At 73.0% G+C, this 56,560-nt stretch carries 47 protein-coding genes (2 of these 47 only partly in view); 23 read left to right on the top strand and 24 right to left on the bottom strand.

From position 1 onward, the window contains the following. Both AB0I06_RS22715 and AB0I06_RS22710 read left to right on the top strand, forming a co-directional pair. Positions 1–435: the 3' end of an NAD(P)-dependent oxidoreductase gene (locus tag AB0I06_RS22715; protein ID WP_363120650.1), read on the top strand. It extends 531 nt beyond the left edge of the window; 435 of the gene's 966 nt are visible here — the last part of the coding sequence; the start codon falls outside the window, past its left edge; it ends in the stop codon at positions 433–435. Then, complete coding sequence (locus tag AB0I06_RS22710) at positions 432–1,550, top strand: DegT/DnrJ/EryC1/StrS family aminotransferase (protein WP_363120649.1); 1,119 nt, start codon at positions 432–434, stop codon at positions 1,548–1,550. Before AB0I06_RS22715 ends, AB0I06_RS22710 begins: the two co-directional genes overlap by 4 nt. A gap of 82 nt (positions 1,551–1,632) precedes the next feature. On the opposite strand, the gene AB0I06_RS22705 is transcribed toward AB0I06_RS22710, so the two are convergent. The 3 genes from AB0I06_RS22705 to AB0I06_RS22695 all read right to left on the bottom strand — a co-directional run bounded on the left by AB0I06_RS22705 (position 1,633) and on the right by AB0I06_RS22695 (position 4,624). Next, on the bottom strand, positions 1,633–2,775 hold the full coding sequence (locus AB0I06_RS22705; protein ID WP_363120648.1) for a glycosyltransferase: 1,143 nt from the start codon (positions 2,773–2,775) through the stop codon (positions 1,633–1,635). Between the two features lie 65 nt (positions 2,776–2,840). Beyond that, a complete protein-coding gene (locus tag AB0I06_RS22700) occupies positions 2,841–3,644 on the bottom strand; it encodes an ABC transporter permease (protein WP_363120647.1) in 804 nt (267 codons plus the stop codon). Beyond that, positions 3,641–4,624: an ATP-binding cassette domain-containing protein gene (locus tag AB0I06_RS22695; RefSeq protein WP_363120646.1), complete on the bottom strand. Its 984-nt coding sequence runs from the start codon at positions 4,622–4,624 to the stop codon at positions 3,641–3,643. Before AB0I06_RS22695 ends, AB0I06_RS22700 begins: the two co-directional genes overlap by 4 nt. 629 nt (positions 4,625–5,253) lie before the next feature. Here AB0I06_RS22695 and AB0I06_RS22690 point away from each other — a divergent pair. Then, entirely contained in the window at positions 5,254–5,751 is a 498-nt protein-coding gene (locus AB0I06_RS22690) for a hypothetical protein (protein WP_363120645.1), read from the top strand. A 19-nt stretch (positions 5,752–5,770) separates the two neighbouring features. Here the strand turns inward: AB0I06_RS22690 and AB0I06_RS22685 are convergent, their stop codons facing one another. The 5 genes from AB0I06_RS22685 to AB0I06_RS22665 all read right to left on the bottom strand — a co-directional run bounded on the left by AB0I06_RS22685 (position 5,771) and on the right by AB0I06_RS22665 (position 9,723). Further along, positions 5,771–6,184, bottom strand: coding sequence for a nuclear transport factor 2 family protein (locus AB0I06_RS22685; protein WP_363120644.1), 414 nt, complete (start codon positions 6,182–6,184; stop codon positions 5,771–5,773). Next, positions 6,181–7,059, bottom strand: a complete 879-nt coding sequence (locus tag AB0I06_RS22680) for an AfsR/SARP family transcriptional regulator (protein ID WP_363120643.1) — start codon at positions 7,057–7,059, stop codon at positions 6,181–6,183. The genes AB0I06_RS22685 and AB0I06_RS22680 overlap by 4 nt, the downstream gene beginning before the upstream one ends. Before the next feature lie 426 nt (positions 7,060–7,485). Then, on the bottom strand, positions 7,486–8,265 hold the full coding sequence (locus AB0I06_RS22675; RefSeq protein WP_363120642.1) for an SDR family NAD(P)-dependent oxidoreductase: 780 nt from the start codon (positions 8,263–8,265) through the stop codon (positions 7,486–7,488). A 70-nt stretch (positions 8,266–8,335) separates the two neighbouring features. Beyond that, positions 8,336–9,253: an MBL fold metallo-hydrolase gene (locus AB0I06_RS22670; RefSeq protein ID WP_363120641.1), complete on the bottom strand. Its 918-nt coding sequence runs from the start codon at positions 9,251–9,253 to the stop codon at positions 8,336–8,338. A 2-nt stretch (positions 9,254–9,255) separates the two neighbouring features. Continuing rightward, the gene (locus AB0I06_RS22665; RefSeq protein ID WP_363120640.1) at positions 9,256–9,723 is read right to left on the bottom strand and encodes an SRPBCC domain-containing protein; all 468 of its coding nucleotides are present in this window, start codon (positions 9,721–9,723) and stop codon (positions 9,256–9,258) included. 254 nt (positions 9,724–9,977) lie between these two features. Between AB0I06_RS22665 and AB0I06_RS22660 the strand changes: the two genes are divergently transcribed. Both AB0I06_RS22660 and AB0I06_RS22655 read left to right on the top strand, forming a co-directional pair. After that, entirely contained in the window at positions 9,978–11,246 is a 1,269-nt protein-coding gene (locus tag AB0I06_RS22660; protein WP_363120639.1) for a beta-ketoacyl-[acyl-carrier-protein] synthase family protein, read from the top strand. Beyond that, positions 11,243–12,457 (top strand): beta-ketoacyl synthase N-terminal-like domain-containing protein, encoded by a 1,215-nt coding sequence (locus tag AB0I06_RS22655; protein WP_363120638.1) that lies wholly within the window; start codon positions 11,243–11,245, stop codon positions 12,455–12,457. The genes AB0I06_RS22660 and AB0I06_RS22655 overlap by 4 nt, the downstream gene beginning before the upstream one ends. 132 nt (positions 12,458–12,589) lie before the next feature. Here AB0I06_RS22655 and AB0I06_RS22650 read toward each other — a convergent pair whose 3' ends face one another. The 6 genes from AB0I06_RS22650 to AB0I06_RS22625 form a co-directional block, all read right to left on the bottom strand. Further along, positions 12,590–13,801: an acyl-CoA dehydrogenase family protein gene (locus tag AB0I06_RS22650; protein ID WP_363120637.1), complete on the bottom strand. Its 1,212-nt coding sequence runs from the start codon at positions 13,799–13,801 to the stop codon at positions 12,590–12,592. Next, positions 13,798–14,055: an acyl carrier protein gene (locus AB0I06_RS22645; protein WP_363120636.1), complete on the bottom strand. Its 258-nt coding sequence runs from the start codon at positions 14,053–14,055 to the stop codon at positions 13,798–13,800. The genes AB0I06_RS22650 and AB0I06_RS22645 overlap by 4 nt, the downstream gene beginning before the upstream one ends. Positions 14,056–14,154: 99 nt before the next feature. Beyond that, positions 14,155–15,099: an aromatase/cyclase gene (locus AB0I06_RS22640; protein WP_363120635.1), complete on the bottom strand. Its 945-nt coding sequence runs from the start codon at positions 15,097–15,099 to the stop codon at positions 14,155–14,157. A 53-nt stretch (positions 15,100–15,152) separates the two neighbouring features. Beyond that, complete coding sequence (locus AB0I06_RS22635; RefSeq protein ID WP_363120634.1) at positions 15,153–21,284, bottom strand: type I polyketide synthase; 6,132 nt, start codon at positions 21,282–21,284, stop codon at positions 15,153–15,155. 20 nt (positions 21,285–21,304) lie between these two features. Further along, positions 21,305–24,253 (bottom strand): beta-ketoacyl synthase N-terminal-like domain-containing protein, encoded by a 2,949-nt coding sequence (locus tag AB0I06_RS22630; protein ID WP_363120633.1) that lies wholly within the window; start codon positions 24,251–24,253, stop codon positions 21,305–21,307. Further along, positions 24,250–25,302 (bottom strand): acyltransferase domain-containing protein, encoded by a 1,053-nt coding sequence (locus tag AB0I06_RS22625; protein WP_363120632.1) that lies wholly within the window; start codon positions 25,300–25,302, stop codon positions 24,250–24,252. Before AB0I06_RS22625 ends, AB0I06_RS22630 begins: the two co-directional genes overlap by 4 nt. 179 nt (positions 25,303–25,481) lie before the next feature. Between AB0I06_RS22625 and AB0I06_RS22620 the strand changes: the two genes are divergently transcribed. The 5 genes from AB0I06_RS22620 to AB0I06_RS22600 all read left to right on the top strand — a co-directional run bounded on the left by AB0I06_RS22620 (position 25,482) and on the right by AB0I06_RS22600 (position 31,623). After that, the gene (locus AB0I06_RS22620) at positions 25,482–26,528 is read left to right on the top strand and encodes a ketoacyl-ACP synthase III family protein (RefSeq protein WP_363120631.1); all 1,047 of its coding nucleotides are present in this window, start codon (positions 25,482–25,484) and stop codon (positions 26,526–26,528) included. A 411-nt stretch (positions 26,529–26,939) separates the two neighbouring features. After that, on the top strand, positions 26,940–28,397 hold the full coding sequence (locus AB0I06_RS22615; RefSeq protein WP_363120630.1) for an alpha/beta fold hydrolase: 1,458 nt from the start codon (positions 26,940–26,942) through the stop codon (positions 28,395–28,397). 34 nt (positions 28,398–28,431) lie between these two features. Next, a complete protein-coding gene (locus AB0I06_RS22610; RefSeq protein WP_363120629.1) occupies positions 28,432–29,646 on the top strand; it encodes an NAD(P)/FAD-dependent oxidoreductase in 1,215 nt (404 codons plus the stop codon). Positions 29,647–29,674: 28 nt separating this feature from the next. After that, on the top strand, positions 29,675–30,898 hold the full coding sequence (locus AB0I06_RS22605; protein WP_363120628.1) for a cytochrome P450: 1,224 nt from the start codon (positions 29,675–29,677) through the stop codon (positions 30,896–30,898). Further along, on the top strand, positions 30,898–31,623 hold the full coding sequence (locus tag AB0I06_RS22600) for a class I SAM-dependent methyltransferase (RefSeq protein ID WP_363120671.1): 726 nt from the start codon (positions 30,898–30,900) through the stop codon (positions 31,621–31,623). The genes AB0I06_RS22605 and AB0I06_RS22600 overlap by 1 nt, the downstream gene beginning before the upstream one ends. 41 nt (positions 31,624–31,664) lie before the next feature. Here AB0I06_RS22600 and AB0I06_RS22595 read toward each other — a convergent pair whose 3' ends face one another. The 3 genes from AB0I06_RS22595 to rfbC form a co-directional block, all read right to left on the bottom strand. Continuing rightward, on the bottom strand, positions 31,665–32,651 hold the full coding sequence (locus tag AB0I06_RS22595) for an NAD(P)-dependent oxidoreductase (protein WP_363120627.1): 987 nt from the start codon (positions 32,649–32,651) through the stop codon (positions 31,665–31,667). Between the two features lie 51 nt (positions 32,652–32,702). After that, positions 32,703–33,851: a nucleotide disphospho-sugar-binding domain-containing protein gene (locus AB0I06_RS22590; protein WP_363120626.1), complete on the bottom strand. Its 1,149-nt coding sequence runs from the start codon at positions 33,849–33,851 to the stop codon at positions 32,703–32,705. Between the two features lie 69 nt (positions 33,852–33,920). Then, positions 33,921–34,538 carry a dTDP-4-dehydrorhamnose 3,5-epimerase gene (gene rfbC, locus AB0I06_RS22585; RefSeq protein ID WP_363120625.1) on the bottom strand — a complete coding sequence of 206 codons (618 nt, stop codon included), beginning with the start codon at positions 34,536–34,538 and terminating at the stop codon, positions 33,921–33,923. A 162-nt stretch (positions 34,539–34,700) separates the two neighbouring features. On the opposite strand from rfbC, the gene AB0I06_RS22580 reads away from it, so the two are divergent. Beyond that, entirely contained in the window at positions 34,701–35,807 is a 1,107-nt protein-coding gene (locus tag AB0I06_RS22580) for a winged helix DNA-binding domain-containing protein (RefSeq protein WP_363120624.1), read from the top strand. 50 nt (positions 35,808–35,857) lie between these two features. On the opposite strand, the gene rfbA is transcribed toward AB0I06_RS22580, so the two are convergent. Further along, the gene (gene rfbA / locus AB0I06_RS22575; RefSeq protein WP_363120623.1) at positions 35,858–36,736 is read right to left on the bottom strand and encodes a glucose-1-phosphate thymidylyltransferase RfbA; all 879 of its coding nucleotides are present in this window, start codon (positions 36,734–36,736) and stop codon (positions 35,858–35,860) included. Between the two features lie 179 nt (positions 36,737–36,915). Between rfbA and AB0I06_RS22570 the strand changes: the two genes are divergently transcribed. The 3 genes from AB0I06_RS22570 to AB0I06_RS22560 all read left to right on the top strand — a co-directional run bounded on the left by AB0I06_RS22570 (position 36,916) and on the right by AB0I06_RS22560 (position 39,841). Then, entirely contained in the window at positions 36,916–38,133 is a 1,218-nt protein-coding gene (locus AB0I06_RS22570; protein ID WP_363120622.1) for a class I SAM-dependent methyltransferase, read from the top strand. A 15-nt stretch (positions 38,134–38,148) separates the two neighbouring features. Then, positions 38,149–39,135: a dTDP-glucose 4,6-dehydratase gene (rfbB, locus tag AB0I06_RS22565; protein ID WP_363120621.1), complete on the top strand. Its 987-nt coding sequence runs from the start codon at positions 38,149–38,151 to the stop codon at positions 39,133–39,135. Between the two features lie 76 nt (positions 39,136–39,211). After that, the gene (locus AB0I06_RS22560; RefSeq protein ID WP_363120620.1) at positions 39,212–39,841 is read left to right on the top strand and encodes a helix-turn-helix domain-containing protein; all 630 of its coding nucleotides are present in this window, start codon (positions 39,212–39,214) and stop codon (positions 39,839–39,841) included. Here the strand turns inward: AB0I06_RS22560 and AB0I06_RS22555 are convergent. Continuing rightward, positions 39,801–40,253 (bottom strand): Lrp/AsnC family transcriptional regulator, encoded by a 453-nt coding sequence (locus tag AB0I06_RS22555; RefSeq protein ID WP_363120619.1) that lies wholly within the window; start codon positions 40,251–40,253, stop codon positions 39,801–39,803. The two genes, AB0I06_RS22560 and AB0I06_RS22555, sit on opposite strands and share 41 nt — an antisense overlap. Before the next feature lie 111 nt (positions 40,254–40,364). On the opposite strand from AB0I06_RS22555, the gene AB0I06_RS22550 reads away from it, so the two are divergent. Then, the gene (locus AB0I06_RS22550) at positions 40,365–40,991 is read left to right on the top strand and encodes a LysE family translocator (RefSeq protein ID WP_363120618.1); all 627 of its coding nucleotides are present in this window, start codon (positions 40,365–40,367) and stop codon (positions 40,989–40,991) included. 21 nt (positions 40,992–41,012) lie between these two features. On the opposite strand, the gene AB0I06_RS22545 is transcribed toward AB0I06_RS22550, so the two are convergent. From AB0I06_RS22545 to AB0I06_RS22530, 4 genes are read right to left on the bottom strand one after another with little or no spacing between them, the layout of a single operon-like run. Then, positions 41,013–41,615: a sarcosine oxidase subunit gamma family protein gene (locus AB0I06_RS22545; RefSeq protein WP_363120617.1), complete on the bottom strand. Its 603-nt coding sequence runs from the start codon at positions 41,613–41,615 to the stop codon at positions 41,013–41,015. After that, on the bottom strand, positions 41,608–44,445 hold the full coding sequence (locus tag AB0I06_RS22540) for a 2Fe-2S iron-sulfur cluster-binding protein (protein WP_363120616.1): 2,838 nt from the start codon (positions 44,443–44,445) through the stop codon (positions 41,608–41,610). The genes AB0I06_RS22545 and AB0I06_RS22540 overlap by 8 nt, the downstream gene beginning before the upstream one ends. After that, positions 44,442–44,723 (bottom strand): sarcosine oxidase subunit delta, encoded by a 282-nt coding sequence (locus AB0I06_RS22535; protein WP_363120615.1) that lies wholly within the window; start codon positions 44,721–44,723, stop codon positions 44,442–44,444. The genes AB0I06_RS22540 and AB0I06_RS22535 overlap by 4 nt, the downstream gene beginning before the upstream one ends. Before the next feature lie 10 nt (positions 44,724–44,733). Next, positions 44,734–45,954: a sarcosine oxidase subunit beta family protein gene (locus AB0I06_RS22530; RefSeq protein WP_363120614.1), complete on the bottom strand. Its 1,221-nt coding sequence runs from the start codon at positions 45,952–45,954 to the stop codon at positions 44,734–44,736. A 153-nt stretch (positions 45,955–46,107) separates the two neighbouring features. On the opposite strand from AB0I06_RS22530, the gene AB0I06_RS22525 reads away from it, so the two are divergent. The 4 genes from AB0I06_RS22525 (at position 46,108) to AB0I06_RS22510 (ending at position 52,849) form a co-directional block, all read left to right on the top strand. After that, positions 46,108–46,803 (top strand): GntR family transcriptional regulator, encoded by a 696-nt coding sequence (locus tag AB0I06_RS22525; RefSeq protein ID WP_363120613.1) that lies wholly within the window; start codon positions 46,108–46,110, stop codon positions 46,801–46,803. Between the two features lie 113 nt (positions 46,804–46,916). Continuing rightward, positions 46,917–49,319: a SpoIIE family protein phosphatase gene (locus AB0I06_RS22520; protein WP_363120612.1), complete on the top strand. Its 2,403-nt coding sequence runs from the start codon at positions 46,917–46,919 to the stop codon at positions 49,317–49,319. Between the two features lie 160 nt (positions 49,320–49,479). Beyond that, positions 49,480–50,793 (top strand): ATP-grasp domain-containing protein, encoded by a 1,314-nt coding sequence (locus AB0I06_RS22515; protein WP_363120611.1) that lies wholly within the window; start codon positions 49,480–49,482, stop codon positions 50,791–50,793. 16 nt (positions 50,794–50,809) lie between these two features. Further along, entirely contained in the window at positions 50,810–52,849 is a 2,040-nt protein-coding gene (locus AB0I06_RS22510) for a CocE/NonD family hydrolase (protein ID WP_363120610.1), read from the top strand. A 5-nt stretch (positions 52,850–52,854) separates the two neighbouring features. Here the strand turns inward: AB0I06_RS22510 and AB0I06_RS22505 are convergent, their stop codons facing one another. Next, positions 52,855–53,778, bottom strand: coding sequence for an aminoglycoside phosphotransferase family protein (locus tag AB0I06_RS22505; protein ID WP_363120609.1), 924 nt, complete (start codon positions 53,776–53,778; stop codon positions 52,855–52,857). A gap of 162 nt (positions 53,779–53,940) precedes the next feature. Here AB0I06_RS22505 and AB0I06_RS22500 point away from each other — a divergent pair, with 162 nt between their 5' ends. The 4 genes from AB0I06_RS22500 to AB0I06_RS22485 form a co-directional block, all read left to right on the top strand. Further along, entirely contained in the window at positions 53,941–54,351 is a 411-nt protein-coding gene (locus tag AB0I06_RS22500; RefSeq protein ID WP_363120608.1) for a DUF779 domain-containing protein, read from the top strand. 97 nt (positions 54,352–54,448) lie between these two features. Next, positions 54,449–55,030: a dienelactone hydrolase family protein gene (locus AB0I06_RS22495; RefSeq protein ID WP_363120607.1), complete on the top strand. Its 582-nt coding sequence runs from the start codon at positions 54,449–54,451 to the stop codon at positions 55,028–55,030. A gap of 166 nt (positions 55,031–55,196) precedes the next feature. Further along, positions 55,197–55,667, top strand: a complete 471-nt coding sequence (locus tag AB0I06_RS22490; RefSeq protein WP_363120606.1) for an SRPBCC domain-containing protein — start codon at positions 55,197–55,199, stop codon at positions 55,665–55,667. A gap of 343 nt (positions 55,668–56,010) precedes the next feature. Beyond that, on the top strand, positions 56,011–56,560 hold the 5' end (the start) of the coding sequence (locus AB0I06_RS22485; RefSeq protein WP_363120670.1) for a glycosyl hydrolase 115 family protein. The gene runs 2,312 nt beyond the window's last position; only the first 550 of its 2,862 coding nucleotides appear in the window; the start codon lies at positions 56,011–56,013; its stop codon lies off the right edge, out of view.

Below are 56,560 nucleotides of genomic sequence, written 5' to 3'. Positions count from 1 at the left end.
GACGTGAGTCTGCTCGGGCAGGTGGCGGGACAGCTCCTTCAGGCCCGGGGCGGTCCGGCGGTGATCCGGCTCGACCCGCTGCTGGCGCACCGCGACTACGTCGACGTCCGGGATGTCGCCGAGGCGGTGGTGGCCGCCGCGCTGTCCCGGCGGTCCGGGGAACTGGTCGACGTCGGCAGCGGCGAGAGCACCTCCGTGCGGGCGCTGGTCGACCTGCTGATCGAGCGGAGCGGGCTGCCCGCCGTCGTGGAGGAGCACAGCGGGACCGGGAGACAGCACTCCACCGAGACCTGGTCGCGTGTGGACACCGGTCCCGCGTGGCGCTCGCTCGGCTGGCGGCCGCACCGGCCGCTGACCGAGGCGGTGGAGGCCTATTGGCGTGAGTTCACCGAGCGACGAGACGTCGCGACGCGAAAAGGAGAGCCGTCGGCATGACGACTTATGTGTGGGACTACCTGCCGGAGTACGAGGCGGAGCGCGAGGATCTGCTGGACGCCGTCGAGACGGTGTTCCGTTCCGGCAGGCTGGTCCTCGGGCCGAGCGTGGCGGGCTTCGAGGAGGAGTTCGCCGCGTACCACGGCAGTGCCCACTGCACCGGCGTGGACAACGGCACCAACGCGGTGAAGCTCGCCCTCCAGGCGCTGGGCGTGGGTCCGGGTGACGAGGTGATCACCGTGTCGAACACGGCGGCACCGACGGTGGTGGCCATCGACGGCGCGGGCGCCACACCCGTCTTCGTCGACATCCGCGAGTCCGACTTCCTGATGGACACCGATCAGGTCGCCGCGGCCGTCACCCCGCGTACCAAGGCGCTGCTGCCCGTTCACCTGTACGGGCAGTGCGTCGACATGGCGCCGCTGCGGGCGATCGCCGAGCGTCACGGTCTGGCGATCCTGGAGGACTGCGCGCAGGCGCACGGTGCCCGGCACCACGGCCGGCTCGCCGGTTCGCTGGGGGACGCGGCCGCGTTCTCGTTCTATCCGACCAAGGTGCTCGGCGCGTACGGCGACGGCGGGGCGGTGCTGACCTCCGACCCGGACGTCGACGCGGCGCTGCGGCGACTGCGCTACTACGGCATGGAGAAGACGTACTACGTGGTGCAGACGCCCGGGCACAACAGCCGCCTGGACGAGGTGCAGGCCGAGATCCTGCGCCGCAAGCTGCGCCGGCTGGACGCCTATGTCGCCGGCCGCCGGGCGGTGGCCGAGCGCTACCGCGAGGGGCTGGGCGACCTCGCCGGACGGGGTCTGCTGCTGCCGTCGGTGACGGAGGGCAATGATCACGTGTACTACGTCTACGTGGTGCGCCACCCGCGCCGGGACGCGATCATCGAGCACGTCAAGCGTCACGACATCGCCCTGAACATCAGCTATCCGTGGCCGGTGCACACCAACTCCGGTTTCCGGCACCTCGGTTACGAGCGCGGTTCCCTGCCCGTGACGGAGCGGCTGGCCGACGAGATCTTCTCGCTGCCGATGTACCCGTCGCTGCCCGCCGGCCTCCAGGACAAGGTGATCTCGGCGGTGCGCGAGGCCGTGCTCAGCGTCTGAGCCCCGGCCGGACGGCCCTGAACGCGATGGTGCCCGCCCCCTGTCGAGGGGGCGGGCACCATCGCGTGGGGAAGGCCCGGCGTCAGACGAGGGCCTCGATCGCCTTGACCACCTCCGAGGGGGCGGGCAGCCCGGCGATCTCGTCCGCGAGGTCGCGGGCGCGCCGGCGGTAGGAGGAGTCGGACAGCATCTTGGAGATGTCCGCGGCCACCTCCTCGGGCGGCTCCTGATGGGAGGGCAGGGTGAGCGTCGCGCCGAACGCGTCGACCGGGCGCAGGGGGATCGCCGAGGCCAGGATCTCGGGGAGGACGAGCTGCGGCACCCCGGCGCTCAGCAGGGTCATCACGGTGACGCCGCCACCGTGGTGGACCGCGAGGTCGAGGGTGGGCGCGATCACGTCGAGGGGGACGAACCCGGCCTTGATGTGCGGATAGGCCTCGCGGATCTGCCCGGCGAGCGGCTCGCCCGTGGCGACGACGACCTCGATGTCGCCGGCGTTCAGGAGCGGGTTGTCCAGCAGGGGCCGGAAGAAGTGCATGCCGAGCGCGGGGATGAAGGCGCTGCGCGAGCCGGAGGTGATGAGCACGCGGGGGCGGTCGCCCTTGGCGTACATCCAGGGTTCGAGCGGTATCTGCGGGTTGCCCGCGGTCCAGCGCATGGCCTGGGCGGGTTCGGCGTGCTCGGGTCGCACGCTGGGCGGGGTGATGTCGACGAAGAGGGTCGCGTCGGGGATCGTGTCGAGGCCGAACTGCTTCAGCTCGGGGCGCAGTTCGTCGGTGGCGCCCTGCCAGTCGACGTCGGTGCGGTCATAGATGGCCCAGGTGTGGCGCACCAGGGGCACGCCCAGTTTGTGGGCGACGAGCGGGCCGGCCAGGTTGTACTCGCCGCCGATCACCACGTCCGGCCGCCATGCCTCGGCCAGTTCGAGGGTGCCCGCGAGGCTCGCGGCGGACAGCCGGGCGAAGCCGCGTCCCGCGAAGTCCATCTCGTGGGCCTCGCCCGTGGGCATGGGCAGCCAGTTGCCCTGCCGGTCCTTGAGCATGGCGTCGGCCATGCCCATGGCGGTCACGCCGCGGGCGGGCAGACCGAGACCGGTGATGAGGTCGAGGTTCTCCTCGGGGGCGGCCACGATGACCTCGTGGCCGGCCGTGCGGGCCGCGGAGGCGAGCGGCACGCTGGCGTGCACGGGCGCGGCACCTCCCCCGGCGACGAACAGGAATCGCATGCTTCTCCTTCGGATCGTCCGGGGGCCGCCGGCCGCGGCGGATGCCGTGGCCGGCGGCCCGCCGTTCACTGGCTCACGGCCTTCTTGTAGCGCTGGACGGCCAGCGGCACGAAGATCGCGAGAATCAGCGCCACCCACAGGAACGAGGCGAGGACCGGGTTCTGCAGGGGCCACACTTCGGGTTCGGGCCGGCCCGCCGGGATGTTCCCGAACAGTTGCCGGCACGCCTCGACCACGGCCGAGACGGGGTTCCAGTCCGCGACCACGCGCAGGACCGCGGGCAGTCCCTCGCTGGGCACGAACGAGTTGGAGATGAAGGTGAGCGGCAGCAGCACCATGAGCATGGCGTTGCCGAGCACCTCGGGCGACTTCGCCGTCAGACCGATGGCCGCGGTGATCCAGGAGGCGGCGTAGGCGAAGAGGAACAGCAGCAGGAAGGCGATCGCCGCGTCGACGAAGCCACCCCGGATCCGCCATCCCATCAACAGGCCGGTCAGGGACATCAGCACGATGACCAGCAGGTTGTTGACCGCGTCGCCGTTGGTGCGGCCGACCAGCACCGCCGACTGCGAGATGGGCAGTGAGCGGAAGCGGTCGATCAGTCCCAGCTTCATGTCATGGGCGATGCCGACGCCGGTGTTCGTGGCGGTGAGCAGCATCGTCTGGGTGAGGATGCCGATGACCATGAACTCGCGGTAGTTGGAGCCGTAGACGTCGATCGCGCTGCCGAAGACGAAGCCGAACAGCAGGGCGAAGGCGATCGGTGCGGCGCTGGCGAAGACCACGATGTCGGGGTTGCGCAGGTTCTTGATGACGTTGCGCTTGGTGAGGACGACGCCGTCCTCGAGGGCCTGGCTCAGGGCGCTCACTTCACTTCCTCCTTCGCACGGCCGTCGGCCTGATCTCCGGTTGCCGGCCGTTCGGTGAGGGCGAGGAACACCTCGTCCATGCTGGGCCTGCGCAGCGTGGTCCCCACCAGGCGCACCTGGGAGCGGTCCAGCAGGCGCACGCTGTTCACCAGGGCCTCCGGTCCGTCGGAGACGGGCACGATGACCCGGTTGTTCTCCTCGTCGACCGAGGTCTCGCCGCCCTGGGCGATGTCCTGGAGCAGGGTGCGGGCCTGGGCCGCGTCCGAGGCGCTGCCCACGGTGATCTCCAGGCGCTCCCCGCCCACCCGGTCCTTCAGTTCGTCGGGGGTGCCCTCGGCGATGACCTTGCCCTGGTCCATCACCGTGATGCGGTCGGCCAGTTGGTCGGCCTCCTCCAGGTACTGGGTGGTGAGCAGCAGCGTGCTGCCGCCCCGCACCAGCTCGGCGATGACGTCCCACATGGCCATCCGGCTGCGTACGTCCAGGCCGGTCGTGGGTTCGTCGAGGAACAGCACCTGGGGGGTGGAGACCACCGCGCAGGCCAGGTCGACCCGGCGGCGCATACCGCCCGAGTAGCCCTTCACCGGCCGGTCGGCGTCCTTGGTCAGGCCGAACCGCTCCAGCAGTTCGTCCGCCCGCTTCTTGCTCGCCGTGGCGCCCAGGTGGTACAGCCTGGCCACCATCTGCAGGTTCTCCCGGGCGGTCAGGTCCTCGTCCACGGCCGCGTACTGGCCGGACAGGCCGATCAGACGGCGCAGTTCGGGCGCCTGGGTCAGCACGTCGAGGCCGGCCACCGTGGCCCGGCCCGCGTCCGGCCGCAGCAGGGTCGACAGCACCCGTACCGTCGTGGTCTTGCCCGAGCCGTTGGGGCCCAGCAGGCCGTGGACCGTGCCCTCCCGCACTGTCAGGTCGAATCCGTCCAGTGCCGTGTTGGGGCCGAAACTTCTCCTCAGCCCCTCGGCGACGATCGCGTTCGTCATTGCTCCTCCCTCACCCGCGTGGCGCGAGCTCGCATTGGTGCCCCGACGGCTCCGCCAAGGCGCTCACACCGTAGGACCGATCGCGGACAGCTTTTGTCCGCCGTAGCCGGGTGCCACGGGAAACCGTCGTCTTCCGCGGGATCGGGCGGTTCACATTCTCGGCTCAGCGCGCTGGACAGCGAGTCGAATAACGCCGGATCCGGGGGCGGGTGGGAGCGGGTGCCGCCTTAACCCGTCGGCCGCTCATGCCCGGTCGGGCTTTTTCAGCCGGGCAAACAGAAGGTAATGCAACGATCAAGCAGAAAAAATGGTTCCGATCTCATCCGCGCCGGGATGAAACCCGGGGAATGACCGGTGATCCGAGCAGAAAGCGCGTGCCGGACCTCCTCGCAGGGCTGCCGGAAGCGGCTCGGGGGCGGCGGGGAGAGCGCCTGCCGCGGCCGGGCGGGGGCGGGGTGCCGCCGGTCGAGGCGCAATCCAGCCGGTCCTGAGCGCCGGGCCCCACGGTGTCGGCACCGCGTCACGGGCGCACACGGGCCGGCCACCGCCGCCCCGCCCTCCGTGACCGGTTCCGTCCACCTCTTGCCGCAGCATCGGTCCGTCACGGACCGGGAAACGGATGACTGACGATGAGCCGGAGTCTCGGTGCCCTCACCCTCGTGGGCGCGCTCGCCCTCGTGCCCCTTCTCCCGTCGGCCGCGGGAGCCGCCGAGGCCCCCGCGGCGGCGCCCGTCGCCGCCGTCGCGCAGCTCAAAGCGGCTCCCGTGGGCGTGTGGAACGGCTCGGTGAGTTTCCCGGCCGGGGAGGTGGAGGCGCGGGTGTCGTTCCGGGCGAACGGCACGCTGTGCCTGATCGCCCCGCCCCCCGGGCCCGACGGAGGCGTCGAGGGGCAGGGCACCTGGCGCACCACCGGCCGCAACACCTTCACCTTCACAGTGAAGGAACGGTTCTTCGATGGCGCGGGGAACACCACGGGCTATCTGCGGGCCACCCACCGGGCCACCTTGCGCGGCGACCGCTTCACCACGGTGGGCGAGGGATCCTTCCACGATGCGGCCGGGAACGAGCAGGACTCGTTCCCCGTCACGTCCCAGATGCGCCGCGAGACTCGCGCGGACGCCTGCTGAGCCGCCCCGCCCGCACCGGTCAGGCCGCCGCGGGCCGGTCCCGCAGCAGCGTCCGGGACCTGGTGCGCAGCCGGCCGTCCACCCGGACCAGCACGTCGGTCACGGCGTAGGTGGACTCGAAGCTGACCTGGCCTTCCTTGTCGGTCAGCGTCACGAGGGAGCCGTACGCCACGGTCAGCGCCCCGTCGTCGCCCTGCTCCATCCGGTAGTTGTCGTTCCAGTGCCGGACCACGACCTCCCGGTACCGGGGCAGGGCGGCCCGGGCGTGCTCGAGCAGCGCGCTCCTGCCCTCCAGCTTCTGCCCCCGGTGGACATGGTGCGTCACGCCGTCCTCGGTGAAGGTGTCGGCGTATCCCTCGAGGTCCAGCGAGTCCAGCAGGGCCATCTGCCCCGCGTAGAAGCGCAGCACCTCCACGTAGAGATCGGTGCTCACCGCTGCCATCCGTTGCCCCCTGTCCTGGTCAGGTGTCCCGTCCCCGCCGCTTCGCCGGCGGGGACGCCGCTCGTCTCCTCGTCACAGCCCGCTCCCGGCACCACCGCGACCGGAACGGCCTCGGCGCGCGCCGACCGCCGGACCGGTGGTGGCGCCTCAAGGTCGAGTTCGGAGCGCAGCACGGCCCGCTGGAGCCTCTGCAGCCGCACCGACGGCTCCACGCCCAGCTCCCGGTTCAGGGTCTGGCGCAGGTTGCGGAACACCTCCAGCGCCTGTGACTGCCGCCCGGCCCGGTAGAGCGAGACCATGTGGTGGGCGCAGAGGTTCTCGTGCATGGGGTGCTTGGCGGTCAGCACGGTGAGTTCGCTGAGCACGGCGTTGTGCCGGCCCAGGCGTATGTCCGCTCCGATCCTGTTGTCCAGGGCGATGAGCCTGCTCTCCTCGAGCCTGGCCACCTCGATGCTCAGGGGCATGCCCACCCGCACGTCGGCGAGCGCGTGCCCCTGCCACTGGTCCAGGGCCCTGCCCAGGTGTCGCGAGGCGGCCTCGTAGTCACCGCGCTCGATGGCCTGGTTTCCCGCGTCCACCAGCTGTTCGTAGACCCAGACGTCCACGTCCTCGGCCGCGACATCGAGCAGATAGCCGTCGAAGCGGGTGACCAGGACGTCCTTGGCGCGGGTCGGGGCGTCGGCAGGCAGGGCCGAGTCGATCAGCCTGCGCAGCTGGAGAATGTAGGTCTGCAGTGTGGTCCGTACGCTCATCGGCGGGCGGTCGCCCCAGAGCTCCTCAATGAGCGCGGGGACCGAGACGATGCGTCCGGCGCTCAGCGCCAGCATGGCCAGAACCTGACGGGGCTTCGCGGCGGTTGGTGTCACCGATCGGCCGTTTAAGGTAGCGTTCAGCTCTCCCAGAAGACGTATGCTCACTAATTCCCCCAGTAAAGTGCAGCTCCACGGATGGTCAGACCGCGGGACGGTGCCGAGCACTTGCACGTTTGGCCACGTCGTGGCACAAGGCGCTGTATGAGATCGATCAGGCAACCCCCCGTCATTACCTGCGGCAGCGACGACCGTCAGCCTATGTACGCCTTGTCAGCCGGTCAACCAATCGACCTTGGCGAACAATGCGTCACCGACGATCGGATTCCTTCCTAAAACCGTGCTGGAATATTCATCAGCCAACTCGAATCTGACTCGATCGAGGTTGCCGTCCAGTGGGAAACTTGACATGTGCGTACCAAAACGGAAGGGCCCGCCCCCGGTTCCTCCAGGTGCGGGCCCCGCGGCGTTCGCCGACGCGCCTCAGTAGTTCCCGAGCCCGCCGCACACGTTGAGCGCCTGTGCGGTGATCGACGAGGCGGAGTCGGTCACCAAGTAGCCCACCAGCCCCGCCACTTCCTCCGGGGTCGCGTACCGGCCCAGCGGGATCTTGGCGTTGAACCGGTCGAGGACCTCCTGCTCGGTGATGCCCCAGTGGGCCGCGTAGCCCTGGCGTACCCGGACGGCCATGGGGGTCTCCACATAGCCGGGGCACACCGCGTTCACCGTGATGCCGCGCTGGGCCAGTTCGAAACCCACGGACTTGGTGAAGCCCACGACACCGTGCTTGGACGCCGTGTACGGAGCCGCGTACATGACGCCCTGCTTCCCGGCGGTCGAGGCGATGTTGACGATGCGTCCCCACCCGGCCTCCAGCATGCCGCCGGCCCGCAGCACCTCCTTGGTCACCCGGAACACACTGGTCAGATTGGTCTCCAGCACGTCGAGCCAGAGGTCCTCGTCGAGGTCGGCGATCTCCCCGCCTCCGCCGCGGCCGGCGTTGTTGACGAGGATGTCGATCCGTCCGAACCGGGCGGTGGCGGCCGCCACCGCGGCACTGATCTGCTCGCCCGAGGTGACGTCACAGGACGTACCCTCCGCCGTGCAGCCGGCGTCGCGCAGTTCCTCCACGACCTCGGCGACCTTCTTGCCCTCGCGCGCGCAGCCGAAGACGGCGATGCCCTGGCGGGCCAGCGTGCGGGCCGTGGCGAGCCCGATCCCGCTGCTGACGCCCGTGATGAAGGCGGTTCGCGCACCGGTCATGTTGTTCTCTCCTTCTCGTCAGCACGTCAGCTCGTCGGACGGGCCCGACGGCTCGTCATGCGGCGCCGGTTCAGGCGGCGCAGTGCGGCAGACCGCCGTGGAATTCGGCCATCTCCCGCAGGGAGGCGGCGACGTCGACGCGCTCCCCGGGCGCGAGCCCGTCGAGCTCCGCGTAGGCGCGGTGCAGATTGCCCACCAGACGCTCGGCGTCGACGAGCGCGGCGAACGGCCCGAGGTCCGCCCGTCCGGCCGTCTCCAGGACCGTCCAGCCCTGCCGCTTGCCGTCCTCGGCCAGCCGGCGCAGCCACCGCAGATAAGCCTCAGTGGCGTCGAGGACCTCCGGCCCGCCCGCCGGGCCATGGCCCGGCACGACGAACCGGGGCCGAAGACGGCGCAGTTCCGCCAGAGCCCGCAGGGAGCCCTCGACGGAACCCATCAGGACGTAGGGGGTGACACCCGACCAGGCGACGTCCCCGGTGAAGAGCACACCGCGTCCGGGCACCCACGCGACCACGTCGCTCGCGGTGTGAGCCGGCCCCACCCGGGACAGCTCGACGGTCAGCCCGCCCAGCCGCAGCGTGAGCCGGTCGGTGAACGTCGTGTCGGGCAGGGTCAGTTCGGGCTCGCCCCAGTCCACGTCCGGCCAGATCCCGCACAGGGCGAGTCCCGCCTCCGCCATGTCGGAGCGGGTCTGCTCATGGGCGATGACGGTGGCACGCGGCGCGAACTGGTCGTTGCCGAAGACGTGGTCGCCGTGGAAGTGGGTGTTGACCACGGCGTCCGGGCCGCCTGGGACGACGCGTTCCACGGCCTCGCGCAGCCTCAGCGCCCGGGCCCGGGTGGCCGCCGTGTCGATCAGCACCGCCTGTCCGCCCGCCGCGATCAGCCCCGCGTTGTTCACGCACCAGCCGCCGGGCAACTGCTCGTAGACATGGACGCCTTCGGCCAGCTCGCGCAGTGCCGGGGGCGCCGCCGTCCCGGCGGCCACGGTCAGACCACCTCCGCGAAGCGCTGGAGCGTCTCACCGGGGCTCGGACCGTCCAGTGCCCGGAAGATGCGCTCCGCGTCGGGGCCGTGCTTGTCCAGCCGGACGTGGGCGAGCTCGACCCGGGTGCGGCCGGGTCCGGCCGGAGTGAAGACGACCTCGATCTCGCTGGCCCGCTCGTCGTCCGGCACCGACTGCCACCGGCCGTCCACCCGCCAGGTCAGGCGCAGCCCGTGCGGGGGGTTCCATTCGAGGACGGTGCCCCAGTCGATCTCGTTGCCGTTCACGTCCCACTCGTAGTAACGGCCGCCTTCCTTGGGCTCCATGGCCAGACCGGCCCGGGGCTCGGACAGCAGCACGTGCGAGGGCGGCCACCAGTCCGCCATTCGCTCGGTGAACACCTCGAAGCAGCGCCGGGGGTCGGCCTCGACCTCGACCCACTTGCGCACATCGGGAACGGAACCGTGCGGCATGAACTCTTCCTTCCGCCGGGTGCAGGAGTGTGCCGCCACCGTCATCGGGCTGCCTCGACCTCGTGTGGAGCACGGCTCGAACCCCCCGGGCCCGCGCACCGGCGCCTGGCGCGTTCCAACGCCACTGGACCGCGAGTCGAGGACCGCGGCGCAGGCTGGCGCTCGCGCACGGTCCGTCCGTCCCCAGTGGTGCCGCGAGCGGCACGAGCGACACCGGCCCGCGCCATCCGACTCATTCACCGCGAAGGAGCCCCATGGCCCGAAGGGCAGTCATCACCGGAATCGGCGTCGTCGCGCCGGGAGGGATCGGAACCGAACCCTTCTGGCGGCTCCTCGTCGAGGGCAGGACGGCGACCCGTACGATCACGCAGTTCGACGCCAGCGGACACCGCTGCCGCGTCGCGGCCGAGTGCGACTTCGACCCGCTCGCGCTCGGTCTGACCCCGCAGGAGGTGCGCCGCACCGACCGGGTCTCCCAGCTCGCCATGGTCGCGGCCGGCGAGGCCCTCGCCGACAGCGGTCTGGAGATCGACGGTGCGCTGGCCGAACGCACCGGAGTGGCCCTCGGCAGTGCCGTGGGCGGCACCACCACCATGGAGCGGGAGTACTCCGTGCTCTCCGAGGGCGGCCGGAACTGGGTGGTGGACCCGTCGTTCGCGGTGCCCCACCTGTACGACTACTTCCTGCCCAGTTCCATCGCCTCCGAGGTCGCCCGCACCACGGGCGCCCTGGGGCCCGCGTCGGTGGTGTCCACCGGCTGCACCTCCGGCATCGACTCGGTGGGCTACGCGGCGGAGCTGATCCGGGACGGCGAGGCCGACGTGATGGTCACCGGCGCCACCGACGCGCCGATCTCGCCCATCACGGTGACCTGCTTCGACGTCATCCGGGCCACGTCCGCGCGCAACGACGACCCGGCGACCGCGTGCCGCCCCTTCGACCGCACCCGCACGGGCCTGATCCTCGGCGAGGGTTCGGCCGTGCTGGTCCTGGAGGAACTGGAGCACGCCCGGCGGCGCGGGGCGACGATCTACGCGGAGGTGTCCGGGTACGCCGCGCGCTGCAACGCGTACCACATGACCGGGCTGACGGCGGAGGGCAAGGAGATGTCCGAGGCCATCGACCTCGCCCTGGCGGAAGCACGCGTGGACCCCGGCGCGGTGGACTACGTCAACGCCCACGGCTCCGGCACCAAGCAGAACGACCGGCACGAGACGGCCGCCGTGAAGCGCAGCCTCGGCCGGCACGCCTACGAGACGCCGATGAGCGGCATCAAGTCCATGATCGGCCACTCGCTCGGCGCGATCGGATCGCTGGAGATCGCGGCGTGCGCCCTGTCCATGCGGCACGGCGTGGTCGTCCCCACGGCCAACCTGCACGAGCCGGATCCCGAGTGCGACCTGGACTACGTGCCGAACACCGCCCGGGAGAAGCGGCTGGACGCGGTGCTCACGGTGGGCAGTGGTTTCGGAGGTTTCCAGAGCGCGATGGTGCTCACGAGTCTGGAGCGGACCGCAGCATGACCAAGGACGTCGTTGTCACGGGTGCGGACGCCGTCGCACCGAACGGAGTCGGCCTGGAGACCTACTGGGCCGCCGCCCTCAAGGGCGTGTCGGCGATCCAGCCCATCAGCCGGTTCGACGCCACCGGTTATCCGGTGCGGCTGGCCGCCGAGATACCCCCGTCCGACGCGGAGAGCGCCTTCCCCAGGAAGTTGGTGCCGCAGACCGACCGGCTCACCCAGCTGGCCATGATGTGCGCGGACAGCGCGCTGTCCGCCGCCGGGGTGGACCCCGCCGAACTGCCCGAGTTCGGCGCCGGGGTGGCCGTCTCCAGCGCCAGCGGCGGTCTGGAGTTCGGCCAGCGGCAGTTGCAGCAGCTGTGGGGCACCGGGTGGGAGTCGGTCAGTCCCTACATGTCGTTCGCCTGGTACTACGCCGTCAACACCGGGCAGATCTCCATCCGCAACGCGCTGCGGGGGCCCAGTGGGGTGGTCGTCTCGGAGCAGGCCGGCGGCCTGGATTCGATCGCGTTCGCCCGCAGGAGGGTGCGCCGCGGGACGCCGGTCATGCTCGCCGGCGGCTTCGACAGCGTGCTGTGCCCGTACGGCGTCTCGACGGTGTCGGTGGCCACCGGGGTGAGCCGCGCGAGCGACCCCGAGCGGGCCTTCCTGCCGTTCCACTCCTCGTCCTCCGGGTTCGTGCCCGGGGAGGGCGGGGCCGTCATGGTGCTGGAGTCCCGTGCGTCCGCCGCCGAACGCGGCGCGGCCGTGCTGGGTTCGGTGGCGGGCCACGCGGCGGCCTTCGACCCGGACCCCTCGGGCTCCGGCGGCGACGGGCTGGCGCGGGCCGCCCGCGGTGCGCTGGCCGATGCCGGGCTGGCGCCCGAGGCCGTCGACGTCGTGTTCGCCGACGCCGCCGGCAGCCCCGACCTCGACCGGGCCGAGGCCGACGCGCTGACCGCGCTGTTCGGTGCCGGAGGGGTGCCGGTGAGCACGCCCAAGGCGCTGGTGGGACGGCTGATGTCCGGGGGCTCGGCCCTCGACGCGGTCACGGCGCTGCTCAGCCTGCGCGACGGGCTCGTCCCTCCCGTGCCCGGCGTGGCGCCGGACGAGGTGGACCCACGGGTCGACCTGGTGGTCGGGGAGCCCCGTGGCGGGGAGTTCCGCACGGCGCTGGTGCTGGCGAGGGGACATGGGGGCTTCGCCTCGGCGATGGTGCTCACCGCGTCCTGAACACACACGGGCCCGGGGCCCGGCTCGTGTCTCGAGCCGGGCCCCGGGCCTTCACCGGTCGGGCATGCGCGCCGCACGGGCTCCGCGCGACGCGGGGCGCTTCGGGCGACGCGGGGCGCTTCGGGCGGAGCCTCAGCGCCGCTTGCCGGTCGGTACGACGTACCGGGTGAACAGCAGTTCCCGGATCACGTCGTCGCCGCCCTCGACCAGACCGACGTAGCGCAGGTCGCGGACCAGCTTTCCGATGGGGTGCTCGTGGGTGTAGCCGAGTCCGCCGAACATCTCGGAGCCGATGGTCGCCACCTGCCAGCCGGCCTGACCGCAGTACATCTTCGCGGCCAGCGCGGAGCGCAGGGTGCCCACCCGGTACAGGGCCCCGGCGGCGTCGCCCCCCGCCAGGTAGCCGTCGAACTCCTCGGCGGCCGAGCGGCACTGGTTGCGCATCACGTCGATCAGCATCTCGATCTGGCCGAGCTTTCCGGCGAAGACCGCGTTGCGTGCCAGCGGGGCGCCGTGCACCCGTTTGGATCCCGCGTACTCCATCGCCAGGTCGCGCACCCGGCGGGCCATGCCGATGGCGGTCGCCGCGATGAGGATGCGGCTGGCGTTCAGCCCGATCTCCAGCAGCCGCAGTCCGTTGCCGGGCAGACGGTTCTCGGCCGGTACGGCGCAGTCGCGCAGGGCGACCCGGTAGGTGGCCGAGCCGCGCATGCCGACCATGTTCCAGCGCTGGGTCAGCTCCACGCCCTCGGTGTGCCGGGGCACCAGGACCACGCCGAAGTCGGCGTCGTCGGCGGCGTCCCGGGCGACGACCAGCAGCAGGTCCGCGGCGTCGGTGTTGGTGGAGAAGTACTTGTCGCCGGTGACGATCACGCTGTCCCCGGCGCGGCGGCAGGTGGTCGTGATGCGCCCGAGTTCGCTGCCGGCTTCCTCCTCGCTCGCGAGGATGCCGAGGACGCCGCCGTCCCGGGCCAGGCGTTCCAGGTGCGGCCTGGTCAGGGCGTCGGCGCCGGAGAGCTGGAGCATGGTGGTGCCGAGCACGGACAGGAAGGAGCCGAAGGCGAAGCCGGCGTCCCCGTAGGACAGTTCCGAGACGACGTCCACGCTGTCCCGCAGGGAGAGGCCCGGACCGCCGTACTCGGCGGGGATCCACCAGTTGGCCAGCCCCGCCTCGGCCAGGCGGACCGAGGCGGGTGTGGGGACGGGCGGGAGGGTGTCGAAGTGCTCCGTGGCCGGAAGCACCTCGGCGTGCACGAACGCCCGGACCCGTTCCAGGAGGTCGGCGGCCCGCGCCCCCGTACCGGGGGACGCGGGGTGGACCGACGCGGGTGCGGCCACGGTCACGCCGCCTGGGTCAGGCGGCGGTTGAAGACGTCGAGGAAGTCCTGGGGCGTCTCGAGAGCGGAGGCGTCGTCGTCCCCGAGCTTGACCTGGTAGTGCTGTTCGAGCGCGCTCGTCGTGGCGATGACGGCGAGCGAGTCGAAGCCCAGGTCGGCGAGGGGGGCGTGGAGGATGTCGCCGGACAGGTCGATGGTCTCGTCCTCGCCGACGGCGCGCAGCAGGAATCCCTTGAGTTCGTCGATGGTCAGCTCGGCCATGGGGGCTCTCCTCGGGTGTGATTCTCGGGTGGTGGGGTGCGGCACGGATCCCGTGGGCGGACCGTGCGCGTTCGGGTGACGACCGGCGGCCCGGTCGGGTCAGCGGGCCTCGGCGAAGGCGCGCGCCCGGGCCAGGGTCGCCCGGCTGTTGGAGCTCAGGGAGTGCTGCACGGCGTCCCGGGCGGCCTGGAGGGTGGCCGGGGGCGCGGGGAGGGCCGCGATGCCCTCGGGATCCAGCAGCACCTGGTGGCGGGCGGTGACCCGGACCATGCCGTCGGCGGCCTCCTCCACCAGCCACTCGCCGTTGTGGGCGCGCAGCACGGGCGGCAGCTTGGTCTGCTTGTAGACGATCTGCCGCTGCGGGACGCAGACCCGCCCGGAGACGGTGGTGTGCACGGAGCCGTCCGGCGCGCGGGTGTCCATCTCCATGTACTGCAGACCGGTGACGTTCTCCCGCAGGTCCAGCCGGACGACGTGGGCGAGCCGGTCCGGCCATTTCGCCGCGTCGTAGAGGAAGTCGTACACGTCGCCCGGCGAACCGGCGATCAGCTCGGTGTCGGAGAAGTCCAGCAGGAGGTCGTCCTCGCTCCCGGCCCGCTCGGCGGCCAGGCGCAGATGGTCCAGTTCGGAGACGCTGTTGGTCTCGACGGCCGCGGCGATGCGGGCCAGTGCGGCCGGGTCGTCGCCGACGGCCCGGTAGTGGTGGTCCAGGACCACCGTGCAGGCCTTGTCGCCGCGCTCGCGGACCTCCCACCTGCCGCCCATCGCGGCCACCGGGTCGGCGGGTTCGGTCTGTTCGAAGCGCACGCTGCGCGCGGCGGGGTCCAGACGGCGCCGGGACTCCCAGGTGCGCACCTCGCCGTGGGCCACGGCCCAGATGCGGATGTGCTCGTCGCTGTCGTCGCCCCGCGTCCGTTCGGCGCGCACGGTGGGCGGGAAGTACAGCGGCCACAGGCGCACGTCGGAGACGACGCGGTACACGGCGTCCGCCGGTGCCTCGATGTCGATCCGGTGCGTCACCTGCGTCGGCTCGGTGTCGCTCATGACGGGCTCTCTCCTCACCATCGGTGTGGTCGGGCGCGGTGGGGGCGGCGGGTTCACGCGGTCGTGGCCGGTGCGGTGGCGGGGTGTTCGCCGGTCCGCGCGGCACGCATGTACGCCGCGAGCGCCTCGGGCGTGGGGTTGTCGAGGACCGCCTCGGCCGGCATCCGCAGGCCGGTGGCCGCGTTGAGCCGGTTGCGCAGGTCCACGCTGAGCAGTGAGTCGAAGCCCAGCTCCTTGAAGGAGTCGGTGGGTCGCACCGTCACGGCCTCGGTGTAGCCGAGGACTTCGGCGGCCTGCGCGCACACCATGTCCACGAGGTTCTGTGCGGAGGGGCCGGCCGCGGCGGCCGGCCGGGCCGCGCCGGATGCGGCGACCGGGGCCGACGGGCCGGTCCGGGGGACGTCTCGCAGTCCTCGGAAGAGGGCGGCGGCGCGGGTGCCGGGACGGATCCGCTCGGGCACGGGGCTGAAGGCGGCCACCGCCGGCCGGGGCGAGGCCATGGCCTCGTCGAGGAGCCGCAGTGCGCTCGCGGTCGTCATGGGCGCAATGCCGATGGCGGCGAGAGCGGCCACGTCCGCTTCGGTCAGATGGGCGGTCATGCCCGTCCGGTCCTCCCACAGGCCCCACGCCACGGAGGTCGCGGCCAGCCCCTGGGCCCGGCGGTGGTGGGCGAGGGCGTCGAGGAAGGCGTTGGCGGCCGCGTAGTTGGCCTGGCCCGGTCCGCCGATCACCCCGACCGCGGAGGAGAACAGCACGAACGCCGACAGGTCGAGGTGCCGCGTGAGTTCGTGCAGGTGCCAGGCGGCGTGCGCCTTGGGTGCCAGCACCGCCCGCATGCGGGCCGGGGTCATCCCGCCGATCAGTTTGTCGTCGAGCACACCGGCGGTGTGGAAGACGCTGCCCGGGGCGTGTTCGGCGATCACCTTGGCCAGCGCGTTCCGGTCGGTGACGTCGCAGGCCAGGACGTGTGCCGTGGCGCCGAGTCCGGCACAGTCCGCCACCAGCTCGGCGGCACCGGGTGCGGCGGGTCCGCGGCGGCTGAGCAGGACGACCTCGCGGACGCCGTACGCCGTGACGAGATGACGGGTCAGGACGGCGCCCAGTCCGTCGGCGCCCCCGGTGACCAGGACGGGGCGGCCGGTGTCGAGGGTCCGGGGCATGGTGAGGGCGAGCTTGCCGTGCTGCCTGGCCCGGCTGAGCATCCGCAGCGGCCGCTGTCCCAGGCGGACGTCCCAGGTGCGCAGCGGCAGGTGGACCAGGGCTCCGGAGCGGAACAGCGCGATGAGCTCGTCCAGCACCTCACCGATCCGTTCGGGGGCGACGCCCAGGATGTTGTACGCCTGGTAGCCGATGCCGGGGTACTGCTCCTGGATCCGGCCCGCGTCCCTGATGTCCGTCTTGCCCATCTCGGCGAAGCGGCCGCCGGGGGCCAGCAGGCGCAGGGAGGCGTCGACCGCCTCGTTGGCGAGGGAGTTGAGGACGACGTCCACGCCCCGGCCGGCGGTCACCTCCTGGAACTCGTGCTCGAAGTCGAGTGAGCGGGAGGACGCGATGTGGTCGTCGGGCACGCCCCACTCGCGCAGGATGCCGTGTTTCGCGGGCCCCGCGGTGGCGAAGACGTCGGCGCCGAAGTGGCGGGCGAGCTGGAGCGCGGCGAGGCCGACCCCGCCCGTGGCGGTGTGCACGAGCACCGACTCGCCCGGCCGGACGGCGGCGACGTCCACCAGGCACTGGTAGGCGGTGATGAACACGATGGGGACGCTCGCGGCCTGCGCGTCGCTCCAGCCGTCGGGAACGCGCCGGACCATCCGTTCGTCGGCGACGGCGACCGGTCCGAGGGAGCGTTCGAAGACACCGAAGATCCGGTCCCCCACCGCGATGCGGGTGACCTCGGCCCCGACCTCCGTGACCACTCCGGCGCCTTCGCTGCCCATGGTCTTCTCGGAGGCGACCAGTCCCAGTCCCACGGCGATGTCACGGAAGTTGAGGCCCGCCGCCCGCACCTCGATACGGATCTCCCGGGCGCCGAGGGGCAGGGTGGCCTCCGGGTGCGGGACCAGCGCCAGATTGTCCAGCGTGCCCTTGGCGGTGACGTCGAGGCGCCAGGCGGAGTGGCCCTGCGGCACGGGCAGGCCCCGGTCGTCCGCCGGCCGCAGCCTCGGCACGTGGACCCGGCCCTGACGGATCGCCGTCTCGGGCTCCTCCAGCGCGAGGGCCGTGGGCAGGGCGGCCACGGAGGCCGGGTCGTCGTCGATGTCGACCAGCTGGAAGGCGCCGGGGTGTTCGGCCTGCGCCGCCCTCACCAGCCCGCCGACGGCGGCCGCGGCCAGGCCCGGCAGGGTCTCGCTGCCGGTGACGTCCACGGCCCGGCGGGTCACCACGGCCAGGCGGGACCGGCTGAACCGGTCGTCGCCGAGCCACTGCTGGAGCAGGTCGGTGACCTCTCCCGTCAGCCGTTCCACGGTGGCGGGCAGCGCCTCGCCGGCCGCCCGCGGCACCTCCGGGTGGACGACCAGGACGGGCGGCACCGTCGTGGGCAGCGTCTCCAGGTCCGGGAAGTCCCGCCCGGCGCCCAGATGGGGGGCCGCCAGGCTCGCCCAGTCGGGCAGCGGGGGCAGATCGTCCACGGCCGCGCGCTCCCAGGCCAGTTCCAGGCTCGTCGCCCCGTCGTCGGAACCGTTGGCCGCCGTCAGGGGCCGCAGGACGAGCGAGCCGACCGTGGCGACGGGCCGGCCCTTCTCGTCCGTGCAGGACACCGAGAGCTCTGTCCCGCCGCCCGTCGCGCGCACCCGGAGCGTGCGGGCCGTGGTGGGCGGCAGGGTGACGTCACGCCAGGTGAAGGGGACGTTCAGGTCGTCGCCGGTGCCGAGGAGCGCGGCGTGCAGGGCGGCGTCGAGCAGCACCGGGTGCGCGGTGGCGCAGGAGCCGCCGGGCGGGTCCTGGTCGAGGGCCACCTCGGCGTACGTCTCGAAGCCGCGTGTCCAGGCACGTCGCAGGCCGCGGAAGGCGGGCCCGTACTGGTAGCCGCGCCGGGCCAGCCTCTCGTAGGCGTCGGCCGGGTCGAGCGGTTCGGCGTCCCGGGGCGGCCACACCGTGTCGTGCGGTGCCGGGGGGATCGTGCCGTCGGCGGGGGCGAGGACGGCGGTGGCGTGTTCTGTCCATGCGGTTTCGTCCGGGGCGCGGCCGTGCAGCGAGGCGGCGCGGCGGCCCGAGGCGTCGGCGGGCTCCACCATCACGCGGATCTCCACGGAGCCCTGCCGCGGGACGGGCAGCGCCAGCCCGACGGTCAGCTCCTCGATCCGGGGGCAGCCGACGGCGGTCCCCGCCCGCGCGGCGAGGGACAGCAGCGCGGTGGCCGGGACCAGCGCGGTGTCCCGTACGACGTGATCGGTCAGCCAGGGCTGCCGGGCCCGGTCGAAGGCGGCCGACAGGACGGTCCGGCCGTCCGGCAGGGACACGGGTCCACCGGCGAGGGCTCCGGCCTCCGGGGCGGCCGGCGGTGCGCCGGTGACCCAGTACCTGCTGCGGCTGAAGGCGAAGCCCGGCAACTCGGTCCGGCGGCCCGCGGGCTGGACGGAGGAGAGGTCCGCCGGCACACCCGAGGCCTGGGCCGCGGCGGCCGAGGCGAGGAACTGGCTGAGCCCGGTCCCCCGCCGGATCGAGCCGATGACCGTGCCCCGCACGCCGGCGGCGTCGAGGATGTCCGTCAGGGCCATGGTGAGGACGGGGTGGGGGCTGATCTCCAGGAACGTGCGGTGCCTGCGCGCGACGAGCCGTTCCACCGCGGTCCTGAAACGCACGGTGCCGCGCAGGTTGTCGTACCAGTAGGAGGCGTCGAGGACCGTGGGGTCGACGGCCTCGCCGGCCAGGGTGGAGTACACGGGTACGGCGGAGGGGCGCGGCAGGACGCCCGTCAGCTGCCGGGCGAGGGGCTCCTTGAGCACCTCGACGGCCTCGGTGTGGGAGGCGTAGTCGACGTCGATGCGGCGGGCGTCGACGCCGGTGCGCGCGCATGCCGCGAGCAGCTCGGTCAGCGCGTCCTGGGGTCCGGCGACGACGGTGGCGCGCGGGCCGTTGAGGGCCGCGATGCCGATGCCGGCGGCGCCGCCCACGCTCTTCAGCAGGTCCCGGGTCTCGTCGGCGCCCAGCGGTACGGAGACCATGCCTCCGGTGCCGGCGAGGGTGTGCAGGGCCTTGCTGCGCAGTGCGACGATCCGGCAGGCGTCGGCCAGGCTCAGCGCGCCGGCCACGTGCGCGGCGGCGATCTCGCCCTGGGAGTGCCCGACGACGGCCGCCGGGCGGACCCCGACGCTCTCCCACAGCCGCGCCAGCGACACCATGACGGCGAACAGGGCGGGCTGGACGACGTCCACCCGTTCCAGCGCCTGACCGCGCAGCGCGTCCTGGAGCTGCCATCCGCAGTAGGGCAGGAGCGCCTCGGCGCACGCGGCCATGCTGTCGCGGAAGACCGGGGACTCCTCGCACAGCGCGAGTCCCATCTCCCGCCACTGCGAGCCCTGCCCGGGGAAGACGAAGACCGGGCCGGTGGAGTCGCGCCGGGCCTCGCCGCCGAGCACGGTCGGGGACCGGTAGGTGCCCGGGACGGCCGGGACGGCGTCGCCGCGGGCCAGCCGGTCGAGCCCGGCGCGCAGGTCCTGCGCCGTGTCGGCGACCACCGCGGCGCGGTGGGTGAAGCGGGTGCGGCCGCGCAGGACGTGGGCGACGTCCTGCGGCGCCGTGCCGGGAGCCCGGGTCAGGAAGTCGGCCAGGGCGGACGCCTGCCGGCGCAGCGACTCCGGGTTCGGGGCGGACAGCTGCCACACGAAGGGCCCTTCGGCGGTGCCGGTCCCGGTCTCGGGCTCGGTGTCGGCCTCTTCCAGGACGAGGTGGGCGTTGGTGCCGCTGATCCCGAAGGAGGACACGGCGGCCCGCCGCGGCCGTTCGCCGCGCGGCCAGGGGCGTTCCTCGGTGAGCAGGGCGAGGCCGCTGTTCTCCCAGTCCACGTGCGGGCTGGGGCGGTCGGCGTGGAGGGTGGCGGGCAGCACGCCGGCCCGCAGGGCCTGGACCATCTTGATCACGCCGCCGACCCCGGCGGCGGCCTGGGTGTGCCCCAGGTTCGACTTCAGGGAGCCCAGCCACAGCGGGGACCCGCCGGTACGTCCCCGGCCGTAGGCCGCCGCCAGGGCGCGGGCCTCGATGGGGTCGCCGAGCGGGGTTCCGGTGCCGTGCGCCTCGACCGCGTCGATGTCGTCGGGCCGCAGCCCGGCCGCGCGCAGGGCGCGGTCGATGACGTCCTGCTGGGCCGCCATGTTCGGTGCGGTGAGCCCGTTGCTGGCGCCGTCCTGGTTGACGGCGCTGCCGCGGATCACGGCGAGGACGCGGTGGCCCCGGGCGACGGCGTCGGGCAGGCGTTCCAGCAGGAGCAGGCCGGCGCCCTCGGACCACGCCGTGCCGTCGGCGTCGGCGGAGAAGGACTTGCACCGCCCGTCCGGTGAGAGGCCGCCCTGCCGGCTGAAGTCGATGAACATGCCCGGGGTGGGCATCACCGCGACCCCGCCGGCCAGGGCCATGTCGCACTCCCCCTGGCGCAGCGACTGCGCGGCCAGGTGCAGGGCGACCAGGGACGAGGAGCAGGCCGTGTCCACGGTGATGGCGGGACCGCGCAGCCCGAACCAGTAGGCGATGCGGCCCGATGCCACGCTCGGGGTGCTGCCGGTGATGCGGTAGCCGCCGGCGCCCTGGTTGTCCTCGTGCAGGCGCGGCCCGTACTCCTGGGCCATGGCGCCGACGAAGACACCGACGTCGGCGCCTGCGAGCGACTCGCGTGGGAGTCCGGCCCGTTCGAAGGTCTCCCAGGCCACTTCGAGGAGCACGCGCTGCTGCGGGTCCATACCGGTCGCCTCGCGCGGTGCGATGCCGAAGAACTTGGCGTCGAACAGGTCCGCGTCGTGCAGGAAGCCGCCGTGCCGGGTGCTGGACGCGGTGGTGGTGTCGGCGGTGGGGTCGTCGGCCGCCGCGACGTCCCAGCCGCGGTTGTCGGGGAACTCGGTGATCGCGTCGCCGCGCGAGGCCACCAGGCGCCACAGGTCGTCCGGGGTGGTGACGCCCCCGGGGTAGCGGCAGCCCATGGACACGATCGCGATCGCGTCCTGCTCGCCGTGCGGGGAAGCCGGTTCGCGGTTCATGTGTGCAGCAGGCCTTTCGGTCAGAGCGGCGTGTCCGCGCGGAACGCCTCGATCAGCGAGGCGGGGGTGGGCCGGTCGAAGAGCAGCGTGGTCGGCAGGGAGCGGCCGGTGATCCTGGCGAGGGTGGTGCGCAGGGCCACGGCCATACGGGAGTCCAGTCCCAGCTCACTGAAGGAGCGGCCCACGTCGAGGTCGGCGTCCGGATCGAGTCCGAGGGCCTGGAGCGTGCAGGTCACCACGAGGTCGAAGGGGTCCCCGCTCCACGGCGGGGCGGCCGGACCGGCCGGTGGCGGTGCCGGCGCGTCGACGGTGCCGAGCCAGTGGCGCCGCCGCTGGAACGGGTAGAGGGGCAGGTCGACGCGCCGGGCGGGGCCGCCGAGTACGGCCTCCCAGCGCACCGGCAGGCCGGACACATGGGCGCCGGCGGCGGTCTCGGCGATGCCCGCGGCCTCCTCCCGGGTGGCCATCGGGGCACTGAAGCGTTCCGTGCCGTACCCGACGGTCTCCGCCGCGAGCGTGGTCAGCGCCCGGCCCGGCCCGATCTCCACGAAGAACCGGGCGCCCAGCCGGTGCGCCGTGGTGAGCGCGGGGCCGAACCGCACGGGCGCGCACACGTGGTGGACCCAGTAGTCGGGGTCGGCGAACCGACGGGGGTCCACCAGCTCGCCGGTGACCGTGGAGACGATCGGCGGGCCGTCCGGGAGCCTCCAGGTGAGGCCTTCGGCGACGGACCGCAGGCCCTTCTGCACGGGGGCCATGAGCGGCGAGTGCCCGGCCACGGAGACCCGGAGCCGGCGGGTGCGGCGGCCCAGGTCCTCGAAGTGGGCCGCCGCCTTCAGCGTGGCGCTCTCCTCGCCGGACAGGACCACGGACCGTGAGCCGTTGACGGCGGCGATCCCGACGAGCCCGGGGGTGCGGTCCACCACGCGGCGCGCCTCGTCCTCCTCGGCCTGCACGGCCACCATGACGCCGCCGGGCGGCAGTTCAGCGATCAGCCGGGCCCGGTGGGCGACCAGGGTGGCCGCGTCCTCCAGGGACAGCGTGCCCGTCAGGTGGGCCACCGCGATCTCGCCGAGCGAGTGGCCGATCAGCAGGTCCGGCACGATGCCGAAGGACTCCAGCAGCCGGTACAGCGCCACCTCGACGGCGAACAGGGCGGGCTGCGCGTGCTCGGTGCGGTCCACCTCCTGCCGCTGCCACATGGCGTCGGCGAGGTCGGCACCCAGCACGGGTTCGAGCCGGGCGCACACGTCGTCGAAGACCTGGGCGAACGCCGGGAACTCCTTGTACAGGCCCTGTCCCATGCCGAGGCGTTGCGCGCCCTGCCCGGCGAACAGGAAGGCGGTGCGGCCCTCGCCGCGCAGTCCCTGGACGAGACCCCTCTCGCCGTCGTCGGGTGAGCCGTCGGCCAGGGCGCGCAGCCGCTGCGCCAGCTCGTCCCGGTCCGAGGCGATGACACCGGCCCGGTGGGCGAATGCGGTACGGGCCGTCGCGGCCGTCCAGGCCAGGTCGGCGAGGGCGAGCGGCCGGCTGGGGTCGGCGACCGCGTCGGCGAGGTCGCGGGCCCTGGCCCTGAGGGCCTCGGGTGCCGGGGCGGACAGGACGACGGGCACGGCCGAGACGGCGGCGCCCGGCTCCGCGGGACCGGCCGGGGCCGGTGCCTCGCCCAGCACCACATGGCAGTTGGTGCCGCCGAGGCCGAAGGAGGAGACCCCGGCGACGCGCGGCCGGTCCTGCGCGGGCCAGTCCCGGCCCCGGTCGCACACCCGCACCCCGAGTGCCTTCAGGTCGATGGCCGGATTGGCGGTGCGGAAGTTGAGGCTGGCCGGGAGCCGGCGGTGGAACAGGGCGAGCGCGGTCTTGATGAACCCGGCGATGCCGGCGGCGGCCTCCAGGTGCCCGATGTTGGTCTTGACCGAGCCGACCAGCAGCGGCCGGTCGTCCGGGCGTCCGTGCCCGAGGACTCCGCCCAGCGCCGCGGCCTCGACGGGGTCGCCCAACGCGGTGCCGGTGCCGTGCAGTTCGACGTAGGCCACTTCGTCGGGTGCGACGCCGGCCTGCCGGCAGGCAGCGGTGAGAACCTCGCGCTGCGCGGCCTCGCTGGGTGCGGTCAGCGCCGTCCGGTCGCCGTCGCTGTTCATCGCCCCGCCCAGCAGGGTGCAGTAGACGCGGTCCCCGTCGGCCAGGGCCCGGTCCAGGGGTTTGAGGACCACGACGCCCGCGCCCTCGCCGCGGACGATGCCGTCGGCGCGGGCGTCGAAGGTGTGGCAGCGGCCGCGGGGCGACAGGGCGCCCAGTGCCTCCACCACGTCGTCGCCCTCCGGGGTGAGGTTGAGCTGCACGCCGCCCACCACGGCCGCGGCGCACTCGCCCCGGCGCAGCGCCAGCACGGCCTGGTGCAGCGCCGCCAGGGACGAGGACTGGCCGGTGTCGACGACGAGACTCGGGCCGGTGAAGCCGTGGAAGTGGGAAACGCGGTTGGCCAGGAAGGTCCGGCCGGTGCCCGTCATCGTGTAGGCGGAGGGCAGTGCGCCGCCGGTGCGGCTGAGGAACGCGTACTCGTCGGAGCCGGCGCCGACGAAGACGCCGACGGGCCCGGACGACAGCTCGCGCGGGGTGGTGCGGGCGTCCTCCACGGCGTGCCAGGTGAGTTCCAGGAGCAGCCGCTGCTGCGGGTCGAGCGCGGCCGCCTCGGGGGCGGGCACACCGAAGAACCCGGCGTCGAACAGGTCGACGTCCGGCAGGTAGCCGCCGGGGCGGCGGCCCGCGCGGCTGCCGGTGCCGGGGCCGATGGCGTCCTCGCCCGCCAGCAGCAGCCGCCAGAACGCGGCGAGTCCGTCCGCCCCGGGGAACCGGCACGCCATGCCGACGACGGCCACCGGGGCGTCGCCGGTCCCGGACTCCGGCCGTTCCCGGCGAGGGGGCCGTGCGGCCTCGGGGCCGCGGTCGGTGTCGCGTGCGGGGCTCATGGCTTCCTTCCTGTCTCTGCGGCCGTGGACGGGTGCGGTCCGGCCACGGCGCCGGCGGGTACGGCCGGTCCGGACAGCACGCACCAGGCCTGCTCCACGGACCGGATGTCGGCCTCGTCGCCACGGGCCCGGTCGGGCAGCAGGGTCAGGACGGCGCTGTGCCCGCCGGCGAGGGCGCGCTGCCGTCTGGCCAGGGTCGCCAGGCTGTTGCCGGGCCCCGCCTCGACGAGCAGGCATCCGGGGTGCTCGTCGAGCACGGTCGTCAGGGTCGGTGCGAAGTGGACGGTCTCGGCGGGCTGCCGGGCCCAGAACTCCGGGTCCCGGGCCCGGTCCGCGTCGAGGGGGCCGCGGGTGTAGGCGGAGTAGAGGGGCAGCCTCGGCGGCGCCAGGCGCACCCTGTGCCAGGCGGGCAGGGAGGCGGCCACGGCGGGTTCGACGACGGGGCTGTGGAAGGCCTGGCGGGCGCGGACGTCCTGGCAGACCAGCCCGCGCGCGGTGAGGGTCCGCGCGGCGTCGTCCAGCGGGGCGCGCTCCCCCGCCAGCAGCAGCTGGCGGGCGGCGTTCACCGCGGCCAGGTGCACGGTGGGGCCCAGGAGGTCGGCGACGTCGTCGACGGAGGCGGCGACCGCGAGCATCCCGCCGGGCGGGGTGTCGGCGAACAGGGACATGCGGTCGCGCATCAGCCGGATGCCGTCGGTGAATTCGAGGACTCCGGCGAGGGTCGCGGCGACCAGTTCGCCCACGCTGTGGCCGAACAGCGCCGCCGGGCGCAGCCCCTGGTCCAGCAGCATGCGGCCCAGGGCGTGCCCCACCGCGTAGAGCAGGGGCTGCGCGACGGTCACGTCGTCGTAGTCGGGTGCCGGTTGCGGCGCGAGCCATTGCTCCCGCAGGCGGGCGCCGTCCGGTCCGAGGAGCCGGAACGCCTCGTCCATCCAGGCCGTGAACGTCTCGTCGTGGCCGTGGAGTCCGGCCGCCATCCTCGGATGCTGCGCGCCCTGACCGGCGAACATCAGGACGACGGGCCTGGCCCGCCCTGCCGTGTCCGGCATCTCCACCCCTTTCCTCGTGTCGACCAGACGGTCATCCCCGGGGGTCGAGGCGCGCCGGAGTGCCGTTCGAACCTCGGTGATCCGTCCCGGCTCGAGCCGGCTTCGACACCGCGGACCGACACTCCCCCCGCGGCGGCGGACGGTCGCCGCGGGGTCCGAGCGGCACACGGGGGAGGACTGTGGACATCGCGGACGTGTACGTGTCCGGGGTCGGGCTGCACCTGGCGCGGCGCATGCCGGCCGACGAGGTCGTCGACCGGGGCATCGCCGATCTGCGGACGGTCCGGCGCACGGGGATGCGCTCGGTGTGCGTCGGGGAGCGGTCGGGCCCGGAGATGGCCGTCGAGGCCGCGCGGGCCGCCCTGCGCGGGTCGGGGCGGGCGCCGTCCGACATCGGGGTGGTCCTGCACGCCGGCACCTGGTTCCAGGGGCACGACCTGTGGGCGCCGGCGTCCTATGTGCAGCGCGAGGCGGTGGGCAACAGCTGTCTGTCCCTGGAGGTCGGGCAGTTGTCCAACGGCGGCATGGCGGCGATGGAGCTGGCCGTGGCCTGGCTGCGGGCGGACGCCGGTCCCGGACCGCGCAGTGCGCTGATCACCACCGGGGACCGCTTCTGCCTGCCGGGCTTCGACCGCTGGCGGACCGACCCCGGAACGGTCTGCGGCGACGGCGGGACCGCGCTCGTGCTGTCGCGGGGCTCGGGTTTCGCCCGGCTGCGCAGTCTGGTGACGGTGTCCGAGCCGTCCCTGGAGGCGATGGGCCGCGACGGCGACGGCTTCGCCCCCGCGCCCCTGGCCGCCCGGGCACCGATCAGTGTCGCCGCCTCGCGGGAACGGCTGGTCAAGAAGATCGGGCTGACCCGGCTGCTGGAGGTGCTCCAGGAGGGTCAGCGGGCCGCTTTCGACCGGGCGTTGCACGAGGCCGGCGCCAAGGCCCGCGACATCGACTGGTTCGTCCTGCCGAACCTCGGACGCCCCAAGATGGACGCCCAGTTCTTCCAGGTGCTGGACATCGGCCCGGAGCGCACGACCTGGTCCTGGGGCTCGGGGGTCGGCCACCTGGGCGCCGGTGACCCCTTCGCCGGCCTCGCCCGGCTGGCGGGCACCGGGGCCCTGCGCCCGGGCCGGCTCTGCGCGTTGATCAGCGCGGGGGGCGGCTTCGCCTGGTCGGTCGCCGTGCTGGAGGTGGTCGCCGAGCCCCCGCCGACCCCGTCCTTCGAGGAGTGACGCCCGCCTCGCCGCCCGGGCGGCGAGGGCTGTCGCGGCGTCCTCGGGCGCGTCACCGGGCACCCGGTCCGCGGCCACGTCCCGGCGGGCCCGTCGCCGCCGCTCGCCGGGTGTCGCCGCCACGTCCCTCGGGCCGTCGGCCCGCCGAGAACCCCATCGCCCACCCGGGGAGCCCGCTGCCCCATGGAGGCAGTCCGCACCCCGGCTTGTGAGAACCCCGGCCCCGAGCCGTCCGGAGACATCCGCCACCACCGCCCGGCCACCCGGCCACCCGGCCACCCGGCCACCCGGCCACCCGGCCACCCGGCCACGGCGGATCGTCGACCGTCCTTCCACGCCGATTCCAGTGACCGACCCGAGGCTGTGCACCGATCACCGCACGCCCCGCCGACACGGAGGCCCTCCGACGACATGACGACCAGTCACCTCTCACCGGACGCCCTGAACGGGTTCCGCGGCCGGCCACCCACCTGGTCGCCCTCACCCTCGGGCGACGGCAGTGAACAGTGCACCGTCGAGGTGCCGCTCGATCACTCCCGGCCCGACGGGCCGCGGATCTCCCTGGCCCTGACCCGCATTCGGGCCAAGGACCCGGCCCGGCGCCGTGGCATCCTGCTCGCCCTCAACGGCGGCCCCGGCGGCTACTTCGGCCTGGGCCGCGGCTTCCCGGCGGTCCTGGCCCGCACCCGTCTGCCCGAGGTGTACGACCTGATCGGGTTCGACCCCCGCGGCACCGGTGCCTCCACGCCGCTGACCAGCGAGATCACCCCGACCGAGGCGCCGTTCGACTCCCGGCTGCCCGATGCGGACTTCCCGCTGCTCGCCGAGGACGCCCGGATCCGCGAAGCGGGCAACCAGCGGCTGGGCGGCGAGGCGCGCCGTCACCACAACACCCCGAGCATCGCGCGGGACATGGACGTGATCCGGCAGGTGCTGGGCGAGGAGAAGCTCAGCTTCGTCGGGTACACCTACGGCACCTACCTGGGAGCGGTCTACGGCGCCCTGTTCCCCGACCGGCTGGACCGCTGCGTCCTGGACTCCTGTGTGCATCCGGACTGGTCGTGGCGGGAGCAGTTCATGGCCCAGGGCCGGGCCAACCGGGCCAACGTCGACGCGTGGGCGGCGTGGGTGGCCGAACGCGACGGGCTGTTCGGGCTCGGCGCTTCCCGGGAGGCGGTGCTGACCGCCGTCGAGGAGGCCGCGCGCAACACCGCCGAGCAGGCCGGCACACAGCTGCGCACCCTCTTCGACGGCGCCATGGGATCGCGCTCGGCGAACCGGGCCCGCTGGGCCGAACTGGGCCACCTGGTCCGCGAGTTGCGCACCGGTGACGCGGCGGTGGCGGGTCGGTGGCTGTCCGACGAGCGGGTGTGGCCCCCGGCCGAGACGGAGGGCACCACGCGGTGCGGTGTGCTGGACGCGGTCACCCTGGAGAAGGACTGGCCGGCCGACCTCGAGGTCTACTACGAGGACATGCGCCACTTCCGGGAGAACTACCCGTACGGATACGGCATGTTGCGCGCCGCGCCATGGGTGGGGGCCTTCCGGGCCTTCACTCCCCCGCAGCCGCCGGTGAAGCCGACCGGCGAGGGCCTCTCCCCCGGTCTGGTGGTGCACGCCGACGGTGACCCGACCGACCACTACGAGGGCGGGGCCGCGATGGCCGAGCGGCTGGGGTACCGGCTGATCACCGTGGCCGACTCCGGCCAGCACGAGATCTACGGGCTCAGCGGCAATCCCGCGGTGGACGCCCTGGTCGACGCCTATCTCGTCGACGGCGTCGTGCCCGAGGACACCGTGTGCGCGAGCACGGTGCTCCGCCCCGACCTGCCCTGCGACGGCACGCCCGCGGCCACCGGCCGCGCCTGACCCGGACCGCGTCCGACAAGCGAAGGAAGAACCCATGGCACGCGCACTCGTGATCGGCGCAGGCATCGCCGGCACGGTCACCGCGATCGCACTGCAGAAGGCCGGCCTGGACCCGGTCGTCTACGAGGCCTACGACCGGACCGCCGACGGCATCGGCAACTTCGTCAACATCGCGCCGAACGGGATCGACGCGCTGGACAGCATCGGTCTGGGCCATCTGGTGCGCGAACACGGCTTCAACACCCCCGGCATCGCCTTCTACAGCCACACCGGCCGGGCCCTGACCGGCGACGTCCGCACCGACCGGCTGGCCGCCGACGGTCAGATCATCCAGACGATCCGGCGCTCGGACCTCTATGTGTCGCTGCGCGACGAGGCGGCGCAGCGCGGGATTCCCATCGAGTACGGCAAGCGGATCGTGGACGCCACCACGACGGGCGGCGTGGTCCGGGCCGTCTTCGCGGACGAGTCGCAGGCCGAGGGCGACCTCCTCGTCGGCGCCGACGGACTTCGCTCACAGGTGCGCCGCATCATCGACCCCTCCGCTCCCCTGCCGCGCTACCTCGGAGTGCTCAACGCCTTCGGCTGCGCACGGGGTTTCCCGGCCGAGGGGCCGCCCGGGGTGATCCGGATGTTCTTCGGCAAGAAGAGCTTCTTCAGCTACACCAAACACCCCAACGGCGACCTGTGGTGGTTCGCCAACCCGCCCTGCGCGGCCGAGCCGGACGGGGCGCAGCTGCGGGCCCTGCGGCGGGACTGGCGCCGCTATCTGCTGGAGCTGTTCGCCGGTGACCGGACCCCGGCGGCCGCGATCATCGCGGCCACGCCCGACCCCGCGCCGCCCTCGCCCACCTACGACCTGCCCCGGGCACCGCACTGGCACCGGGACGGGCTCGTCGTGATCGGCGACGCGGCCCACGCCGTCTCGCCCACGGCGGGCCAGGGGTGCTCGGTCGCCATGGAGGACGCCGTGGTGCTGGCCAAGTGCCTGCGCGACGCGCCCGGCATCGACAAGGCGTTCCTCACCTACGAGTCGGTGCGGCGCAAGCGCGTCGAGGACATCGTGGCGCAGGGCAAGTACAACAACGAGGGCAACATGCGCCGCGGGCCGGTCGGCCGCTTCCTGCGCAACTACTTCATCGCCCGGGCCTTCAAGACCTCCGACGGCTCCGATCCCACCTGGATGAGCAGCCACCACATCGACTGGCACGCGCCGGCCGACGGCGACGGGCTGCGGGCCTCGTCGTGACCCGATTCGCAAGCAGAGGAGAGACCTGATGACCAGCACCGCGGACGTCTCGGGCGCGCCGGAGACCTTCCCCTTCGTCCGTCCCGGCCCGTTCACCCCGCCCGAGCAGTACGCGGGCATGGTGCGGCGGGGTGTCACCCCGGTGACCCTCGCCAACACCGGGCTGCGCGTCTGGACGGTCACCGGCCACGAGGCGATACGCCGGCTGCTGACCGACCCGCGCGTCAGCGCCTCGCGCAAGCACCCGGGCTTCCCGTTCTACTTCGTGGCGCCGCCCGAGGCCCGCACCGAGACCTCCTTCATCGGCTACGACCCGCCCGAGCACACGGCCGCGCGCGGGAAGGCGGCCGCGGCCTTCACCTACCAGCGGGTGCAGAAGCTGCGTCCGCGCATCCAGGAGATCGTCGACGAGCACATCGACCGGCTGCTGGCCCTGACGCCGCCGGTGGACTTCCACCGCCTGTTCTCCCTGTCGCTGCCCACGACGATCATCTGCGACATGCTGGGCATCCCCCAGGGCGATCACGACTTCATCATCGAGCACAGCAACAACATGTTCGGCATCCACAGCACCCCCGAGCAGCGGGTGGCGGCGATCGTGGAGGTCAACGCCTACGTCGAGAAGCTGGTCGAGATCCGGGAGACCGAGCCCGGCGACGACCTGACCAGCCACATCATCAAGGAGTACCGGGCGTCGGGCGAGGAGTACACCCGGCGGGACCTGGTCAACATGGTCCGGATGCTGATGAACGGCGGTCACGAGACCACCGCGAGCATGCTGTCCCTGGGCACGGCCTGCCTGCTGGAGCACCCCGACCAGCTGGCGGAGCTGATGGCGGATCCTGAGGCGCTGATCGGCCCGGCGACCGAGGAACTGCTGCGCATGGTGACCATCGGGGACATCGGGGTGCCCCGGGTCGCCCTGGAGGACATCGAGATCGACGGCACGGTCATCCCGGCCGGTGACGGCATCCTGTGTCTGCTGCTGACCGCCAACCGGGACCCGGAGGTCTTCCCGGAGCCGGAGAAGCTGGACCTGCGCCGGGGCAGCCGCAAGCAGATGGGCTTCGGTCACGGCGCGCACCTGTGCATCGGTGCCGAACTGGCCCGGCTGGAGATGCAGATCGCCTGGACGACCCTGTTCCGGCGCATCCCCACCCTGCGGCTCGCCGTACCGCTCGACGAGGTGCCCCGCAAGGAGGGGGCCATCGTCTACGGGGTGCGCGAGCTGTCCGTCACCTGGGACGCGTGATGCAGCAGGAGGCGTACGGCCCGCACCTGGCCGAGATCTACGAACTCGTCTACGCCGCACGCGGCAAGGACTACGCCGCCGAGTCGGCCGAGGTGACGGCCCTGGTCCGGGACCGCAGGCCGGACGCCTCGTCCCTGCTGGACGTGGCCTGCGGCACCGGAGGCCATCTGACCTACTTCCAGGAGCACTTCGCGACCGTGGAGGGGCTGGAGCTGTCGCGGCCGATGATCGCCCAGGCGGCGCGCCGGCTGCCCGGCATCCCCGTGCACCCGGGCGACATGCGCGACTTCACGCTCGGCCGCCGCTACGACGCGATCAGCCTGATGTTCAGCTCGATCGGCTACACCCGGTCGACCGACGAGCTGGAGCGCACCCTCGCCAGTCTGGCGCGGCACCTCACCCCGGGCGGGGTGATCGTCCTGGAGCCCTGGTACTTCCCGGAGGCGTTCCTGCCCGGCTACATCGCGGACGACCTGGTGCGCACCGACGACCGGGTGACGGTACGGGTCTCCCACTCGCGGCGGCAGGGGGACGACGTCCCGATCGTCGTGCACTACATCGACGCGCGGAAGGACGCCGGCATCCGGCACTTCACGGACGTCCACCTCATGCGGCTGTTCACCCGGGAGCAGTACGAGACGGCCTTCGAGCGGGCCGGCTGTTCGGTGGAGTACGTCGGTCCCGGCCGCTTCAGCTGCGGTCTGTTCGTCGGTGTGGCCAAGTGACGCCGGTGCGCTGAGGCAGGCAAGGAACCGCACGGCCCCCTTCAGACGTCCGTCCGGAGGGGGCCGTCCGTCGTCGCCGCGGTCCACATGGCGCCGAGGGACTCCGCGAGGCCGATGCGGGGGGACCAGCCGAGCAGCCGCCCGGCGAGCCGGATGTCGGCGCGGGTCCAGGCGCCGCCGAGGCCCGCGACGTCCCGGGTCCGTTCCTCGATCAGGTCGGTGGAGTGTCCGGCGGCGGTGACGAAGAGCCGGACCAGGGTGCGCATGTCCACGGCGTGGCCGCTGCCGATGTTGAGGGCGTGGCCCGTCGCCGGGGAGTGGACGGCCCTGACGACCGCGTCGGCGAGGTCGCGGACGTCCACGAAGTCCCGGCGGGCCCCGGTGAGGACCACCGTCATGGGTTCCTGGTCGGCGAGGGCCCGGCGCAGCATCGTGACCAGCTTGCCGGGAAAGCTCGCCGGTGAGGGATGGGGCCCGCAGACGTTGGCCGCTCGCAGCACCAGACCGTCGGCCGCGCCCGCGCGCACGGCGCCGAGAACGGCCTGCGATCCGGCGAGTTTCGTCCGCGCGTAGGCGCTGCCGGGGCGCGGGGTGACCTTTTCGTCGATGAGCGTCCCGGGAGGGACGTCGCCGTACTCGTGCAGGGTGCCGATGTGCACGACGCGCGTGCGCCAGGGCAGGTCGCCCAGGGCTGCGAGCAGCCGGTGCACCGCGGCGACGTTCACCGCGTCCAGGTCCTCGTCCGGCCGGGCCCAGCCGTCCGTCGCGTTGAGGGCGTCCGTCGCGTTGACGACCGTGTCGATGCGGTGGGTCGCCAGCAGCCCGGCGATGCGCTCCCGGCCGGCGTGGCCGAGGTCCAGGGACGCGAAGGCGTACGGGCGGATGTGGGGGGCCGGCCGGCGGGCGACGACGAGGACGTCGTCGCCGCGGGCGGCCAGGGCGGTGCACACGTGGCGCCCCACCCAGCCCGTGCCGCCGAGGACGGCCACGCGCCGCCGTGTGGGTGCGGGCCGGTGCGATGTGGTCATGCCGTCCTCCCGGTCCTGCGGGCGGCCGGTGACCGGCCGCCCGGTTCCCCCTCAGGCGCCGGAACGCCCGGCGACGAGTTCCTCCAGCACCGGCACGGTGCGCGCCGGGGAGGGGCGGCGGGCGTTGTCGTCCGCCACGGTTTGCGCCTGGCGCGCGTACGAGGGGTCCTCCAGCAGCGCGCGGACGGCCTCCAGCATGGTCGCGGGCGACAGTTCCGCCGGGTGGACGCGGCGTACCGCGCCCAGGTCGGCGAGGCGGGCGATGGCGTCGAGCGGCTTTCCGCGCCCGGGCACGACGACCTGCGGCACACCGTGGACGAGGCAGGCCATCATCGTGCCCGGGCCACCGTGGTGGACGGCGGCGTCGCAGCCCGGCAGGACGGAGGTCAGCGACTGCCAGCCCGTGGCGATGACGCTGTCCGGCAGCGCGCCGAGCTGCCCGACGAGGTGGTCGGCCACCGCGACGACCAGGTCCACGTCCAGTTCGCCGAGCGAGCGGACGATCTGCCCGAGCATCGGGGCGCCGCCGATCTGCGGCTGCACGGAGCCGAGGGTGACCAGCAGCCGGGGGCGGGTGCGGGGCCGCAGCACCCACTCGGGCACGGTGCCCGGCTCCCCGTAGGGCACGTAACGCAGGGGCGTCGTGCCGGGCGCCGCATCGCCCAGCAGGGGCGGGCAGTTGTCGAGTACCAGGGCGGGCTCGGGGAGCGCGCCGAGTCCGAGTTCCTTGAGCTCCGGGGCGAGTTCGTCGGCGATCCAGGGGTCGACGGGCAGGTCGCCGGGACCCACGACGTGCTTGACCCAGGGGATGTCGTGCCGGGCGGACGCCGCTGCCGCCGCGGCGTATCCGTACGACTCGGCGACGATCAGGTCGGGGCGCCAGCGGTCGACGAGCTCGGCGGTGCCCTCCAGGGTGCGGGCGGCGAGCCGTCCGAAGCCGCGGCCGATGCCCTCGGCCATCTCCTCGTCGGTGTCGGGCACCCGGACGCGCCCGCCGTCGCGGTCCTTGGCCATCACCTCGCCCATGTCGAGCGGGCCGTAGACCGGCGCCATGGGCAGGCCGGAGCCGCGCACGGGGCCCTCGAAGCTCTCGGGGGCCGCCACGAGCACCTCGTGGCCTGCCGCGCGCAGCGCCCACGCGAGGGGCACGATCGGGTAGTACAGCGGGTGAGCTGGGCCGGTGGCCACCAGTGTCTTCATGCCGGGGAAGGTAGAAGAGCGGGCCGGAACGGCACTCGAATCCGGCTGGGACGGCACGCCCCCGGGCGGTCAGGCCCTGTCGTGCGGTGCCGTGAGGGCGTCCTCGAGTTTCAGGCACTCCCCGTAGTGCGGCAGCAGTCCGGCGTCCGCGGCCCGGGCGAGGGTGGGAGCCACCCGGTCCCGTTCGGAGAGGACCGGCTGGATGTCACCGGGCAGCGGCAGGCCGAGCTCGGGATCGAGGACGGACAGCGCCAGTTCGTTGTCCGGGTCGTAGGCGAGGGAGAGCGTGTACGCCATGGCCGTGTCGTCCTCGAGCGCCACGAAGGCGTGTCCGACGCCCACCGGGAAGTACACGGCGCGGAAGTCCACCGGGTCGAGGACGACGGCGTCCCACCGGCCGAAGGTCGGCGAGCCCAGGCGGAGGTCCACGACGATGTCGAGGGCCTTTCCCCGGACGCAGTACACGTACTTCGCCATGCCGGGCGGAGTGCGGGTGAAGTGCACCCCGCGCACGACACCGCGCCGGGAGAGGCTGCAACTGGTCTGGGCCACCGGGAAGAGCGGCCGGCCGGTCGCCCGGAGGAAGGCCTGCGACTGGAAGGGCGACACGAACAGCCCCCGGTCGTCCCGGAACACCTCGGGGGTGAAGACGCGCGCGCCGGCGACCTCGAGCTCTCTCGATTCCATGGGCGGTGACTGTGGCCCGGCCGCCTCGAAGCGCACTACAGGTCCGCTCCAGGCAGCTGCCCTATCGCGGTCAGTGGCTGACCGCGATCACGGCTAGGTTGGCCCCGCGGGCGATCGTCTCCCCGTCGCCGTGCTCGGCGCGTACACAGGCGAAAGGACGCCATGGCAGAAGTTCTCACGCGCCGGGCCCTCAACCGGGCGACCCTGGAACGCCAGTTGCTGACGCGGCGCACGGACCTGTCCGCCCCGGCGGTGATCGAGCGGCTGGCCGGGTTGCAGGCGCAGGACCCCGATCCGCCGTACATCGGGCTGTGGAGCAGGATCGAGGGCTTCCGGCTGGAGGAGCTGACGAAGCTGCTCGAGGAGCGCGCGGTGGTGCGGGCGACCCTGTTCCGCGGGACCCAGCACCTGGTCACGGCGGAGGACTATCTGTGGCTGCGCCCGCTGTTGCAGCCGATGCTGGACCGCTGGCAGAAGGCCGCCTTCGGCAAGCAGACGGCCGGTGTGGACCTGGCCGAGCTGGCCGCGGTGGCCCGTGCGGCACTGGCCGGCGGTTCGCTGGCGCGGCCGGAGCTGGGCCGGTTGCTGGCGGAGCGCTGGCCGGGGCGTGACCCGGTGGCGCTGGCCCGTTCGGTGCAGGGTCTGCTCGCGGTGGTGCACCCGCCCCCGGACGGCACCTGGGGGCGCCGGGGCACCACCCCGTTCGCGCTCGCCGAGGAGTGGCTGGACCGGCCGCTCGCCGAGGATGCCTCGCGGCGGCAGCTCGTGCTGCGGCATCTCGCCGGATTCGGCCCGGCCACCGTCAAGGACGTCCAGGCGTGGAGCGGTACGACGCGGCTGCGTGAGGTGGTCGAGGAGCTGCGGCCGCGGTTGCGGGTGTACCGGGGCGAGGGCGGGGAGGAGCTGTTCGACCTTCCCGGGGCGCCGCTGCCCGACCCGGACTCGGTGGTCCCGGTGCGATTCCTGGCCGCCCTGGACAACGTGGTGCTCGGTCACGCGGACCGCTCCCGGCTGATGACCGACGACCAGCGCCGGCACATCATCGTCGAGGCGGCGGTGCTCGTGGACGGCTTCGTACGCGCCCTGTGGGTGATCAAGCGGGAGGGGCGCGGCAGGACGGCCGCGGTCCTGACCGTGAAGTGCTTCTCCCCGCTGACGGCGCGTGAGGAGGCGGAGGTCGCGGCGGAGGGTGAGCGCCTGCTGCGGTTCGCGGCCGCGGACGCCGAGCGGCACGACCTGCGGTTCGTCCCGGTCGGGGACGCGAGCTGAGACGCCCACGCCCGCTCCGGCCACCGGCTCCGGAGCGGGCGTGGGCCGTCTCACTCCCGCGCGAGTTCCGTCGCGATGGTGCGCACGTACGCCCCGTACCCCGAGGGCCCGATCCGCACGCCCAGCCGGTAGCAGGCCTCGCTGTCGATGTAGCCCATGCGCAGGGCGACTTCCTCGATGCAGGCGATGCGCACGCCCTGCCGGGCCTCCAGCGTGCCGACGTACTGTCCGGCCTGGAGCAGCGACTCGGGGGTCCCGGTGTCGAGCCAGGCGAAGCCCCGGCCCAGGTTGACCAGCCGGGCGGCGTCCCGTTCCAGGTACCAGCGGTTGACGTCGGTGATCTCCAGTTCGCCGCGTTCCGAGGGCCGGAGGTTCCGCGCCACCTCGACCACGCGGTTGTCGTAGAAGTACAGGCCGGTGATCGCCGTGTTGGAGCGGGGTTTTTCGGGTTTCTCCTCGATCGACAGAAGGCGCCCGTCGGCGTCGACCTCGCCCACGCCGTACCGCTCCGGGTCGTGCACCGGGTAGCCGAACAGCACGCAGCCCCGTACGTCGGCGCTGTGCTCGGCCAGGACGGAGTAGAAGTGGTGGCCGTGGAAGATGTTGTCGCCGAGGATCAGGGCGACGGGGTCGTCCCCGATGTGATCGGCGCCCAGGACGAACGCGTCGGGCAGGCCGACGGGCCGGTGCTGAGCACGGTAGGTCAGGGACAGGCCCAGCTGTGATCCGTCGCCCAGCAGCCGCTGGAACTGGGGCAGGTCGACCGGGGTGGAGACGATGAGGATGTCCCGGATGCCCGTGAGCATCAGCACACTGAGCGGGTAGTAGATCATCGGCTTGTCGCCGACCGGAAGGAGTTGCTTGGACACGCCGAGGGTGAGCGGCCTCAGCCGTGTTCCCGAACCGCCCGCCAGAATGATCCCCTTCACGGGTGTCTCCCGCCCTCCGCTCGCGGTGAATCGGTACGCCGTACATTCCGTCATCCGGTATTCGAGAGCGCCTCGACGACGACTCGACAGGGATTCCGCCCGGCCGGGGCGGCGGGTTTTCCCCACTCCATCTAGCAGGTGTCTAGTTCTCTTCGAGGAACCCGCCCTAGCGTGCGAGCATGACCACTTGCCGCGTCTGCCGGAGTTCCGTCACCGAGTTCTTCGATTTCGGTCGCCAGCCGCTGTCCGATGCATTTCGCCGACCCGAGGAGACGTCGGAGGAGTTCTTCTACCGACTCGCCGTCGGCGTCTGCGAGGAATGCGCCATGGTGCAGCTCATGGAGGAGGTCCCGCGGGAGCGCATGTTCCGCGAGGACTACCCCTACCGCTCGTCCATGTCGTCGGTCATGCGGGAGCACTTCGCCACGACCGCGCGCCGCCTGCTGGCCACCGAGTGCCACGGCGACGACCCGTTCGTGGTCGAGATCGGGTGCAACGACGGCGCCATGCTGAAGACCGTCGCCGCCGCCGGTGTCCGCCACCTGGGCGTCGACCCCTCGCGCGACGTGGTGGAGCTGGCGGCCGCCCAGGGCGTGCGGGTGCGGTTCGACTTCTTCCAGGAGTCCACCGCCAAGGAGATCAGGGCCGCGGACGGGCCGGCCGACGTCGTCTACGCCGCCAACACCATGTGCCACATCCCCTACCTGGACTCGGTGTTCCGCGGCGTCGACGCGCTGCTGGGCACGGACGGGGTGTTCGTCTTCGAGGACCCGTACCTCGGCGACATCGTCGAGCGGGCCAGCTTCGACCAGATCTACGACGAGCACTTCTACCTGTTCTCCGCCTCGTCGGTGCAGGCCGCGGCCCGGCGGTTCGGCTTCGAACTGGTCGATGTGCAGCGGCTTCCGGTGCACGGCGGCGAGGTGCGCTACACGCTGGCCCGCGCGGGCCGCCGGCAGCCGAGCCCGGCGGTGGCGGAACTGACCGCCGAGGAAGGCCGCCGGCAGCTCACGGACAGCACGATCCTCGAACGGTTCGGCATGCAGGTGAAGAGGAACTGCGAGGAGCTCACCGCGCTGCTGCACCGGCTGCGCGACGCCGGGCACACCGTCGCCGCGTACGGCGCCACCGCCAAGAGCGCGACCGTGACGAACTACTGCGGCATCGGTCCCGGCCTGATTCCCGCGATCTACGACTCGACGGTCGCGAAACAGGGCCGCCTCTCGCCCGGCGTGCACATTCCCGTCAAGCCGATCGAGGAGTTCTCGGCGCCCTACCCGGAATACGCGCTGCTCTTCGCCTGGAACCACGCCGAGGAAATCATCGCGAGGGAGACCGCGTTCCGGGAACAAGGCGGGAAATGGATTCTCTACGTGCCGGACGTCCGCGTCGTCTGAGAGCGCGGAGCTGTCATGACCAGAGTGCTCGTCACGGGCGGAGCGGGTTTCATCGGGTCCCATTACGTACGGACCGTCCTCGGCCCCGACGGCCCGGGGGACGTCACCGTCACCGTGCTGGACGCCCTCACCTACGCCGGCAACCGGGCGAACCTGGCGCCGGTGGCGGACCATCCGGGGCTCACCTTCGTCCACGGGGACATCTGCGACACCGAGGTGGTCGACGCGCTGATGCGCACGCACGACCAGGTGGTGCACTTCGCCGCCGAGTCCCATGTCGACCGGTCCATCGACAGCGCGGCGGACTTCGTACGGACCAATGTGACGGGCACGCAGGTCCTGCTGGACGCCGCACTGCGCCACCGGGTCGGGCCGTTCGTCCACATCTCCACCGACGAGGTCTACGGGTCCATCGACCGGGGCGCCTGGAGCGAGAGTTCCCCGGTGCGGCCGAACAGCCCGTACGCCGCGTCCAAGGCCGCCGGGGACCTGCTCGCCCTCGCCCAGCACCGGACGCACGGCCTGGACGTCCGGGTCACCCGCTGCTCCAACAACTACGGCCCGTACCAGTTCCCCGAGAAGCTGATCCCGCTGTTCATCACCCGGCTGCTCGACGGCCGGGAGGCCCCGCTGTACGGCGACGGGGGCAACGTACGGGACTGGCTGCACGTCGAGGACCACGTCCGGGCCGTGGAACGGGTCAGGACCCGGGGGCGGCCGGGCGCGACCTACAACATCGGCGGCGGCACCCCGCTGGCCAACCGCGACCTCGTCGACCGGCTCGTGCGGGCCTGCGGCGCCTCGTGGGAGCAGGTCCGCCGGGTCGAGGACCGCAAGGGCCACGACCGGCGCTACTGCGTCGACCACTCCAGGATCACCCGCGAACTGGGCTACGGCCCGACCGTCCCGCTGGCCACGGGCCTGGCCCAGACGGTGGAGTGGTACCGCGCCCACCGCGACTGGTGGGAACCGCTCCTGAGCACCGCGGGCCGCGCCGGGTGAACCGGGGGCGCGTGCGCCCGGGGCCGTCACCGGCCGCCGGACGCACGTCGCCCCAGGTCGCACGTATCTTCACGCGGTGGGCACCGGGCTGGGGGGCACGACGCCGTCCGGCCGGATGCTGCGCGCGTTACGGCAGAGCCGCCGGCTGACGATCGAAGAACTGGCCGAGGCCTCGCGCATCTCGGGGCGTGCCATCGGCGACATGGAGCGGGGCCGCAGCCGGCGTCCGCACCGGAGCACCGTCACCGCGCTCGCCCAGGGGCTGGAGCTGGACGACGCCGCGCACGCCGATCTCCTCGCGGCCGCCCGTGCCGCGCGTCCGGGGACGCGGCCCGCCGAGTCCGGCAGGTTCTCGCCCCACACCCTGCCGAGGGGCGTACGGGACTTCGTCGGCCGCGGGACGGAGCTGGCCGTGCTGCGCGCCCTCGCGCGGGAGGCGGCGCAAGGCCGCGGGATCACGCCACCGGCGGCGGTGGTGTCCGGGCCGCCGGGAAGCGGCAAGACCTCGCTGGCGGTGCGGCTGGCCGAGGAACCGGGGGTGCCCTGTCCCGACGGGGCGTTCCTGGTGGACATGCGAGGTCTGGACGAGCGGCCGCTCGCGGCGGAGCAGGCCGTGGCGGGGCTGCTGGGCTCGTGGACCGGTGGCGCACCCGGCGGCGGGCCGTTCACCCGGGCAGGGGGCGGTCGTCGACGACGTGCTTCATGACGAGGGTGGAGTTGAGGCGCTGGACGCCGGGGAGCCGGGCGAGCCGCTGGTCGTAGAGCTGCTGGAAGGCGCCGAGGTCGGTGGTGGCGACGCGCAGGAGGTAGTCGGGGTCGCCGAACAGGCGCTGGGCCTGGAGCACGTGCGGGACGGCGGCGACCGCCTCTTCGAACGCCGAGACCGTGTCGGCGTCCTCCCAGCGCAGGGTGACGAAGACCAGGGCCTCGAAGTTCAGGCCGACGGCGGCCGGGTCCACCACCGCGCGGTAGCCGCGGATCGCGCCCTCGCGTTCGAGGTCGCGCAGCCTGCGGTGGCAGGGCGAGACGCTCAGTTTCACTCGGGCGGCCAGCTCGGTGACCGTGAGACGGCCGTCCAGCTGTAGCTCGGTAAGAATCTTCCGGTCCAGGGCATCCATGGAGAAGATTCTGCCCCAGATGCTCGCATGCAGGAGTAAAGAAGGGAACACCTTCGGGCGGATCCGGCCTAGCCTTCCCCTCGCACCACGGCATGTGAGAGGGAACGAACGATGGACACGACCACGCTGGCGGCTTTCCTGGCGGTGGACCTGCTGCTGATCTTCACTCCCGGCGCGGACTGGGCCTACGCGATCACGGCGGGCCTCAGGGACCGGTCGGTCGTGCCGGCGGTCGCCGGGCTGGTCGCCGGATACGCGGGGTACACCCTGCTCGCCGTCGCGGGCCTGGTGGTGATCGTGGCGAGCTCGGGGACGCTGCTCACCGCTCTGACCGTGGCCGGGTCCGGCTATCTGGTGTGGCTGGGCTGGGGGGTGCTGCGGCAGCCGGCCGCCCTGACGGTCCCCGGGCAGGAGGCGGGCACCGAGGGCGCCTCCGGGCTGCGGGTCATGGTCAGGGGCATCGGCACCAGCGGGCTGAACCCCAAGGCGCTGCTGCTCTACTTCTCCCTGTTCCCGCAGTTCATCGACCCCGCGGGCGCCTGGCCGGTCGCGGGCCAGACCGGCCTGCTGGGCTCGCTGCACATGACCGCCTGCGCCGTCGTCTACCTCACCGTGGGCGTCCTGGCCCGCACGGTGCTCAGGACGCGGCCCGCCGCGGCCCGGGCGGTGACCCGGGCCTCGGGTGCCATGATGATCGGCATCGGCGGCTTCCTGCTGGTGGAACGTCTGGCAGGCTGACGGGCGTCCCCGGCGGTGCCCTCACGGCACCTCCGGCCCGCCGAACTCGCCCATCGCGTCGATCAGCCGGCGCCCCAGGTGGTCGGCGAACGAGGAGCGCGGCAGCAGCCGGTACGTCGGCGTGTCGTCGGTCTGCCAGAGCAGGACGGTGACGGGGCCCACCGTGGTCGACACCGCCCGCCCCGGACCGAAGGCCCGGGGGTGCAGGTCCAGCGGACAGCCCTTCTCCAGCACCTGCCGGGCGGACGGGCCGCTCAGCTCCAGCGTGGTGCGGTGCGCGGAGACGTCCACGACCGACCCGGGGTCCGGGCCCAGCGCCTTTCGCAGGGCGGCGGTCTCGTCGGACGGGGAGAACACGAGCCACTCGTCGGGGCCCAGCCAGAGGACCGTGCGGGGTCCCGACGTCGTGGTGTCGCCGCACCGGCGCGGGAGCGGCGCCCCCAGGGCGGCCTCGATCCGGCCGGCCCCCGCGGAGGCGGGCTCGACGCGCACGTTCACCATGCCGAGGAACGGCAGCTCCCGCAGGGCGACGCCCCGGGCACCGGTGACGGTGGCGGCGCGCATCCGTGCCTCCAGGTGGGCCAGGGGGCTTCGGCGCAGTGTCGCGGGGCCTGTCTCAGCCATCTCGTTTGGTCCCTTCGGGGTCGTAGAGGACGCAGTCGGTCACCTCGACGGGCACCAGGTCCCGGCCGACCGGGGCGAGCAGGGTCTCACCGATCCTGGCCCGCCCGCCGGTGACGAGGGCCAGGGCGAAGGGGCGGCCGAGGGCCTGGCTGTGGTAGCTGGAGGTGACGTGGCCGAGCATCGGCACCGGCGTTCTGTCCAAGGCGGCGTCCGGCGCGACGAGTTGGGTGCCCTCGGGCAGCCGGGTCGTGCGGTCGCTCGGCAGCAGGCCGACCAGGTGCCTGCGGTCGGCGCGGGCGGTGTCGGCACGGGAGAAGGACCGCTTGCCGATGAAGTCCTTCCGCTGCGACACCACCCAGGACATGCCCGCGTCCTGGGGTGTGACGGTGCCGTCGGTGTCCTGCCCGACGATGATGTAGCCCTTCTCGGCCCGCAGCACGTGCATGGTCTCGGTGCCGTACGGGGTGATGCCGTACGGCTGCCCGGCCGCGTGGACCTGTTCCCAGACGGCCAGGCCGTACCACCCCGAGACGTTGATCTCGTAGGCCAGTTCGCCGGAGAAGGAGATGCGGCAGACGCGCGCCGGAACGCCGCAGGCGAGGGTGGTCTCGCGGAAGGTCATGAAGGGGAACGCCTCGGCGGACAGGTCCAGGCCGGGCGCGAGCCGGGCGACGACGTCCCGGGACTTCGGGCCCACGACGGCGATGGTCGACCACTGCTCGGTCACCGAGGTGCAGTGCACGTCGAGTTGGGGCCACTCGGTCTGGAGCCACTCCTCCAGCCAGTCCAGGACCTCGGCGGCACCTCCGGTCGTGGTGGTCGTGAAGTAGCGGTCGTCGTCGAGGCGGAGCGTCACACCGTCGTCGAAGATCATGCCGTCGGGCCTGCACATCACGCCGTAGCGGGCCGTGCCGGGCTTCAGCTTCGCGAAGGCGTTGGTGTAGATCCGGTCGAGGAACTCGCCCGCGTCGGCGCCGCGGATCTCGATCTTGCCGAGGGTGGAGGCGTCCATGAACGCCACCCCTTCGCGGGCGGCCCGGCATTCCCGGGCCACGGCGGTGTCCATGTCCTCACCGGGCCGGGGGTAGAACCGGGGACGCTTCCACTGTCCCGCGTTCTCGAACTCGGCGCCCTGCGCCACGTGCCAGCCGTGCAGGGGCGTGGTCCGCTCCGGGTCGAACAGCTCGCCGCGCTCGCGTCCGGCCAGGGCGGCGAACGCGACCGGTGTGTACGGCGCCCGGTGGGCCGTGGTGCCGATGTGCCCGGGTGAACCGCCGAGCGCCTCGGCGATGACGCCGATCGCGTTGACGCCCGAGGTCTTGCCCTGGTCGTTCGCGGTGCCGAGGGAGGTGTAGCGCTTGACGTGCTCGACGCCGCGCATCCCGGCCGTGGTGGACCGCCGGACGTCGGCGACGGTGACGTCGCGCTGGAGGTCGACGAAGTGACGGTCCCAGGTGGCTGGTTCACCGTCGGGCCCGGGGACCAGCCACAGGGCGCGGGCCGGGCCGGCCGGCAGCCGCTCGCACTCGGGCGGTACGGCGACCGGGAACCCCGCCCGCGTCGCGGCCAGCGCACCCGCCCGGGCCCCTTCAAAGCGGCAGCCGGCGGTGTCGTACGTCCCGCGCGCGGCACCGACGACCTGCTGGTCCCGCACGGCGCCGTCGGGCACGAAGGCGACCAGGTCCTCGTCCCAGCGCAGCCGTCCCCGGCGCTGGCTGTGCAGATGCACCACCGGGCTCCAGCCGCCCGAGACGGCGAGCAGGTCGCATGCGAACGGCTGGGGCGCGTCGGTGAGCCGGCCGTCCGCGTCGAGTTCGCGGACCGTGACGCCGGTGAGCCTCGGCTCGCCCGCCGTACCGGTCACCGCGCTGCCCGACAGCACCCGCACCCCGGTGACCCCGGCGATCTCGGCGGCCCGGCGGGACAGGCCGGGCCGTGCGTCGGCCACGGCGGCGATGCCGATCCCGGCCGCGTGCAGAGCGGCGACTGTGTCGTAGGCGCTGTCGTTGGTCGTGCTCACCACGGCCCGGGAGCCGGGGGCCACGGCGTACCGGTCGAGGTAGGTCCGCACGGCCGAGGCGAGCATCACCCCGGGCCGGTCGTTGCCGGCGAAGACCAGCGGCCGCTCGTGCGCGCCGGTCGCCAGCACCACCTGGCGGGCCCGGATGTGCCACAGCCGCTGGCGGGAGACGCCCTCGACGGCGGTCGCGAGGTGGTCGGTGCGGCGCTGGAGGGCGAGCACGTAGTTGTCGTCGTACGAGCCGAAGGCGGTGGTGCGTCGCAGGACGACGGTCTCGGGGGCGCGGTCCAGGGCCGCACGCAGGACCGCGCCCTCGTCGGTGCCGGAGTGCGGGCAGTCGCCGGGACCGGGCTGGTCGTCGACGAGGATCACCCGGGCGCCGGAAGCGGCGGCAGCGGCGGCGGCCGCGAGTCCGGCCGGGCCCGCGCCGACGACCAGGACGTCGGTGTGGGCGTACTTCTTGTCGTAGAGGGCCGGGTCGGGGGTGGGGGCGAGCCGGCCCTTCCCGGACAGGGTGGTGGCGGACAGGCCGTCGTACAGCTCCACCGTCGTCGCCGGGAGCATGCCCTCCGGGCAGGGGCCGTCGAGCCGGACCAGGGCGTTGGGCTCCTCGACGCCCGCGGCGACGATGCCGCGCGGGCGGCCGCGGTAGAGCGAGGGGGCGACCTCGACGAGCCCGTTCGCCAGCATCGCGGAGGCGAGGGTGTCACCGGGGTGGCCGGTCAGCTCCCGTCCGTCGACGGTGAAGCGCAGCAGGGTGGCGCGGTCGACGCGGCCGCCGTGCGCCAGCCGGAAACGCTGCTCGCTCATCGGGTCCCTCCGGGGCGCGGCTCGTCGAGCCGGTAGGTGGTCAGCACCTCGTGGGTGGCGGTGTCGCGCAGCGCGTTGAACCAGCGGCGGCAGCCGGTGCTGTGTGCCCACCGCTCGGCGAAGGGACCCTCGGGGTTGTCGCGGTAGAAGACGTACTCGGCCCACTGCTCGTCGGTCAGGGCGGCGGGGTCCTCGGGGTGGGGGACGTGGGCCTGCCCGCCGTAGCGGTACTCGGTCTCGTCCCGCGGGCCGCACCAGGGGCAGGTGATCAGCAGCACGGTGTCCTCCTCAGTGGGCCACGGCCGCGGCGCCGTGCTCGTCGATCAGCGCGCCGGTCGTGAAACGGTCGAGGGCGAAGGGGGCGTTCAGCGGATGCGGCTCGCCGGTGGCGAGGGTGTGCGCGAAGGTCCAGCCGGCCGCCGGGGTGGCCTTGAAACCGCCGGTCCCCCAGCCGCAGTTGACGTAGAGGCCCTCCACCGGGGTGCCGCCGATGATCGGTGAGGCGTCCGGGGTGACGTCGACGACGCCGCCCCAGGTCCGCAGCACGTGCGCCCGCGCGAAGACGGGGAACAGCTCGACGGCGGCGGCCATCTGCCGCTCGATGACGTGGAACGAGCCGCGGCGGCCGTACCCGTTGTAGGAGTCGACGCCCGCGCCCATCACCAGCTCGCCCTTGTGTGCCTGGGAGACGTAGACGTGCACGTGGTTCGACATGACGACGGTCGGGTGCACCGGCTCGTGCAGCTCGGAGACCAGGGCCTGGAGCGGGTGGGACTGCACCGGCAGCCGCAGGCCCGCCCGTTCGGCGAGGACGCTGCTGTGGCCTGCCGCCGCGAGGCCCACGCGGCCGGTGTGGATGCGGCCGCGGGTGGTGTCGACGCCCACGACCCGGTCGCCGTCCTTGACGAAGCCGGTGACCTCGCAGCCCTGGATCAGGTGCACGCCCAGCTGGTCGGCGCGGCGGGCCAGCGCCCAGGCGACGTGGTCGTGCCTGGCGATGCCGGCCCGGGGCTGGAAGGTGGCGCCGAGCACCGGATACCGGGTGCGGGACGAGACGTTGAGGATGGGGCAGACCGTGGCGACCTCGTCGGGTTCGAGCCACTCGGCGTCGACGCCGTTGAGTCGGTTGGCGTTGACTCGGCGCACGCCCTCGCGGACGTCCTGGAGGGTGTGCGCGAGGTTGAGGACCCCGCGCTGGCTGAAGAGGAAGTCGTAGTCCAGCTCCTCCGGGAGCCGCTCCCACAGCTTCAGCGCGTGCTCGTAGATCGCCGCGCTCTCGTCCCACAGGTAGTTGGAGCGGATGATCGTGGTGTTGCGGGCCATGTTGCCGCCCGCCAGCCAGCCCCTTTCCAGGACGGCCACGTCGGTGATGCCGTGGTTGCGGGCGAGGTAGTAGGCGGTGGCCAGGCCGTGGCCGCCCCCGCCGACGATGACGACGTCGTACGAGGAACGCGGCTCGGGGTGGTGCCAGAGGAAGTCGGGGTGTTCCGGCGGCGGCTCGGCGCTCATGCCACGGCTCCGTTCGCGTGGTGGGGGGCGGCGGGGCTGGTCGACGGGCTGGTCGTCCTGGGCGCACCGCTCTGGGAGCCGTTGATGCGCGACTGATATATCAGACTCTGCGGTACGGTATGGGAGCTCACGGGACAGGTCAAGGGGGCCTTCATGCGGCAGTCGGCGACGGAGCTCGCGAGCGGGGAGTCCCCGGGGCCGGAGCCCGGAGTCGAGGAGCTGTCCCTCGCCGAGCGCGCGTACCGCGCCATCCGCGACCGGCTCGTCATGCTGGAGATCCGCCCGGGTGCGCCGATCCACGAGGAGCAGCTCGCGCAGTCCCTCGGCGTGGGGCGGACACCGGTGCGCGAGGCCCTGAAGCGGCTCCAGTACGAGCGCCTGATCACGGCCTATCCCCGGCGCGGCACGTTCGCCACCGAGGTCAACATCACCGACCTCGCCCATGTCTCCGAAGTGCGCCAGGAGCTGGAACCCCTGGCCGCCGCCCTGGCCGCACGACGCGCCACGGCGGCGGACCGGGCGGCCCTGACGGCCCTGCGGCAGGAGCTGGCGGGCGCGCACACCGCCCGGCGGCACCCCGGTGCGCTGATGCATCTGGACCTGCGGGTCCACCGCGCCGTCTACGCCGCCGCGCACAACCCGTATCTGGAGGACACCCTCGTCCGCCACGACAACCTCGCCACCCGCATCTGGTGCCTGTTCCTGGACCGCCTGCCCGACATGGCGGGCCACGTCGAGGAGCACGGGCCGCTGATCGAGGCGATCACCGCGGGCGAGCCGGAGCGGGCGGCGCGGCTGGCCCATGGGCACGTCGAGGGGTTCGAGCGGGCGATCCGGGCGGCCATCTGAGCGTCTTCGCCGGTCACCGCAGTGGCTCAGCGCAGACGAGCCACTGCGGGCCGGTAGCGGGACAATCGGTGCAGGAAGCGTGAGCAGCCAGGGGCGGCACATCCGGAGGCACCGTGGAGGGACGCGTACCGGAGGACTTGGCCGTCGTCGTCGACGCCGACGGGGTGATCTCGGTGTGGAGCGACGGTGCTCGCCGCCTGCTCGGACACGAGCCCGCCGAGGTCGTGGGCAGGCCCGCCGATGACCTGCTCGCCGCCCGGCTGCCCGAGTCGACGCGGCGGCACGCGGCCGAGGGCCGGCGCTGGGCCGGTGAGGTGGCGCTGCGGCACCGGGACGGCAACCGGGTCGTGGTCCGGCTCCAGGGGACGCCGATGCTGGACGGGCGGGGCAGGCGGCTGTGGCTCGTGACCGGCACCGCGCCGGTGTACCCGGCGGCGCCCGTCGACCGGGCGGCCCTGCCCCTGTGGGACCTCACGCTCGCCCAGCTCCCCGTCCCGGTGGCGGTGTACGACCGTGATGCGCGGCTGGTGGCGGCCAACGAGATGATGACCGAGGTGATGGGCAGGTCCGTGGAGGAGATGAAGGGCCTGACCCTGTGGGAGATCGAGCCGAACCCGCCCTTCGACTCCTACGACCGCCTCCAGCGGGAGGTCCTGCGCACCGGCGAGTTGATCTTCCACGAGGAGCACGGCAAGGCCCCGGGCGAGACCCGGCCGCACGCCTGGTCGATGTTCATGTCGCCGCTGAAGGACGAGACCGGCGCGGTGCGGGGCATGTCGGCGACCGTGTTCGACACGACGGAGCAGTACTGGGCCCGCCGCCGGCTGGCGGTGCTGAACGAGGCCAGTCTGCGGATCGGGAGCACCCTGGACGTGACCCGCACGGCCGAGGAGCTGGCCGAGGTGGCCGTGGCCGGGGGTTTCGCGGACTTCGTCGCCGTGGACCTGCTGGAGTCCGTCGCCCTGGGCGAGGAGCCGGAACCGCTGCCGCCGGACAGGCCCGTCACCGTGCGCCGCACCGCACAGCTGTCGGTGCTGGAGGGCTGCCCGGAGTCGGTGGTGGCGGCGGGCGCCTCGACCCCCTACCCGGTGGGGACGCTGCCGCTGCGGACCCTGGCAGCCGACCGGGGTGCCCGGCACCGGCCGGGCGACCCGGAGCTGCGGGAGTGGATCACGGCCTCACCGGGCCGCGCCGAGTCCGTGTCCCGGTTCATGATGCACTCGGTGATGATGGTGCCGCTGCGGGCCCGCGGCGTGACGCTGGGCCTGGTGCACTTCCTGCGCCACCGCACGCCGGACCCGTTCAGCGAGGACGATCTGCTGCTCGCGGAGGACATCGTGGCCCGGGCCGCGGTGAGCGTGGACAACGCCCGTCGCTTCACCCGGGAACGCCGCACGGCCCTGGCACTCCAGCGCAGCCTGCTCCCGGAACGGCTCCCCGACCTCGCGGCGATGGACATCGCCTACCGCTATCTGCCGACCGGGGCCGGGGCGGACATCGGGGGCGACTGGTTCGACGTGATCCCGTTGTCCGGCGCCCGCGTGGCCCTGGTCGTGGGTGACGTGGTCGGCCACGGCATCCAGGCGTCGGCCACGATGGGCCGGCTGCGGACCGCCGTACGGACGCTCGCCGATGTCGATCTCGCCCCCGACGAGCTGCTCACCCAGCTGGACGACCTCGTCATCCGGCTCGACCGGGAGGAGGGCCCGGAGGCGCGCGGGGCACAGGAGGCGTCGGGGCAGGTCGGCGCCACCTGCCTGTACGCCGTGTACGACCCGGTGTCCCGTCGCTGCACCATGGCCCGCGCCGGGCATCCGCCGCCCGTGCTGGTCACGCCCGACGGCGGCGTACGGTTCCTCGACCTGCCGGCCGGGCCGCCGCTGGGCCTGGGCGGTCTGCCGTTCGAGGCCGTGGAGGTGCAACTGGAGGAGAACAGCCTGCTCGCCCTCTACACCGACGGTCTGATCGAGGCGCCCGACCACGACATCGAGATCGGCACGGCCCTGCTGCGCGACGCCCTGGGCGACTTCGGCGGCACGCTCGATGAGACCTGCGAGCGGGTCCTGCGCACGCTGCTGACCGGCCGGCCCGACGACGACATCGTGCTGATGCTCGCGCGCACGGCCGTCCTCGACCCCGGGAAGGTCCGCACCTGGCGGCTGCCGCCGGACCCCGCGGCCGTGGCGCGGGCCCGCAAGATGGCGGGCGATCAGCTGGCCGAATGGGGGCTGGCGGAGGCGGAGTTCGCCACCGAACTGATCGTCAGCGAGCTGGTCACCAACGCGCTGCGGTACGGCGGCGCCCCCATCGAACTGCGGCTGATCCGCGACTCGACCCTCATCTGCGAGGTGTCCGACGGCAGCAGCACCGCACCGCACCTGCGCCGGGCCCGGGTCTTCGACGAGGGCGGCCGGGGCCTGCTGCTCGTCGCCCAGCTCGCCGAGCGGTGGGGCACCCGCCAGACGGCCACGGGCAAGACCATCTGGGCGGAACAGCCCTTGCCGCCGGGCAGCTGAACCGGACACTCGCGGGTCCGCGATGCCCGGTCCCGGCGGCCCTGTTCCCCGGCGTCCGGTACGGGCGCGGTGTCCGATGCGGCATGCCGGCACGCACCACGGGTACTCCGGCGATCTTGCAAGCCGGCCCTCGGGCCGTATGTTCGTCGGAAGGAGAGCCGTGTCTGACGAGACGGTGAAGAACGTCTTCGTGATCGGGCTCGACGAGGCCAATCTGCCCACGCTCCAGCAGGTCCCGGGAGCCGACCGGCTGCGCTTCCACCAGCTGCTGACCATCGAGGAGCTCCAGGTCGGCGAAGTGCACCTGCCCTCGCTGCTCGACAAGGCCCAGGGGGTGCTCGACGCGTTCGACGGCAGCATCGACGCGATCGTGGGGTACTGGGACTTCCCGGTCAGCACCCTCGTACCGATGCTGAGCGAGCGCTACGGCACCCGCAGCACCAGCCTGGAGTCGGTGGTCAAGTGCGAGCACAAGTACTGGAGCCGGCTGGAGCAGCGGAAGGCCACCGACCGGCATCCGCGTTTCGGACAGGTCGACCTGTCGGCCGAGCCGCCGCGCCCGCCGGAGGACGTGTCCTTCCCGATGTGGCTCAAGCCCGCCCTCTCGTACTCCTCCGAACTCGCCTTCGGCGTGGATGACGAGGAGGAGTTCGGTAAGGCGGTCGCCGAGATCCGCGAGGGCATATCCCGCATCGGCCGTCCCTTCGAGCACGTCCTCGAACGCATCGACCTGCCGCCGGAGATGAACGGCGTGGGCGGCCGGGTCTGTCTCGCCGAGGAGGCGATGTCCGGCGTCCAGGTCGCCGTCGAGGGCTACGTCCACCAGGGCGAGGTGACCGTCTACGGAGTCCTGGACTCCATCCAGTACCCGGACTCCTCCTGCTTCCTGCGCCACCAGTACCCCTCGATGCTGCCGCCCCCGGTCATCGCGCAGCTGCACGACGTCAGCGAGCGCGTGATGCGGCAGATCGGCATGGACTCGGCCACCTTCAGCATCGAGTACTTCTACGACCCGCGGACCCAGGAGATCAATCTGCTGGAGATCAACCCCCGGCACTCCCAGTCGCACGCGGAGCTGTTCCAGTACGTCGACGGCGTGCCCAACCACCACTGCATGGTCCGCCTCGCCCTCGGCGAGGACCCGCGCATGCCGCACCGCGAGGGCGAGTACGCGATGGCCGCGAAGTGGTACCACCGCTGGTTCACCGACGGTGTGGTGCGCCGGGTGCCGAGCGCCGAGGAGATCGCGCGCATCGAGCGGGAGACCCCGGGCGTGCGCATCGAGGTCGTCCCCTCCGAGGGCGACAGGCTGTCGGACCTGCCGGGGCAGGACAGCTACAGCTACGAGCTGGCGCACATCTACACCGGCGGTGCCGACGAGGCGGATCTGCGGAAGAAGTTCGACCACTGCGTGGCCGCCCTGGGCCTGGCCTTCGAGGACGCCCCGTCCGAGGCCGAAGCCGCGCGAAAGTGAGGAGCACGTCACTTCCATGCGTTACGTGACCAACCTGCCGTACGAGACGAAGGAAGAAGAGCACGTCACGATCCCGATGTCCGACGGGATCCGGCTCTCGGCGCACATCTGGCGCCCCACCTCCTCCGACCAGGAGCCGGTGCCGGCGGTGCTGGAGTACATCCCGTACCGCAAGCGCGACCTGACGGCCGTACGCGACTCGATCCACCACCCCTACCTCGCCGGGCACGGCTACGCCTGCGTCCGCGTCGACCTGCGCGGCACCGGCGACTCGGAGGGCGTGCTGCGCGACGAGTACCTGGAACGGGAGCAGGCGGACGCCGAGGAGGTCCTGGCCTGGCTGGCGGAGCAGCCGTGGTGCGACGGCGGCACGGGCATGATGGGCATCTCCTGGGGCGCGTTCGCGGCGCTCCAGGTGGCGGCCCGCCGGCCGCCGAGCCTGAAGGCCATCGCCATCGCCTCGTTCACCGACGACCGGCACGCCGACGACATGCACTACATGGGCGGCGCCCTGCTGTCGGACAACCTGGCCGAGGCGGGCACCATGTTCGCCTACGGCACCTGCCCGCCCGACCCGGCCGTGGTCGGCGAGCGCTGGCGCGAGATGTGGCACGAGCGGCTGGAGAACACCGAGCCCTGGGTACTGGAGTGGCTGCGCCACCAGCGCCGCGACGACTACTGGCGGCACGCCTCGGTCTGCGAGGACTACACGAGCGTGCAATGTCCGGTCCTGGCCTCCAGCGGCTGGGCGGACGGGTACTCCAACGCCGTGACCCGGCTGCTGGGCAACCTGGACGTGCCCCGCAAGGGGCTGATCGGGCCCTGGTCGCACAAGTTCCCGCACCTCGGGGAGCCGGGCCCGGCCATCGGCTACCTCCAGGAGCTCGTGCGGTGGTGGGACCACTGGCTCAAGGGCGTCGACAACGGCGTCATGGACGGGCCGATGCTCCAGGCGTGGATGCAGGACAGCGTGCCGCCCTCCACCTCCTACGAGGAGCGGCCGGGCCGCTGGGTGGGCGAGCCGGACTGGCCGTCCCCGCACATCCGCCCCGTCACGCATCCGCTCACCCGGCACACGATCGGGCCCCCGCGCGAGGACTCGGCGGCGGTGCCGGAGCCCGGTGAGGCGATGACCGTGCGCTCGCCGTTGTCCGTGGGCCAGTTCGCGGGCAAGTGGGCCTCCTACAACGCGCCCCCGGACCTGCCCTACGACCAGCGGGAGGAGGACGGCGGTTCGCTCGTCTTCGACACCGAGCCGCTGACCGAACCGGTGGAGATCCTGGGCTCGCCGACCGTGGAGCTCGACCTGTCGGTCAGTGAGCCGGTCGCCCTGGTGGCCGCGCGGCTGTCCGACGTGAGCCCCGACGGCGCCGCGACGCGCGTCTCGTACGGCATCCTGAATCTGACCCGCCGTGACAGCACCGAGGCCCCCGAGCCGTTGGAGCCGGGCCGGCGCTACCGGGCCACCGTCCCGCTGAACGGGGTGGCCCAGGCGTTCCCGCCGGGTCACCGCATCCGGCTGTCGCTGTCGACGTCCTACTGGCCGCTGGCCTGGCCCGCGCCCAAGCCGGCCCTGCTCAGCGTCCACGAGCACTCCAGCACGCTCACCCTGCCGGTGCGGCCGGTGGACGAGCCCGACGAGGTGCCGTCCTCGCCCTTCGGTGAGCCCGAGGGCACTCCCCCGCTCGCCATGACCCAGGTGACGCCGCCGGAGGAACGCTGGGACGTCAAGCGGGATCTGATCGACTACCGCTCCGAGCTGGACATCGTGAAGGACCGGGGCACGGTCCGCTTCGAGGACATCGGCCTGGAGGCCGGCCGCCGCGCCCACGAGCGCTACACGGCGGTCGCCGACGACTTCACCTCGGTCGGCGGCGAGACCACGTGGACCATGCGGTTCCAGCGGGACGACTGGGACGTGCGGGTGGTCACCCACACCCGGCTCACGTGCGACGAGACGGACTTCTTCGTCGACGCGACCCTCGACGCCTACGAGGCCGGCCGGCGGGTCTTCTCCCGCACCTGGAACGAGGAGGTCCCCCGCGACCTGCTGTAGCCGCTTCACCTCAGCCGGACGGCGCACCAGCGGAAGTGCCCGTCCTGCGGGCCGGTGCCGAAGAGGTCGTACGTGATGAGGGCGTAGGCCCTGCGGTAGAGGGTCAGGACCTCTTCGGCGTGGCCCAGTTCGCGGGCGAAGAGACGGCTCAGTTCGGCGGTGTGCCGGTCGGCGTCGGGTCCGTACAGGTCCCAGACGGCGGCCGTGACCGCCGCCTCGAAGGCGGGGTCGCCGGCCGTGGTGCAGAACCCGAAGTCGAGGACGGCCACCGGCCGTCCGGCCTCGTCGAAGTGAATGTTGGGCGGCACCAGGTCGCCATGGACGACACTGTCGGCCTGGTCGGGCAGGGCCCGCAGCGCGGCGGCCGTGCGGGACACGACGTCGGCCAGGCCGGGCACATGCGCGGCGAGGGCCTCCCCGTTGCGGCCGGCGGCCCGCTCCACGAGGGCGGCGAGCGCGTCGGAGAAGCGGGAGTGGCCCTGCCGGAGCGGCCGGTCGTCCCCCTGGATCACCAGGCGCCGCATGGCCTCGGTGCCCGGGACGGAGGCGAGCCCGCGCAGGACGGTGAGCAGGGCGTCGGTCTCGCCGCGGGGGAGGTCGCGGGCGGGCGGGTCGCCCTCGGTGCCGGAACGCAACGGGCGCCCGCCCAGCTCGCGTTCATAGCTGACCAGCACGCCGTCGTGCTCCTCGGTGCCGAGGATCTCCGGAGTGTCGAAGGGCAGGGGGTGCCGGGCGATGTCGGCGTAGAGCCGCCGGGTCAGGGCGAAGTCCTCCGGAGGGCGCCCGGTCCACACCTTCGCCACGGTTCCCTGCCGGAGCCGGTAGACGATCCCCTCCGTGCCGGAGGCGAGGCGCCGCGCGCCTGGGTGGCCACGTCGGGCGAAGTACTGAACCCAGGGGTCGGTCTCATGCGTGCCCGTCTCGATCATGCGCGGCATTCAACCAGCGCCGCCCGCGGGCCGTCTCTCCTGCCGGGCGCGGAAGTCACCGTCGTGCACCCGCCTTGTGGCCCCTTCGGGTACGGCGGCGGATACTGGAGGACTCGCGATACGGACCGGTTCCCGACCCGCCCTCGCCGCCAGGAGGACCACATGACCGTGCGCACAGGACGTGTCGAACTGACCCCCGCCGCCGAGGAACTGCTGCGGCGGCTGACCGCGGCGCACGGGCCGGTGATGTTCCACCAGTCCGGCGGGTGCTGCGACGGCAGCGCCCCCATGTGCTACCCACGCGGCGAGTTCCGGGTCGGCGCCTCGGACGTCCTGCTGGGACACGTGGCCGGGGACACGCCGTTCTGGATGAGCGCGGACCAGTTCAGGCACTGGTCGCACACCCACCTCACCGTGGACGTGGTCCCCGGCCGTGGCAGCGGCTTCTCACTGGAGGCCCCGGAGGGCGTCCGCTTCCTGCTCCGCTCCCGTCTCCTCACCGACGAGGAACTGCACCGCCTCGGGTCGGAGCCACCCCTGCGCGACGGTGCGGACCACACCGGTACGGCATGACGCCCTGCCGGCCGGGCTGACCCTGCCGACCTGTCGCGGCGCACCTCGATCTCCTAGAGTTCGGATCATTCGCTACTTGTCGGCAAGGGGCCCACACATGCCAGAAGTCGTCCTGTTCCATCACGCGCAGGGCCTGACCCCCGGGGTCGCCGCTTTCGCCGACGAACTCCGCGGCGCCGGCCACACCGTCCACACACCCGATCTCTTCGAGGGCCGTACCTTCGCCTCTCTCGAGGAGGGCGCGGGCCACGTCGAACGGATCGGCTTCGGAGAGATCACCGAGCGCGGCGTCCGCGCGGCCGGGCACCTTCCGCAGGACGTCTTCTACATCGGCTTCTCACTCGGTGTGCTGCCCGCCCAGAAGCTGGCCCAGACACGGGCGGGCGCTCGGGGCGCGCTCCTCTTCCACGCCTGCATCCCGGTGCCGGAGTTCGGGACGGCTTGGCCGGACGGCGTGCCGGTGCAGGTGCACGCGATGGAAGCCGACCCGTTCTTCGCCGAGGACGCCGACGCGGCTCGCGCCCTCGTCTCCGGCAGTGCTGACGCGGAGCTTTTCCTCTACCCCGGAGACCAGCACCTGTTCGCGGACCGTTCGCTGCCGTCCTACACCCCGGACGCCGCCAAGCTCCTGACCGAGCGGACGATCGAGTTCCTCGGCTCACGCCGGGTTCGACCGTGAGGGGTCTCCCGCCCCGCCGACGCCGAGCGGCGGGCTCTCTCCCCGCGTCCGTACGCGGAACGCCATTCCGTCGATGATCTCGAAGCCGGTCACACCGGCTCGCCCCACCGGCGCCGAACGCCCGGCGGCCCGACTCGCCACTGCGCTGGCCCCCTAGGGTGGGCCCATGTACACGTCCCGGGTCTCCGGCCATGTCGACGCTCCCCGCGCCGCCGTCTACCGGGCGCTGGTGAGCGCCGAGGCGATCGCGCGCTGGCGGGTGCCGGCCGGGATGCGCGCCGAGGTGCACGAGTTCGACGCCCGCGAGGGCGGCGGCTTCCGTGTCTCCCTCACCTACGAGACACCGGCCGCCTCAGGGAAGTCGGCCGCGCACACCGACACCTACCACGGGCACTTCGCGCGTCTGGTGCCCGGCGAACAGGTGGTGGAGGTGCTGGAGTTCGAGACCACCGACCCCGCCCTGGGCGGCACCATGACGCTGACGACCACGCTCACCGACGCCGAGGACGGCGGCACCGACGTGCTCATGGTGCACGAGGGCATCCCCGACGCCGTGCCCGCCGCGGACAACGAGACGGGCACGCGCATGGCCCTGACCCATCTGGCCCGGCTCGTCGAGACCGGCGACGCCTTCTGAGCGGCGGGACCGCACAGCACCGGGGCACACCGACGGCAGCGCCTGCCTGAACCCTCCGCGCGGAGCCCCCCAGCCGGGCCGGCCGAGCCCGGAGGGCGCCGGGAAACCGCGCCTCACGAACCAGTCGCACCAACAGACCCACCGCCACCGTCTGGACGCCCTCACGAAGCCTCCCCTAGGGTGCAGCGGCAAGCGCTTTCTAGCCTGCCCATGCCAACCCCCGTGTGCGCAGCCCCGCCGACGACCGGACGAGGAACCGTCGCGGGCCGGCGCGGAAAGGCAGTGCCCAGTGCCGCAGAGACCGTCGTTCCCGTCCGTCACCCGCAAGTCCTTCTTACGGGGCATGGCGGCCGTGGGTGCCGCTCCCCTGCTTCCCGTCCCCGCTGCCGAGGCCGCGCCCTCGGCCCACCGCCCGGACTTCCCCCTGCTCCAGGACGGCACCGCCGTGGACGTGTTCGTCGACGCGGCGGACGACCCCGCCGTCATCCGCGCGGCCGGGGACCTCCAGGCCGACGTGGAGCGCGTCGGCGGCGTACGGCCGGAGCTCGTGCACACCGTCCCGCCGCGCGCTCAGCTCCTGGTTCTGGTGGGCACGATCGGCGCGAGCCCGGTGATCGACCGGCTCATCGGGCAGGGACGCCTGGACGTCTCCCGGGTGAAGGGCCGCTGGGAGGCCTCCGTCACCCAGGTCGTGGACCGTCCGCTGCCCGGTGTGGGGCGCGCCCTGGTCATCGCCGGAAGCGACCGCCGCGGCACGGTCTACGGCGTCTACGACACCTCGGAGCGCATCGGCGTCTCGCCCTGGTACTGGTGGGCCGACGTCCCCGTGGCCCGCCGTGACACGGTGACGGTCCCGGCCGGGCCCTTGGTCCGGCGGGAACCCGCCGTCCGCT

The sequence above is a fragment of the Streptomyces sp. NPDC050674 genome, assembly GCF_040654575.1.
Taxonomy (GTDB): Bacteria; Actinomycetota; Actinomycetes; order Streptomycetales; family Streptomycetaceae; genus Streptomyces.
Note: the sequence above shows the minus strand (reverse complement) of the source record. Positions and strands in the feature narration are given on the sequence as shown.

Excerpts from the sequence above, each read along its gene's own strand:
- AB0I06_RS22675 (WP_363120642.1), bottom strand. The coding sequence starts at position 8,265 with ATGACCGGTGCGCGAACCGCCTTCATCACGGGCGTCAGCAGCGGGATC.
- AB0I06_RS22530 (WP_363120614.1), bottom strand. The coding sequence starts at position 45,954 with ATGAGCGCCGAGCCGCCGCCGGAACACCCCGACTTCCTCTGGCACCAC.
- AB0I06_RS22505 (WP_363120609.1), bottom strand. The coding sequence starts at position 53,778 with ATGATCGAGACGGGCACGCATGAGACCGACCCCTGGGTTCAGTACTTC.
- rfbC (WP_363120625.1), bottom strand. The coding sequence starts at position 34,538 with ATGGAATCGAGAGAGCTCGAGGTCGCCGGCGCGCGCGTCTTCACCCCC.
- AB0I06_RS22690 (WP_363120645.1), top strand. The coding sequence starts at position 5,254 with ATGAGCCGGAGTCTCGGTGCCCTCACCCTCGTGGGCGCGCTCGCCCTC.
- AB0I06_RS22550 (WP_363120618.1), top strand. The coding sequence starts at position 40,365 with ATGGACACGACCACGCTGGCGGCTTTCCTGGCGGTGGACCTGCTGCTG.
- AB0I06_RS22605 (WP_363120628.1), top strand. The coding sequence starts at position 29,675 with ATGACCAGCACCGCGGACGTCTCGGGCGCGCCGGAGACCTTCCCCTTC.
- AB0I06_RS22540 (WP_363120616.1), bottom strand. The coding sequence starts at position 44,445 with ATGAGCGAGCAGCGTTTCCGGCTGGCGCACGGCGGCCGCGTCGACCGC.
- AB0I06_RS22500 (WP_363120608.1), top strand. The coding sequence starts at position 53,941 with ATGACCGTGCGCACAGGACGTGTCGAACTGACCCCCGCCGCCGAGGAA.
- AB0I06_RS22600 (WP_363120671.1), top strand. The coding sequence starts at position 30,898 with ATGCAGCAGGAGGCGTACGGCCCGCACCTGGCCGAGATCTACGAACTC.
- AB0I06_RS22635 (WP_363120634.1), bottom strand. The coding sequence starts at position 21,284 with ATGAACCGCGAACCGGCTTCCCCGCACGGCGAGCAGGACGCGATCGCG.
- AB0I06_RS22710 (WP_363120649.1), top strand. The coding sequence starts at position 432 with ATGACGACTTATGTGTGGGACTACCTGCCGGAGTACGAGGCGGAGCGC.
- AB0I06_RS22495 (WP_363120607.1), top strand. The coding sequence starts at position 54,449 with ATGCCAGAAGTCGTCCTGTTCCATCACGCGCAGGGCCTGACCCCCGGG.
- AB0I06_RS22525 (WP_363120613.1), top strand. The coding sequence starts at position 46,108 with ATGCGGCAGTCGGCGACGGAGCTCGCGAGCGGGGAGTCCCCGGGGCCG.
- AB0I06_RS22610 (WP_363120629.1), top strand. The coding sequence starts at position 28,432 with ATGGCACGCGCACTCGTGATCGGCGCAGGCATCGCCGGCACGGTCACC.
- rfbB (WP_363120621.1), top strand. The coding sequence starts at position 38,149 with ATGACCAGAGTGCTCGTCACGGGCGGAGCGGGTTTCATCGGGTCCCAT.
- AB0I06_RS22660 (WP_363120639.1), top strand. The coding sequence starts at position 9,978 with ATGGCCCGAAGGGCAGTCATCACCGGAATCGGCGTCGTCGCGCCGGGA.
- AB0I06_RS22580 (WP_363120624.1), top strand. The coding sequence starts at position 34,701 with ATGGCAGAAGTTCTCACGCGCCGGGCCCTCAACCGGGCGACCCTGGAA.
- AB0I06_RS22555 (WP_363120619.1), bottom strand. The coding sequence starts at position 40,253 with ATGGATGCCCTGGACCGGAAGATTCTTACCGAGCTACAGCTGGACGGC.
- AB0I06_RS22640 (WP_363120635.1), bottom strand. The coding sequence starts at position 15,099 with ATGAGCGACACCGAGCCGACGCAGGTGACGCACCGGATCGACATCGAG.
- AB0I06_RS22645 (WP_363120636.1), bottom strand. The coding sequence starts at position 14,055 with ATGGCCGAGCTGACCATCGACGAACTCAAGGGATTCCTGCTGCGCGCC.
- AB0I06_RS22705 (WP_363120648.1), bottom strand. The coding sequence starts at position 2,775 with ATGCGATTCCTGTTCGTCGCCGGGGGAGGTGCCGCGCCCGTGCACGCC.
- AB0I06_RS22625 (WP_363120632.1), bottom strand. The coding sequence starts at position 25,302 with ATGCCGGACACGGCAGGGCGGGCCAGGCCCGTCGTCCTGATGTTCGCC.
- AB0I06_RS22510 (WP_363120610.1), top strand. The coding sequence starts at position 50,810 with ATGCGTTACGTGACCAACCTGCCGTACGAGACGAAGGAAGAAGAGCAC.
- AB0I06_RS22545 (WP_363120617.1), bottom strand. The coding sequence starts at position 41,615 with ATGGCTGAGACAGGCCCCGCGACACTGCGCCGAAGCCCCCTGGCCCAC.
- AB0I06_RS22630 (WP_363120633.1), bottom strand. The coding sequence starts at position 24,253 with ATGAGCCCCGCACGCGACACCGACCGCGGCCCCGAGGCCGCACGGCCC.
- AB0I06_RS22615 (WP_363120630.1), top strand. The coding sequence starts at position 26,940 with ATGACGACCAGTCACCTCTCACCGGACGCCCTGAACGGGTTCCGCGGC.
- AB0I06_RS22665 (WP_363120640.1), bottom strand. The coding sequence starts at position 9,723 with ATGCCGCACGGTTCCGTTCCCGATGTGCGCAAGTGGGTCGAGGTCGAG.
- AB0I06_RS22655 (WP_363120638.1), top strand. The coding sequence starts at position 11,243 with ATGACCAAGGACGTCGTTGTCACGGGTGCGGACGCCGTCGCACCGAAC.
- AB0I06_RS22695 (WP_363120646.1), bottom strand. The coding sequence starts at position 4,624 with ATGACGAACGCGATCGTCGCCGAGGGGCTGAGGAGAAGTTTCGGCCCC.
- AB0I06_RS22490 (WP_363120606.1), top strand. The coding sequence starts at position 55,197 with ATGTACACGTCCCGGGTCTCCGGCCATGTCGACGCTCCCCGCGCCGCC.
- AB0I06_RS22595 (WP_363120627.1), bottom strand. The coding sequence starts at position 32,651 with ATGACCACATCGCACCGGCCCGCACCCACACGGCGGCGCGTGGCCGTC.
- AB0I06_RS22590 (WP_363120626.1), bottom strand. The coding sequence starts at position 33,851 with ATGAAGACACTGGTGGCCACCGGCCCAGCTCACCCGCTGTACTACCCG.
- AB0I06_RS22570 (WP_363120622.1), top strand. The coding sequence starts at position 36,916 with ATGACCACTTGCCGCGTCTGCCGGAGTTCCGTCACCGAGTTCTTCGAT.